This window comes from Streptomyces sp. NPDC002499, from assembly GCF_053595415.1.
Window position 1 is genome coordinate 1 of sequence record NZ_JBSFXO010000018.1, and the last position, 55,725, is coordinate 55,725.

The following is a 55,725-nucleotide window of genomic DNA, read 5'->3' on the forward strand; positions in this document are numbered from 1 at the left end:
GGGGGGGCCCCGGTGCTGATCAGCACCGGGGCCCCCGTCGTCGTAGAAGATCCGCGGTCTACGCGATGTGGTCTTCCTGGAGTTCCGCCGTGTGGCGGTTGGTGAAGCGGTTGACCATGCGGTCGGCCTCGCGCTGCGGGAGCGTGATGCCGTACGTGGCCTCTACGTCGCCGCGGAACTGGCCGCCGGTCGGGTAGCTGCCGTCTATCGACTTCTTGAAGATGAGGTAGTAGTCGTCCTCGCTCGGCTCCGTGCCGCCTCCCGCGCCCATCTCACGGGTACGGCCAGGTCCTGCCGGGATCGGGAACGTGCCGGTGTCCTCAGGCGAGGGCTCCGGCATCTGCGGCTCCTCGTACTGCTGAGGAATCGTCTGCTGCTCGAAGAGCCGGCGCTCCTGGAACCGCTGCTGCTCCTCGAAGCGGCGCTGCTCCTCGTACTGCTGCTGGGACTGGTACTCCTGCTGGGCCTGGAACTGCTGGGCCTGCTCCTGCTCGTACCACTGGGCGTCCGCGATGTCCGGGTCGAAGTTCGGGTCGTAGCCGCCCTGGTACGCGATGGACTGCGGGTCGCGCGAATGCAGCCAGGGGTTCTGCTGTTCGGGGGCGACCTCTTCGGCGTGGGCCTGCTGCGGCGGTTCCGGCGCGGGGAGTTCTTCCCGGACCGGCGCCTGGTTGGTCTGGACGACGGCTGGGGCCGCCTCCAACTGCGGGGCCGGGGGCAGGAGTACGGGCTCGATGCCCGCGGCGGCCAGACCCGCGGGGGCGGTCTCGGCCAGCGGGACGCCGTAGCGGGCCAGGCGCAGGGGCATCAGGGACTCGACCGGGGCCTTGCGGCGCCAGGCGCGGCCGAAGCGGGAGTTGAGGCGGGCCTGGTAGACGAGGCGGTCCTGCTCCAGCTTGATGACCTGCTCGTAGGAGCGCAGCTCCCACAGCTTCATCCGGCGCCAGAGGAGGAAGGTCGGGATGGGGGAGAGCAGCCAGCGGGTGAGGCGGACGCCCTCCATGTGCTTGTCGGCCGTGATGTCGGCGATGCGGCCGATCGCGTGCCGGGCCGCCTCGACCGAGACGACGAACAGCACCGGGATGACCGCGTGCATGCCCACGCCCAGCGGGTCGGGCCAGGCCGCCGCGCCGTTGAAGGCGATCGTGGCGACCGTCAGCAGCCATGCCGTCTGGCGCAGCAGCGGGAACGGTATGCGGATCCAGGTCAGCAGGAGGTCGAGGGCGAGCAGGACGCAGATGCCCGCGTCGATGCCGATCGGGAACACGTACGCGAAGTTCCCGAAGCCCTTCTTGAGTGCCAACTCGCGGACCGCCGCGTACGAACCGGCGAAGCCGATGCCGGCGATGATCACAGCGCCGAACACGACCACGCCGATGAGAACGCGGTGCATCCGAGTCAGCTGCATTGGCGCGGCCACCCGTACTCCCCTCCCAGTGCGTGTTGTTGCGCGCAACAGAGTGGCACATGTGTGCGGCGCACGGGTTGCCGGTGGCCCCCGTCAGCTCTTCTTCGCAGCAGACTTGGACGGGGTTGCGGACTTCGCGGTGGACGGAGAGGCCGAGGTGGACGCGGACTTGGAGGGAGCCGGGGTCGTCGTTGCAGAACCGGAATCTGAGCCGGAGCCCGATCCCGTGCTCGACCCCGTGCCCGAACCGGTGCCCGTGCCCGCGCCGTTGGCCGCCGACACCGCGCCGACCGCCTCCGCGGCCGCCTTCTGCGCCAGCTTGGCGAGCGTGTCCGCGTTCGGCGTCTTCTCGCCGGCCAGACCCGCGCCGTTGTAGTCGAGCGTGACGACGACGTTCTCGACGCGCGTCACGATCGTCTGCTGCTTGAAGGCGCCTTCCTTCTTCTTCAGGTCGTAGCGCACGAGGGTCGCCGCGTCACCGATCCCGGTCACCGGCTGCGCCTTCGTGTTCTTCGCGCCCGGTGTCGCCTGGGCGTCCTTGACCTGCTTGTCGAAGTACGTCTGCGCCAGCTTGTCGCCCTCGCCGCGCGTGACGTCCGACTCGAAGCGCAGCAGCGAGACGTTCAGCCAGCGGAACTGCGAGCCCTTCACGCCGTTGTTGTCCAGGCTGTTCCAGGAGCAGCTCGCCCGCGTGCCCGTGTCGCTCGACGTGCCCTCCTTGCCGGACTTCGCGCCCTTGGGCACGAGCGAGGTCAACGTCTTCTTCGACAGTACGGCGCAGGAGTCCGGCAGCTTCTGGTACGCCGCCGCCTGCACGGTCGGTGCCGCGCTCGCGGAGGCCGAGCCGTCCCCGCCGGCCGCGCTGCTGCCGCCGCCGTCACCGGAGTCGGAGTCGGAGGAGCAGCCGGCGGCGAGCAGCAGTGCGGGGAGGGCGGCCGCGCCGACAAGGACGCGGTGGCGCCGCTTCCCCCGTCGGTCTCGCTCGTTCCGTCGGACTGGCTGTGCTGGTCGCTGCATGGTTCCTTCACTCATGACGCTTGTGGTTCCTGCCGTCGGATCGGGTCCGAGGGGCCACGGTAGTCGGTGAAGAAGCTGTGCGGTTCGGCTTCATCCGCTTTGCGAACGGGCACGTGGAGGCGCCCGGAGGGGGTCAGCCGCTCAGTGTGTCGGCCAGTTGAGAGGCCAGTTTCCGGGCCTTGTCCTGCATTTCCTTGCTGTCCGGGGTGCTGCCGCCACCGGCCGGCTGCTCCTCGTACTCGATCGTCACGATGACGTTGGACGTGCGGAACACCACAGTCACCGTGCGCGGCTGGGCCGCGGAGGCGGAGCCGCTCAACGCGTCGTCGAGGTACGCCTCGTCGCCGAGGCCGTCCAGGACGCGGGGCTGGAGATCGGAGGGCGTGACGGAGCCGGAGGGCGAGCCCGAGGCGGAATCCGAGGGGTCGGCGGTGGCGGAGGCGGAGGAACTCGCCGTGGGGGACGCGGTGTCGCTCGCGCTGTTCTCGGCATCCGGGCTGGAGGTGGCCGGTTCCGGGAGGTCGGCGGCGACCTCCTTCTCCGCGAAGACCTCCTTCGCGGATGTGTCGTCGCTCACGGCGTTGTCGTAGGAGACGACCCGCTCGAAGTCGACGTGGAGGTGGTCGGTGGCGTCCGCGGACTCGACCTTCCAACGGCAGCCCACCTTGCGGTCGGTGTCGAAGGTCTGCGTGGCCTCGCCCGCGTAGGACTTGGTCCGCTGGTCCTCGTCGGTGATCTCCTTGGCGCCCGGCAGCAGCGAGTCGAGGTTGCCCTGGCTGACCGCGCCGCAGGCCTCCGGGAGGCTGTTGTACCGGCCCGGCTGGGCCGAGACGGTCGGCGCGTTGGGGTCACCCGGGTTGGAGTTGTCCGTGGAACCCGTGTCCCCGGACCCGCCGGTGCAGCCGGCCAGCAGCGCCGCGAGTAGCGCGGCGGCGCCGGGTACGTATGCCTTCCGCTGCACGGACGGGCTCCTCTCGACGGCGGCCCGGTGGCCGTAGACATGCCAGGTCTTCCAGTGTCCCCGCTGGTTAATCGCTTGCCGCACCGGGGCGTCCCCTGGAGACAATGTCTATCGCACGCATGGCCGTGGACGCCGGTCCGTTGTCTCTTTTGGCCCACCTGGCGTCGCTAATGCGATTCAAGACTTTCACTTGCTTTGTTGCTGTTCCGGGGGAATGAGGACGAGATGTCGTACGTAGAGCTGCCGGGGGCGAAGGTTCCCATCCGTATGTGGACCGACCCCGCGTCGGTCGACGAGGGCGCGCTCCAGCAGCTGCGCAACGTCGCGACCCTCCCGTGGATCAAGGGCCTCGCGGTCATGCCGGACGTCCACTACGGCAAGGGTGCGACGGTCGGCTCCGTCATCGCGATGCACGGGGCCGTGTGCCCGGCCGCGGTGGGCGTGGACATCGGCTGCGGGATGTCGGCGGTACGGACCTCACTGACGGCGAACGACCTTCCCGGGGACCTGTCGCGGCTGCGGTCGAAGATCGAGCAGGCGATTCCGGTGGGGCGGGGGATGCACGACGATCCGGTCAAGCCGGGGAGCTTCCACGGGTTCGCCACCGCGGGGTGGGACGACTTCTGGGAGCGGTTCGACGGAATCGCCGACACGGTCAAGTTCCGTCACGAGCGCGCCGGAAAGCAGATGGGAACGCTCGGATCCGGAAATCACTTCATCGAGGTGTGCACGGATACGACCGGTTCTGTCTGGCTGATGCTGCACTCCGGTTCCCGGAACATCGGCAAGGAACTGGCCGAGCACCACATCGGCATCGCCCAGAAGCTCCCGCACAACCAGGGCCTGGTCGACCGCGACCTCGCCGTCTTCGTCGCGGACACCCCGCAGATGGCGGCGTACCGCAACGACCTGTTCTGGGCGCAGGAGTACGCCAAGCGCAACCGCTCGATCATGATGGCGCTCCTGAAGGACGTGATCCACAAGGAGTTCCGGAAGGCGAAGCCGACCTTCGAGCCCGAGATCAGCGCGCACCACAACTACGTGGCGGAAGAGCGCTACGAGGGCATGGACCTGCTCGTCACCCGCAAGGGCGCGATCCGGGCCGGCTCCGGCGAGTTCGGGATCATCCCCGGCTCCATGGGCACCGGCTCGTACATCGTGAAGGGCCTCGGCAACGCGAAGGCCTTCAACTCGGCGTCTCACGGCGCCGGTCGGCGCATGAGCCGTACGGCGGCCAAGCGGCGGTTCTCCACGAAGGACCTGGAGGAGCAGACGCGGGGCGTGGAGTGCCGTAAGGACTCCGGCGTCGTGGACGAGATCCCGGGCGCCTACAAGCCGATCGAGCAGGTCATCGAGCAGCAGCGGGACCTGGTGGAGGTCGTGGCGAAGCTGAAGCAGGTCGTGTGCGTGAAGGGCTGACGAGCCGGAGGCCCGGGGGCCGGTGGCTCAAGGCTGAACTGCGCGGTGCCGCACGCCGGTCGGCGTGCGGCACCGCGCGTCACAGTTCCCGGTGGACCTTGGTGTTGGAGGCCTGGGCGCGGGGGCGCAGGACCAGGAGGTCCACGTTGACGTGGCTGGGGCGGGTGACGGCCCAGGTGATCGTCTCGGCCACGTCGTCCGCGGTGAGGGGCTCGGCGACGCCCTGGTAGACCTTCGCCGCGCGCTCCTCGTCGCCGTTGAAGCGGGTCAGCGCGAACTCGTCCGTGCGGACCATGCCGGGTGCGATCTCGATGACGCGGACCGGCTGGCCGACGATCTCCAGGCGCAGGGTCTCGGCGAGGACGTGGGCGCCGTGCTTGGCGGCTACATAGCCACCGCCGCCCTCGTACGTGCCGTGGCCCGCGGTGGAGGAGATGACGACCACCGTGCCGTCGCCGCTCGCGACGAGCTTGGGGAGCAGGGCCTGGGTGAGGTTCAGGGTGCCGATGACGTTCGTCTCGTACATCGTGCGCCAGTCGGCGGGGTCGCCGGTGGCGACGGGGTCGGCGCCGAGGGCTCCGCCGGCGTTGTTGACCAGTACGCCGATCGACTTGAAGGCCGTCGCGAACTCGTCCACCGCGGCTCGGTCCGTCACGTCCAGCTGGTACGCCGTCGCCGCGTGGCCTGCCTGGGTGATCTCTTCCGCCAGTGCCTCGATGCGGTCCTTGCGGCGGGCGGTGAGGACTACGCGGTAGCCGGCGGCGGCGAGCTGTCGGGCCGTTGCCGCGCCGATGCCGCTGCTTGCGCCCGTGACGATCGCGATTCGGGACATGGGTGCTCCTTGGGCAACGGTGCGGGTGGCTATCGCCAGGATAGGAGGGGTGTGTGGGGGCCCGCCGTGGTGGGTGGCTGTTGTGTGCCGGGTGCGGGTTGTCCGTGGCTGGTCGCGCCCACGCGGCGGAGCCGCAAATCGATACAGCCCCGCGCCCCTAAAGGCGGGTCGGCCGACTCGCCCCTAGTTTCTAGGGGCCCACATGATGACCGCCATTCCCGCCAGGCAGATCAGCGCGCCCCCGATGTCCCAGCGGTCCGGCCGATAACCGTCCGCCACCGCGCCCCATGCCAATGAACCCGCCACGAAGATGCCGCCGTATGCCGCGAGGATGCGGCCGAAGTGGGCGTCGGGCTGGAAGGTGGCCACGAAGCCGTAGGCGCCGAGGGCGAGGATGCCGCCGGTGATCCACAGCCAGCCGCGGTGTTCGCGTACGCCCTGCCAGACCAGCCAGGCGCCGCCGATCTCGAAGACGGCGGCGACGACGAAGAGGGCCGCGGAACGGACGATCAGCATGTCCGCCAGCTTGGCACGGGCGCTGTCACCTGTTGGACGGCGCCTGCCGATGGCGTGGCGGGGGATACATGCGTACGTCCGTGGCGAGTGAGGAGTGGGTATGCGCAGGGTTCTCGCGGTGGGGTTGGCCGCGCTGGCGGCGGTGGGAGCGGGGGGCGTACCCGCTGGTGCGGTGGGTGGGCCCGAGGCCGATCTCGCCTATCACGGGGCCGCCTCCATGGCCGACGGGCGCGTCGACGTCCGGTTCACCCCGCGCAATCACGGGCCGTCCGCCGTGCCGGACGCGACCGTGCGGCTGCGCTGGTCGGCGCCGCTCGCCAATGGGCAGGTGCTGCCGGACGGGTGTGCGCGGTCGGGGCCGCGGGTGGTGTTGTGCCGGGTGGGGGCCCTGGCCGCGGACGATCTCGGGGCGCCGATCAGCATGCGGGTACGGCTGCGGGGGGCGCCGAGCGAGGTGCTGCTGGAGCTGGACACCGTCTGGAGCGGGGGCGCGGTGGACCACAACCGGGCCAATGACCAGCAGCGGGTGCTCGTGCTGGACAGTGGGGACGAGTACTACTTCTGACGCCCCGTCTCCTTCTGACGCGCCGTCTCCTTCGGGCTCTCCGCCTCGGCGTCGTAGCGGTCCCGTGCCTCGTGGACCTCCTCGATGTGCGTCTCCGCCCAGGCCTTCACCGCGGTCATCAACTGGGCCAGGCTGGCGCCCAGTTCGGTGAGTTCGTAGTCGACGCGGACCGGGACGGACGGGGTGACGGTGCGGGTGAGGATGCCGTCGCGTTCCAGTGAGCGGAGGGTCTGGGTCAGCATCTTGGGGCTGACGCCGGCGAGTTTGCGGCCGAGGTCGCTGTAGCGCATGGGGCCGGTCGAGAGGGCGGCGACGACGAGGCTGACCCATTTGTCGCTGAGCCGGTCCAGGAGCTGGTTGGTGGGGCAGGACCGGATGAACGCGTCGTACTGGACGCGGGCCTGCTCGCGTCGCTGAGCTGCGGTCGTGGTCGGCATGGCGGGCTCTCGCTCACTTCCGGGGTAGGTAGGCACTTTCAGGTAACTACTTACGAATCGATAGTAGCTCTTCCTAGGGTTGCTGACAGCTGCGGGGATACCCGGGCTGACCAGTAGGTATAGGGAGACAGTCGTCATGCGTGCAGTAGTCGTGAACCGTTTTGGTGGGCCCGAGGTCGTGGAGGTCGTGGAGACGGACGTGCCCGAGCCGGCGGCGGGGCAGGTGCGGATCAAGGTGGCCGCGGCCACGCTGAACCAGGTGGACGAGGGGGTGCGGGGCGGTTTCTTCGGGGGCGAGGGGGAGCGGATCGGGCTCGGGTGGGACGTGGCCGGGACGGTGGACGCCATCGGCGACGGCGGCGGCGAGTGGAGCGTGGGTGACCAGGTGGTCGCGATGACCCCCGGCATGGTGCGACCGCTCGGCGCCCACGCCGAGTACGTCGTCGCGGCGGCCGGCGCGCTCGCGAAGGCGCCGGTGACGGTCGACGCCGTGCACGCCGCGACCCTGCCGCTGAACGGCCTGACCGCCGTACAGGCCCTGGATCTGCTGGAGTTGGAGCAGGGCCAGTCCCTCCTCGTCACCGGTGCGGCGGGTGCGGTCGGTGGGTACGCCGTCCAACTCGCCACGCACCGGGGTGTGTTGGTGACCGGACTCGCCCGGGAGGGCGACGCGGAGCTCGTACGGTCGCTGGGGGCCGCGCACTTCACGAGCGGTTCCGTCGAGAACGGGAGCTTCGACGCCGTACTGGACGCGGCGATCCTCGGTGAGACGGCGCTGGCGACGGTGCGGGACGGGGGCGCCTACGTCGGGTTCCGGCCGGGCGGGCAGCCGGCCTCCGTGCGCGGGGTGCGGACCACCGCCGTGGAGGTCGCCGCCGACGGGGCGCGGCTCGCGGAGTTGGTGGCGCTGGTCGACGCGGAGGTGTTGAGTCTTCGGGTGGCCGAGACGTTCCCGCTGGCGGAGGCCGCCAAGGCGCACGCCCGGCTCGCGGAGGGCGGGGTGCGGGGGCGGTTGGTGCTGGTCCCGTGAGGGGCACGGGGAGTGGGGCGTCGATCAGGTCGGCGGTTGTGCGTCCGTCGTCTGGGCGTACGTCTTCGGCGGGACGCCCACCGTCGCCGTGAAGTCCCGCACCAGGTGGGCCTGGTCGGCGTAGCCGAGGTCGGCGGCGAGTGCGGCCCAGTCGACCTCGCGTCGGGTGCCGGCGAGTTCGAGGGCCTCGTGGATGCGGTAACGGAGGATGACCCATTTCGGGGCGACACCGACGTACGCCGAGAAGAGCCGTTGCAGCGCCCGTACGGAGAGGCCGGCGACCTGGGCGAAGTCGTCGACGCGGCGGATCGTGCGGTCGGTGCGGGCGCGTTCGACGAGGTCCACGGCGAGGTCGGCCTGGGGGTCCGGGGGAGGGGCGAGGGGGAGCAGGAAGGCGTCCAGGGCGGCGATGCGGGTGGCATCGTCGGCCGGGTCCACGACGGCGCGGGCGGTGGCCGGCGAGGCCTGTGCGAAGACGTCCCGGGCGTCGAGGACGCGGCCCGTCCAGTGCGAGGCGGGCAGTTCGGGGGTGTACGGCCGGAAGCCGCCGGGGCGGAACTTCACCCCGCACACCCGGCCCTCGCCGGTGATCTTCCTGGTGTAGAGGCCGTGCGGGATGCCGGTCAGTTCGGCGTAGGGCGGGGTGTCGTCCGTGTCGATGCCGTCCCACTGGAAGGTGAGGTTGACGGACGGGTGCGCGACGACGTGGGAGGCGTAGGGCTCGGGCAGGTCCCAGTCGATGAACCAGTACCGCTCGACGTACCGGCGCAGCGGCTCGGCGGGCTCGTGGCGGCGGAACCTCACCCGGGTCAGCAGCCCGGAGGGGTCGACGATCCCGCGGGTGTCGCGGCGGCGGGGGGCGGCCATGGCCGGATCGTACGACGCGCTGCGCTGGGCGGCGCGGGTCCTCGGGCGTCGCGTTTCTTCAAGAAGGGCCGGCCCCGGCGTCCGTACGGTCGAGGCATGGACACGAAGAGTGTGGCTACGTACGGCATCGGTGAGCTGCTGGCCATGGCGCGTGGGCCGGCGGTGGCGGTGGTGGTCGGCATCTCCGACGCGTCGCTCGTCGCGCCCACGCCCTGCGCGGAGTACGACGTGAAGGCCCTGGTCAATCACCTCTTCCAGGTGGTCGTGCAGTTCCAGCGGCTGGCCGTGAAGGAGGCGTCGGACTTCGGCGAGACGCCCGACCGGGTCGGCGAGGGGCCGGACTGGCGCGAGCGGTTCGCGGGCGAGGCGGACCGGCTGGTGGCGGCCTGGTCCGCGCCCGGCGCCGAGGAGGGCACCACCGGCGCGATGGACATGCCCGCGCGGCTGGTGGGCTCGATGGCGTTGCTCGATCTCACGGTGCATGTGTGGGACCTGGCACGGGCGACGGGCCAGGAGTACCCGGACGCCGACGACGCGATCGTGGCCCAACTGACGGACACGGTGGCCGAGTTGGCACCGACAGCCAAGAAGATGGGCGTCTTCGGGGAGCCGGTACGGGCGCCGGAGGGTGCGTCGGCGTTCGAGCGGTTGCTGGCGGGGACGGGACGGGATCCGGGGTGGGGTGGAGGCTCGGTCGCCGGGTAAGGGGAGCCCCCGGTCCCTCGGCCCTTGGCCCCCGGTCCCTCGGCCCTTGGCCCCCGGTCCTCGGTCCCCGGCTCCCGGTCCCCGACTCTCGGCTCCCGGTCCCCGGCTCCCGGTCCCCGACTCCCGGCTCCCGGTCCCCGGCTCCCGGTCCCCGGTCCCCGGTCCTCGGCTCCCGGTCCCCGGTCCTCGGCCCCGGCTCCCGGCCCCTGGTCCCCGCTCCCGGTCCCCTGGCCCTCGGCCCCTGGCCCTCGGCCCCTGGCCCTCGGCCCCTGGCCCTCGGCCCCTGGCCCTCGGCCCCTGGCCCTCGGCCCCGGGCCCCCGCCCCCGGGCCCGACGTCAGGCCGTCGGCACAGGCGCGTCCGGTGCGATCAGGTCCTCCCCGCGCAGGTCCGTCCAGAACGCCGCCGGGATCGGCTCGCTCAGCGCCGCCACGTCCTCGGCTATGCGGCTGGGCCTGGTGGCGCCGGGTATCGCGGCTGCCGTCGCCGGGTGGGCGAGGGAGAACTGGAGGGCGGCCGACTTGATGCCGATGCCGTGCCGGTCGGCGAGCGCCTTGATGCGCGCGACCTTGTCGATGATGTGCGCGGGTGCCTGCTGGTACTCGAAGTGCGTGCCGCCGGCGAGGATGCCCGAGCTGTAGGGCCCGCCGACCACGATGTCGACGTCCTGCGCGGCGGCGGCCGGCAGCAGGCGCTGGAGGGCGCGGTCGTGGTCGAGGAGCGTGTACCGACCGGCGAGGAGGAAGGCGTCGGGCTTCGGTTCGTCCAGGTCGAGGGTGAGTTCCAGGGGCTCCACGCGGTTGACGCCCAGGCCCCAGGCCTTGATGACCCCCTCCTCGCGCAGCCGCTGCAGCACGCGGAACGCGCCGGTGCGGGCGCTCTCGTACACCGCCAGCCACTCGTCGCCGTAGAAGTCCTGGGCCACGTCGTGCACCCACACGATGTCGAGGCGGTCGGTCCGCAGGCGCTCGAGGCTGTCCTCGACGGAGCGGAGGGTGGCGTCGGCGGAGTAGTCGTTGACCATCTTGTTCGGGCGTCCGTGTTCGAAGAGGCCGCCCTTCTCGCCGAGGTCGCGCGCGGCCGGGTCCTCGATCTCGTCGAGGATGACGCGGCCGACCTTCGTGCTGAGGACGAACGCGTCGCGCGGGTGCCGCGCCAGAACCTCGCCCAGCCGGATCTCGGCGAGCCCGGCGCCGTAGAAGGGCGCGGTGTCGAAGTACCGGATGCCCTGGTCCCAGGCGGCTTCGACGGTGGCCGCGGCCTCCTCGTCGGGGATCGCGCGGAACATGTTGCCGAGGGGCGCGGTGCCGAAGCCGAGGGTGCCGGGGCGGACGCCGGGGGAGTGGGTGCCGGGAGTGCTGGGGGCGCCGGGGAGGGCGCCGAGGGTGCTGGGCAGGAGGTTCTTGATGCTCATGGTTCGAGGCTAGGATCCAGGGATGAGACTGTCCAAGACTCACTCGGACACACTTGAGTCCTTCGAGGTCCTACATGCTTGACCTGCGCCAACTCCGCTACTTCGTCGCCGTCGCCGAGGTCGAACACGTCGGCCGGGCCGCCGAGCAGCTGCACATCTCCCAGTCGCCGCTCAGCCGGCAGATCGCCCAACTGGAGAAGAACCTCGGCCTGACCCTCTTCGAACGCAGCCAGCAGCGCATCCGGCTGACCTCCGACGGCCGCGTCTTCCTGACCGAGGCGCACGCCCTGCTGCGGCACGCGGACCGCCTGGAGAACCTGGGCCGCCGGCTCGGCCGGGGCGAGGAGGGCGGCCTGTGCATCGGTTACGTCGCCGACGCGATGCACACGGGCGTCCTGCCCACCGCCCTGCGCACCCTGCGCGATCAACACCCGGGCATCCACGTCGCGTTGTACGACCAGGAGTCGGCCGACCAGTTCGAGGGTCTGCGCCAACGCAGCCTGGACATCGCGCTGGTACGGACGCCTCCGTCGGAGGACGACCCGGACCTGGACGCGGCCCCGTTGCTGAGCGACCCCCTGCTGCTCGCGCTGCCGGCCGGGCATCCCCTCGTAGGGCAAAGGGAGTTGACCCCTGCCGCCCTGGACGGTCAGCCCTGGATCGCCGTGGGCGACGACTCCCGGGACCCGGCCTGGCGGGACACGTTCGTCGCGTCCTGCGTGGCCTCGGGCTTCACCCCGGACATCCGTCTCGACGCGGCCGATCCCCTCACCGCCCTGGGCCTGGTCGCCTCCGGCCTCGGCCTCGCGCTGATCCAGAAGAGCATGCTGCGCGGCACGACGGACGGCGTCGCGGTGCGCGAGCTGCCCTGGTACGGCGGGTCGGTCCAGCTGTGGGCGGCCTGGCACCGGGTGGATCTCCGCCCGGTGGTGGCGTCGTTCCGCGAAACGGTCCTCGCGGGCCGCGAAACGGTCGTCGAGGGCCGCGAAACGGTCGTCGAGGGCCGGGGCGCCACCCCGGACCACTGACGGGAATAGCCGTACGCGGGCGACCGTTCCGTGGGTATAGTTGAACAGTCAACAACATGGAGGATGAGCGACCATGCAGTTCGGGATCTTCAGCGTCGGCGACGTCACGCCGGACCCGACGACGGGCCGGACGCCGACCGAGCGCGAGCGCATCAAGGCCATGGTCGCCATCGCGCTGAAGGCGGAAGAGGTCGGCCTCGACGTTTTCGCGACCGGCGAGCACCACAACCCGCCCTTCGTGCCGTCGTCCCCGACGACAATGCTCGGCTTCATCGCCGCGCAGACGGAGAAGCTGATCCTCTCCACGTCCACCACGCTCATCACCACGAACGACCCGGTGAAGATCGCCGAGGACTTCGCGATGCTCCAGCAGCTGGCCGACGGCCGCGTCGACCTGATGATGGGCCGCGGCAACACCGGCCCGGTCTACCCCTGGTTCGGCCAGGACATCCGCCAGGGCATCAACCTCGCCATCGAGAACTACGCCCTGCTGCACCGGCTGTGGCGCGAGGACGTCGTGGACTGGGAGGGCAAGTTCCGCACGCCGCTCCAGAGCTTCACGTCCACCCCCCGCCCGCTGGACGACGTACCGCCCTTCGTCTGGCACGGCTCGATCCGCTCGCCGGAGATCGCCGAGCAGGCCGCGTACTACGGCGACGGCTTCTTCCACAACAACATCTTCTGGCCGGCCGACCACACCAAGCGGATGGTCGAGCTGTACCGGGCGCGGTACGCCCACTACGGGCACGGCACGCCGGAACAGGCGATCGTCGGGCTGGGCGGCCAGGTCTTCATGCGGAAGAACTCGCAGGACGCGGTGCGCGAGTTCCGCCCGTACTTCGACAACGCGCCGGTCTACGGCCACGGGCCGTCCCTGGAGGACTTCACCGACCAGACCCCGCTGACCGTCGGCTCCCCGCAGGAGGTCATCGAGAAGACCCTCGCGTTCCAGGACTACGCCGGTGACTACCAGCGCCAGCTCTTCCTGCTGGACCACGCCGGACTCCCGCTGAAGACCGTCCTGGAGCAGCTCGACCTGCTCGGCGAGGAGGTCGTGCCGGTGCTCCGCGAGGAGTTCGCGAAGGGCCGTCCGGCGGATGTACCGGAGGCTCCGACGCACGCGTCCCTGCTGGCCGCCGCGCAGAAGCCGCGTACGGAGAACGAGACGGAGAAGGAGACCGTGGCATGAAGCTCGTAGTCGTCTCGGCGGGGCTGAGCGTGCCGTCCTCGACGAGGTTGCTGGCGGATCGGTTGGCGGCGGCCACGGCGGGTCGTACGTCGGCGGAGATACAGGTGGTGGAGCTGCGCGACCTCGCTGTGGAGATCGCGCACAACTTCACCAACGGTTTTCCCGGCAAGGCGCTCTCCGCCGCCCAGCAGGCGGTGACCGACGCCGACGGCCTGATCGTCGTCACGCCGGTCTTCTCGGGCTCGTACAGCGGACTCTTCAAGTCCTTCTTCGACGTGCTGGAGAAGGACGCGCTGGTGGGCAAGCCCGTACTGATCGCCGCGACGGGTGGCACGGCCCGGCACTCACTGGTCCTGGACCACGCCCTGCGTCCCCTCTTCTCCTACCTCCGTGCCGTGGTCGTCCCGACCGGGGTGTACGCGGCTTCGGAGGACTGGGGATCGGAGGGACTGCCGGAGCGGATCGAGCGGGCGGCGGGGGAGCTGGCAGCTCTGATGACGGGCCTGTCGGCGACACGGACGGAGAAGCGGGACGACTTCGAGGTGATCCCCTTCGCTGATCAGCTTGCAGCGCTCGCGCCAACCAGCCCGTCCGGCGTTTGAGGACGAGGCCGTCCAGGCCGACAGCGGGGGTCTGGGGGCGGCAGCCCCCAGAGGACGGCGCCCCCAAGGGTGAGATCCGGGTAAAAAGGCTGATCGTAGGCCCACACACTCCGCCGATCCGCCGGAGGCATTGGCAGACTGGGGGACGTGTCCCAAACTGTGCTGCTCGCCGAAGACGACCGCGCCATCCGTCACGCCCTGGAGCGCGCCCTGAGCCTGGAGGGCTACCAGGTCACGGCGGTCGCCGACGGCGTGGAGGCGCTGGCGCAGGCCCACCGCACCCCACCGGACGTGCTGGTGCTGGACGTGATGATGCCCGGCATCGACGGCCTCCAGGTCTGCCGGGTGCTGCGCGCCGAGGGCGACCGCACCCCGATCCTCATGCTGACGGCTCTCGTGGAGACCGCCGACCGCATCGCGGGCCTCGACGCGGGCGCCGACGACTATGTGGTGAAGCCCTTCGACGTGGAGGAGGTCTTCGCGAGGTTGCGCGCCCTGCTGCGCCGGACCAGTTCGGGCAACGGCGCCCTGGTCGACGTACCGAAGGAGCCGCAGCACAGTGACCGGCAGATCGAGGCGGCCGGGCTGCGGATGGACATGCAGGCGCGGCGGGCCTGGCGGGGCGGGCGTGAGCTGGAGCTGACGCGGACCGAGTTCGAACTGCTGGAGCTGCTGGTCCGCAACGCGGGGATCGTGCTCGACCACTCCACGATCTACGACCGGATCTGGGGCTACGACTTCGGGCCCGGTTCCAAGAACCTGGCCGTGTACGTCGGCTACCTGCGCCGCAAGCTCGACGATCCGGGGGCACCCGCGCTGATCCACACGGTGCGCGGTGTGGGTTACGTGCTGCGGGAGGACTGAGTGGGGCGGCTGCGGCGCCTGCTGGTCAGACGGCGGCCCGGCCTGGTCTCCCTGCGCACCACGTTCGCGGTGTCCTTCGCGGCGGTGACCGCGGCCGTCACGGTGCTGGTCGGCGTGCTGTCGTACAGCGCCGCCGCGCGGCTGGTCCGGGTCGACCAGGAGTCGGTGTTCGACCAGGTCGTGCAGGATCTGCGCGACGAGGTGCGCCAGCACAAGATGACCCCGGCCGACTTCTCCTCCTCGGCGCCGGGGCACGACATCGTGCGCCCGGCCCGGACCGATGTGCAGGTGCTGGGGGCGGACGGTTCGGTCGTCGACTCCGGCAGTCCTGCGCTGCCGGTCACGGCCGCCGACCGGGGGATCGCGGCCGACCGGGTGGCCGGGACGATCGCCGAGCACAAGGAGGTCGACGTCGGCGCCGACGTCTACCGTGTCGCGACCGTCTCGCTGGGCGAGCGGCAGGGCGCGGTGCAGGTGGCGCAGGAGTTCAGCGACACCGAGGACCTGCTGCGGGCGTTGCAGCAGCGGACGCTGATCCTGATGGCCGCGGTGGTGACCGGCGCGGGTCTGGTCGGCTGGTGGCTGGCCCGGCGCATCACCCGCCGCCTGATCGTCCTCACCTCGGCGGCGGAGGACGTGGCCCGCACGCGCCGGCTCGGCATCGTCGTACCCGTCGCCGGCTACGACGAGGTGGGCCGCCTCGGCCGCGCCTTCGACCGCATGCTGGGCCGCCTGGCCCAGTCCGAGGAGGACCAGCGCCGGCTGGTCCAGGACGCGGGCCACGAACTCCGCACCCCTCTCACCTCGCTCCGTACGAACATCTCCCTGCTCCGCCGCATCGACGAACTGCCCCCCGCCACGCGCCTCGAACTGGTCGCCGACCTCTCCCAGGAGGCGCGCGAACTGACCGACCTGGTCAACGAACTCGTCGACCTCGCGGCCGGTCAGTCCGACACCGAGCCGCCGCAGCGGGTGGACCTCGCCGACATCGCCGAGGACGTCGCAGGCCTGGCCCGGCGCCGCACCGGCCGCGAGATCACGGTCCGCGCGAGCGGCGACACGACCACCGACGGCCGCCCCGGCGCGTTGACCCGGGCGATCTCCAACCTCGCGGAGAACGCGGCGAAGTTCGACCGCGACGGCACGGAACCGATCGAGATCAACGTCGCCGGCCCCGCGCGCCCCGGCACGGTCCGCGTCGAGATCCTCGACCGCGGTCCGGGAGTCGCCGAGGCGGACCTCATCCGCATCTTCGACCGCTTCTACCGAGCCGCCGACGCCCGCTCCCTCCCCGGCTCGGGCCTCGGCCTTTCCATCGTCCGAGAGGTGGCGATGGCCCACGCGGGCGCACCGTTCGCCTACCGGCGGGAGGGCGGGGGATCGGTGATCGGGTTCACGGTGGGCGGGGCACCGACGGGTCTCACGAGGTGACCGACGGGTCTTACGAGGTGAGCCACGGGTCCTACGAGGTGGGTGACGGCGTCCGCGAAGAAGCCGACGGGGCCTGCGAGTTGGCCGACGGGCACCTGATCTGGGCCGCCCAGTTCCGTCCCGACGGTTCCCCGCCCGCCGGTGTCCGCACCTTCCGCCACGGCTCCGCTACGGCGGTGGCGAGCCCCGGCCTCTCGGGACGGGACCGGATCGCGGTGGCCGGGACGGAGGGCGACGCGCTGACCCTCGTACGGGATGTGCTGCGGGAGGTCGGGCCGACGTATCGGCCTTTCGGCGAGGCGGAGTTGATCGACGCGCTGATCCGCGGGATTCCCGAACTCGGGCGCGGGGGCGGCCCGTTCCTGTGGATGGAGACCAAGGAGCGGCCGGTCTCGCGCGGCTCGGCGGGCGTGAACTGGCTGGACGCACGCGGCGAACGGGAGGCCGGGCACCTCTTCGCCCAGCACTTTCCCGACTCCTACGCCCAACCGGGCCGCCCTGGCGTACGCCGCTGGGCGGGGGCACGTGACGGGTCCGACGGAAGGCTCCTCGCCGTCGCCGCGGACGCGTGGTCGGGGGCCGGATGCGGGTTCCTGGCCGGAGTGGTCACGCATCCGGGGGCGCGGGGGCGGGGGTTGGGCGGCGCGGTGTCGGGGTTCGTGGTGGGGGCGCTCGTACGGGACTACGGGCGGGCCGCGTTGATGGTGGACGCGGGGAACGCGGGCGCGGTCGGGGTGTATGAGCGGGTCGGGATGAGGGGGCGGGTGTTCGGGGCGGCGGGGGTGGGGTGACCGGGCGGGTCAGGACCGGTGGTGCACGGTGCACGTGGTGCTTCTCGGGGGCGGGACGAAGCTCGGGGCCGCGGCCGTGGGGGAGTCGGGCAGATCCCAGGCCAGTCGGATGCCGTCGATCAACTTCCTTGCGCTGTAAGGGGATACGGCCAGTTCGAGGCGGGCCTCGGCGAGAAGTTCGGGATCGCCGTCCGGGCCTCGGCTGTGCGCCGCGGCCATACGGCTGTTGAACTCGGGGCGCGCGAAGACGCCGAGCAGCGTGAGGGAGAAGTAGGCGTAGGCGGCGGCCTCGTCGATGAGGAGGCGGGCCTCGCTGGGGACCACGTCCCCGGTGGAGCGGTCCTGTTGCCGTGGCGCGTGGACGGCGAAGTGTTCGAGGGCCAGCAGGAGTTGCTCCTCTCGCTCACGGCACGGGCAGGCGGTCCGCAGATGACCCACCAGACCGCGGAAGGAGCCGAGGATCTCGCTGGTGTCCTCGGACCACTGGTACTTGGCCAGGAGGGTGCGGAAGCCGGCGAGGGTCTCGGAGAGTTCCTCCAGGATCACCGTCCTGGAGATGACGGTGAGTTTCAGATCGTCGGTCGTGTCCCGTACTTCCATCAGGCGCCGCCCGTAGCGGATCAGGTCGCGCGGGATGCCGCCGGACAGGGCGTGGGAGAGCAGGACGAACGGCGGTGAGATGTCGTCGGCGCGTTCGCGCAGGACGCTGGTGGACTCCGCGAGTACGTGCGCCTGTACGTGCAGGACGTCGTCGAAGGAACTGTCCGTCACATCGCGATGAGGCAGGCCCCGCCGTACGAACGCGGCACCCACGTCCTCGGCGACGGAGATCAGGAAGTGCACCCGGGGCACCCCGAGGACGGCCTTGATCTCGCGGAGGAAGTCCAGTGCCTCCGCGTCGGTGCCCAGTCGGTCCACCTCGTCGATGGCGATGATGAACCGCTGCTGACGGGAGTGGACGTCGTCGGCGATGTCGGCCAGGAGGGTGCGGAAGTCGGCGACCAGGGAGGGGTAGTTGGGCGGGATCGTCGACAACGAGGTCGTGTGCGAGGTGCCGAGGCTGAGCAACTGGGTCGCACCGGTGGTGACGGCGGCCGACGAACTCTGGGTCGTCTGTAGGCGGTAGAGGCGTCTGCGGCAGGCCGCGACCAGTTTGGGTTCGGGCCGGATCAACGTCCAGGAGCGGTACTGGAACTTCCCCAGCCCGATGCCCAGCAGCCAGATCAGAATGCGTTCGGGATTCTCCGAGTCGGTGAGGATGGCCCGGCCCCCTCGTGAGGCGAACAGCACGGCGAGCGCGGCGATCGGAACGAGCCGTACGAGTGGGTCGTAGAACCAGCGCTTCTTCACCTCCCACTCGCCGATCCGCACCACCGCACCGCGGGCTGGGTACTTGGCGAGCAGGACCATCAAGACGATGAAGAGCAGCAGCCACCAGGCCACGGTCCCGTCGTCGATCAGGGACGACGCGTTGCTCCGGACCTCGGGGTCGAAGGCGAGGGACACGAACGGTCCGCAGCACAGCGCGACGACCGCGACCTGGTACACCACGCGCCCTGTCGTGCGCAGGACCACGCCGAGGGCCGGGGAGCGCCGGATCATCCAGACGGCGACGCCGACGCAGGTCACCGCCAACCCCGCGGCCACCGCCCGCCCGTGCCACAGGTCCAGCGCGTGATCCCGTACGGTGTCGGCCAGTTCGGCGACGTAGCCGCGCACTTCGTCGTCGTGCTCGCTCTGGAGGGAACGTGCCGTGGCGAACAGGCCGAGGGTGATGAGGGCGGCGGCCGGCAGGGCGAAGGCGAGCCAGCGGACCAGTCGTTGGAGCGGCAGAGCGAGCCGGCCCAGCACCCGGTGCAGATGGGGAAGGCGCGTGAACTCCGGGACGTGGTGGCCGGCGTCGCGGATGTAGGTCTCGCAGACCTGGACGAAGAGCGAGGTCAGGAAGTCGTGCGGGGCGTAGGCCGCGGGTGCCTCCGCGAAGACGGAGAAGGCCGGCGGGGCCGTGCACTGGCGCAGCAGGGAGGTCTTGCCGACGCCGCGCGGGCCGCTGATGGCGATGGTGCCGCCGTCTATCTGCTTGATCTTCCGCCGGAGTTGGCGGTACGCGACGTTGTTGATCAGCCACTGGGGGTCCCTGGGCGAACGCAGGCCCTCGTAGTCGGTGGCCAGGAGCAGCGAGTCGTGGTCGTCGCCGAGCAGGCCGTCCACCGCCTTCTGCACCACGGGCCCGACCGCGCGCTGGACCAGCTCCCGATGCCAGCGGCGGCCCGTGAACAGGGCCACGGGCGCGAGCACCAGCCAGGTGAACAGGAGCGCGACGGTCCTGACTGCCCAGACCCAGACCTGATGTCGGGAGTGCGCGGCTTCGAGGGCGAGGGCCAGCGCGCCGACGGTGAGGGTGAGCGGCACGGCGAGGGTGTACAGGAACGGGGCTCCGCCGAACCAGAGCAGTACGGTGAGCGCGGCGGCCGCGTAGAAGGCCGCGGTACGGCTGTCCCACTCGGCCACGTCCGCGAGGTCCCGGAGCAGTTCCTGAGCCTTCTCCCGTCGGCCGGCGAACTTGTGGAACGAGGCGTACGAGCGGTGGCTCTCGGCGAGTACGTCGGCGATGTTGTCCGGCGAGGACATGGCCTCGACGATGCCGTCCGCCGTCAGGGTCGGGTCGGCGCGGAGCTGCCCGCGGATGCGGGGGACGTCCAGACTCGCGCGGACGGCGCGCCGGTAGACGGCATCCTCGGCGACGGTGTCCCAGGACACGGCTCCCCCGAACCTCACAGCGACGGACACGGTGACGGACAGGAAAGTATGGGGTCGGCATCCGCCCTGGTCCAGAGAAAGCGGGAAAAATCGGGCCCGGCCGCCGTGCATCGTGTAAGGGCGAGTGACGCGGATCACGGGAACTCGGCGCTCCGGCCGGTCAGTTGAGAACGTGACCACAGATATGCGAACCCGGATACGGGCCGGAGATCCGGACGCCTTCGCGGAACTCTTCGACGACTGTGCCCGCGCGGTGTACAACCACGCCTTTCGGCTGACCGCCGACTGGTCGGTGGCCGAGGACGTCATGTCGGCGACGTTCATGGAGGCTTGGCGGCGGCATGCGTCGATCGAGGCCGAAGGGGGCTCCCTGCGGCCGTGGTTGCTGGGCATCGCCACCAACGTCGCCCGCTCCCACTACCGCAGCAACCGGCGGTACCGGGCCGCGGCCACCGCCGCCGCGGCGGCGGGCGTGGGGGAGACACAGGTCGCCGACCACGCCGAGGAGACCGCCGGGCGGCTGGACGACCGGCACCGGATCACCGCCACGCTGACCGCCCTAGGTGCCCTCAGACGCCCCGAACGCGAGGTGTTGGTGCTCTGCCTGTGGGAGGGCATGGAGTACGCCGACGCGGCCCGCGCCCTCGGCATCCCGATCGGAACGGTCCGCTCCCGCCTGTCCCGCGCCCGCGGCAAGCTGCGCAAGCTCGCGGACGCCGAGCTGAAGAGGAAAGGCAGGGAGGGCCGGGACGGCTGGGAGGGCAGGGACGGTCGGGAAGGTCGAGCGAGAAAAGAAGGTCGGGAAAATCGGGAACTCGGCTCCACGAACCGGCAGATAACAGGTGATCGCGGATACGCGGTCCGGTCCGCACAGGAAGGAAACCGATGAACGCCAGCCCCTCCCAGCCGCACCCGGCTGAGTGGACGGAGACCCAGGACCTCCTGCCCTCCGTCGAACGGGATCTGCCGGCGGGCCGCCACCAGTTCCACAAGGAGCAGATGATGGCCCAGATCCACGAGGACCTCCGCACCGCCGCCGACGCGCGTCCGGCCGCCCCGACGGCCGCCCCGCAGCGCCGCAACCCGTTCCTGCGCCGCGCGATCCTGCTGCCCGCCATGGCCTGCGCGTTGGCAGGCGCGGTCGTCGGCGGGCTCGCCCTGGCCGGCGGGAACGGCGACGGCAAGATGCCCCTCGCCACCGGCCCCGCGCTGACCACCACGATCGGCGCCGCCGACGCCAAGGGCGCCCCGCAACTGCTCGACCGCATCTCGCTCGCCGCCGCCGACACCTCGGGACAGGCGGTGCACGAGGGCCAGTTCGTCTACATCGCCTCGAAGGTGGCGAACACCCACACCAAGACCGTCGACGACAAGACCACGATCGTCAGCCAGGAACTGCACGACCGGCAGACCTGGATGTCCGCCGACGGCAAGGACGGCTGGCTGATCGAGGCGGGCGAGACGAGCGACGAGGGCATGACCCTGGCCAGCAAGATCCCGTCGAGCGGTGCGTACGACGCCCTGGTCAAGCTGCCCACCGACCCCGACGTGCTGCTGCGGCAGATCTACAAGGAGTCGGACGCCGTCCGGGACCCCGAAGTCCCGAGCGACCAGGCGGCGTTCGTGGCCATCGGCGATCTGCTGACCGAGAGCTACCCGCCCGCGGACGTCGCCGCCGCCCTCTACAAGGCCGCCGCCAAGATCCCGGGGGTCGTCGCGGTGGACGACGCGGTCGACGCCGAGGGGCGCCACGGGATCGCCATCGCACGGCAGGACAACACCGGCGAGCGCACCGAGTGGATCTTCGACAAGAAGAGCCTGCGGCTGCTCGGCGAGCGCGTCGTGGTGGTCGAGCCGCTGGCGGACAGCGAGTTCAAGGCCGGCACCGTCCTCTTCACCAGCGCGATCACGCAGCGCGCGGTGGTGGACGGGATGAAGGAGACGCCGGGCGGCACGGCGAGCTGAGCGACGAGGAGGGCGCCGGGTCCCGGACTCCGGGGCCCGGCGGGCTCGTTGCCTCGGCTCGGCAGGCGCATTGTGCGGGGCCGGTGTGAGCGAGAGGCTGGGCAGATGAATCATGCGCACCCTCGTAGACACCCGGCCAGGCGTCCTCGTAGACACCCCGGCAGGCACCTCCGTTGATACCGGACCCGCCGCCCGAGCCCCTCGGTCCGTCGTCGTTGGTGTGGCGCTACTTCAGCGACTGGCGAAGCCTGCTGCTGAGCCTGTGGGCCGGGTCGATGCAGAACATGCACCCCGGTCTCGGCGCGGGCGTCCAGGAGCACTCGCACTTCTTCGAGGAGCGCTGGCAGCGGCTGTTCCGCTCGCTCTACCCGATCGCCGGGGTGGTCTACGACGGCCCGGACGCGGCCCGTACCGCCCGCCAGGTCCGCGACTACCACATCGGCGTCAAGGGCGTGGACCGCCACGGCCGCCCCTACCACGCTCTCGACCCCGACATCTTCTTCTGGGCCCACGCGACCTTCGTCATGATCCCGGTGCTCGTGTGCCAGTACTTCGGCCGCCCCCTGACGACGGAACAGAAGGAACAGCTCTACGCCGAGAGCCTCCAGTGGTACCGCCTGTACGGCGTCAGCGACCGCCCCGCCCCCGCCGACTGGCCGGACTTCTGCGCCTACTTCGACCGCATGTGCACCGAGGTCCTCGAGGACAACTGGCCGACCCGCGCGGTCCTGGACATCCGCCACATAGCGAAACCTCCCGCCCTACGCCGCCTGCCGGACCCCCTCTGGAAGCTCCTGCGCGTCCCGGTCACCCGCCCCATGGTCTGGCTCACCATCGGGATGTACCCACCGACGATCCGAGCCCGACTGGGCTACCGCTGGTCCCGCCGCAGCGCAGTCGCCCTGTGGCTTCTGGGCCGCACGGTCGCCCTCGGCTGGCATCTGGTGCCGTTCGAACGGCGCTACCACCCACGGGCGCGGGCGGCGTGGCGTCGTACCCGCGGACTGTCGGTGACGAGAGTGGAGACACCCCGCCGGAACCTGCCTAGTTGAGGTCGTCGGAGCCGCCAGAGCCGTCGGAGTCGTCAGAGTCATCGAGGTCGGTCAACAGGCCGTCGAGAGCGGTGTTGAGGGCGTCGACGTTGGCCCGGTCGAACCAGGTCGTACGGATGCGTTCGTTGCTCCCCTTCGGCGTCTCGTGATCGGCGGCGAGTTGGTGGAGAGTGCGGGTCTCGTCGCTCAGGGATCGCCCAACTCCCTGGAAGAGACTGCGGATGTAGGCGTCCGCCTCCTCGGAGGGGATGCCGTGGGCGACGGCCCATGACGTGAGCGTGGCGAGATACCAGTAGTGCGTGGTCAGGGTCCCCGTCAGCGCGGAGAAGACGTTGAAGGCCGCCTCGTCCGCGACCGGGAGCACCCCGCCGAGGCGCTCGAACAGGGCGTCCACCGCCGGGTGCGAGGGGTACGTCACGGTGACGGAACGACGTTCGCGTACGGCGGGCAGGGGGATGGCCCGTACGAAGGGGGCGTCGGTGGTCGCCAGCGTCGCGCGCAGGTCGTCATTGCCGACGCCCGCCATCACGTTGACCACGACCTTGTCCCCGCCCACCCGCAGACCGGCGAGCGCCTCGCGCCGATCCTGCCGCCGCACGGCGATGATCACCAACTCCGAGCGGTCGACGACCTGTTGGTTGTCGGCGCAGACGTGCACGCCGTCGTAGCGCGAGGCCAGCTCGCCGGCGACACGGGCGCCCCGGGGCGAGAGGAAAACCTCCGGCGCCCCACCCTCCCGCTCACACAGACCCGTCACGAGGGCGCGCCCGATCTCACCTACTCCGATGACACCGACGCGCTTCACAGCAGCGACCTCACTCATACCGTCTCCCTACCCGTTGCCGTCGAAGGGGTCTTCCAGCTGCGGGACACACGGAGACAGCAGCCCCTCCGTGTGCTCGGTGACCGCGCCCCGAGCGAGCCTGAATACCCGTACCTCGTTCTCATGGCCCAGGTCCTCGTCATCGCGGACGTGGAGGAGCCCGTAGGAGCCGGGAGCGACCTCCGCCACATGCTCGAACAGACCGACGACATCAGGCGATGAGCGGTGATTCGAGTGGCCTCCCAGGTGGATGAAGGGCTCGCCGTTCATCCACCTGAGGTCAAGGAGGTAGGGACTGGCCATCTGGGCGATGCGAAGCCGAAGGTCATCGACGACCTGCCGCAGTCGGCTCTCGTCGTCGTCATCGACCGCGGTTTCCCTAAGGGTGATCCAGCCGTGGTACTCGAACACATCGCGATCTTAGTGAGGTTGGTCGTCTGGTCGTCTGCCAAAGCAGCTTCGTACCCAGCACCGAAGTCCGCATGGCCGACGGCTCGTCCAAACCGATCAGCAAGATCAAGGCCGGCGACACGGTCCTGGCGACGGACCCACAGACGGGGGTCACGGCACCTGAGAAGGTCCAGAACGTCATCGTCACGAAGACGGACAGGGACTTCACGACACTGACGTTGGACACGGCGCCGGGGCGGGGTCCGCCGCAGCACGGGAAGACCAACATCCAGACCCTGACGACCACTTGGCACCACCCGTTCTGGGACGCGACGCGGCATCGGTGGACGGACGCGCGCGACCTCACCACCGGCACCAAGCTTCGTCAGCCGGACGGTACGACGGTTGTCGTTCGGGAGGTGCGCAATTTCCATCAGCAGAGCACTACGTACGACCTCACCGTCGGGACTCTCCATACGTACTATGTGCTGGCGGGGACCACGCCGATCCTTGTTCACAACTGCGATGGTGCGGTTACAGGGCATCCGGCAACTTGTACATGTGCCGATGGCGGTGTACCGAAGGTGCGTAATGGGAAGCTGGCGGGAGATGTTCACCCGAGGACGAATGTTCCATTCGATGAAAACGGCTTCCCCGACTTTTCTGCATGGCGCCATCCGGATGTGTCTGATGTCCGGATCGAACTTTCTGGTAGTCGCGGCACGGATTTCGCGAGAGCTAACCGTGAAGCAGGACTGAGTGAGACGCCAGATGGCTATACATGGCACCATCATCAAGAACCTGGCCTCATGCAGCTGATCGAGACAGAGGCCCATAAGCGGACGGCTCACACGGGTGGATTCTCCGGAGGGAGGTAGCGATGAGTCTACTGTTTGAGGATGGAGACTTTTATACGGGCCCACCGCTGAGCGGTGACATGGTCAGTCGGGCGGAGGAGACCCTGGGACTGCGGCTTCCGTCAAGCTATGTAGCGGTGTTGTCGGAGAAGAACGGCGGAGCATTGAAGCGGCGTTGCTTCCCCACGGAGTTCGCCACATCTTGGGCTGCCGACCATTTTGAGATTCGTGCACTTCTCGGAATCGGGGGGAAGTGGGGGATTGATTCCCTTTCTGGGCTGGGGAGCGCTGACCTGATCGCCGAGTGGGCGTATCCGGATATTGGCGTGGTCATCTGCGACATGCCTTCAGGTGGACATGATGCGGTAATGCTCGATTACTCTGAGTCCGGCCCGGATGGTGAGCCCTCCGTCGCCTACATCGACGAGGACCGCGTCCCTCGTAAAGTAGCGGGATCGTTTGAGGATTTCTTGTCCCGACTGGTTGCGTGTAGTCCACCGGTTTAACGCCGCCGTGATCCGCGCGGCTGTGCATCTGCCGCCCACCGCCATCGAGGACGGCCGGACCCGTCCTCGATGGGCGGCGGCAAGGCTGACACCGTCTAGGCAGTGGCGTCGGCCCGGCGGTCCGGCCCTACTTCAGATGCCGGGCGAAGAACTCCGCCGCCGCGTCCCCCGCGTACTGCGGAACCCCGGTGTGCCCGCCCATGTTCGCGTGCAGCGTCTTCTCCTTCGAGCCGAACGCGTCGAACAGGTCCAGGGCCACCTGGCGGTCGTTCCCCTCGTCGTCCCACTGGAGCAGGACGTGCAGCGGGATGGTGACCTGGCGGGCCTCCTCAAGGATCGTGCGCGGTACGAAACTGCCCGCGAACAGGACCGCCGCCGAGATGCGCGGTTCGATCGCCGCCAGGCGGGTCCCGATGGCGATCACTCCTCCCGAGTATCCGACCGGGCCGCCGATCCCGGGCAGCGCAAGCAGCGCGTCCAGGGTGGTTCGCCATTCCGGGACCGACTGTTCGACCAGCGGGAGGACGAGGCGGTCCACGATGTCGTCGGTGACCGGTTCGCCGGCCTGCAGTGCGCGGCGCATGTCGGTGCGGGCCTGTTCGACGCCGGGGAGGCGGGGTCGGTCACCGCCGCCGGGGAGCTCGATGGTGGCCGAGGCGTAGCCCTGGGACGCGGAGTGCCGGGCCCGTCCCGCCAGGCGGGAGTACATCTTCTGCAGTCCGCCGGGGTGGCCGAGAAGGATCAGCGGTGCCGGGACGGATGCCGAGGCGGAGGCAGGTGTCCACAACGTGCCCGGGATCTCGCCGAGGGTGAAGTCGCGTTCCAGGACGCCGTCTTCGAGGTGTCGTTCGGAGGTGAAGTGCATGGTCGTGCCCTTTCGGGAGTGCGCAGAACGGCGCTCCCGGACGACCTATCGCCCGACCGTGACCCCGGAGGAGAGCACCCACGTCGATACTGTGATCACGGGTACCACCTCCTCGTTCTCTCGCACGGCCTCCGGCAAAGTAGCAGGGGGTGCCGTGGGCCGCCAACGGGTTTTGCGGAGGCGACGGGTGGCGGTCGAGGTCGGTTGCCGGCTCATGCGCCGACCCGTGCCGCCTCCGGCTCCGGTGTCGGCTCCGTCATGAGCGCCTCGGCGTCCTCGAAGTGCTCCGCCGCCGCGGTGGCATAGGTGGCGTACTCCACCGGGCGTCGTTCGGTGCGGTTGAGGAGGAGGCGGGTGACGTCGGGGCGGGCGTAGTGGCCGACCGGGTCGGCGGCGGCCTTGGCGAAGGGGATCGCGGTCAGATCGATGTCGGCGTACAGGATGCCCTCGGTGTCCTCGGGGAGCGGGTCGGCCAGTGGGCGGCCGTCGGGGCCGTAGATCCGGGCGAAGCCGCCGCCGGGCTGGAGCAGTTGCTGCTTGACGGGGGTGTCGCAGAACAGGTCGATGGCCGCCTCGCCGACCACGGCGCACGGGGCGAGCACGAAGACCTGGCCCTCGGCTGCGTAGATCTGCGAGGCGGCGGTGTTGACCTCCGGGCCGAGCGCGTAGGCCGCTCCCTTGTACACGGAGAAGCTGGGCCAGGCGGCCACGTGGACCTGCTCGTGCTGGCTGAACATGGCGTACTTGGACAGTGGTTGGAGGTGTTCCCAGCAGCACAGGGCACCGACGCGGCCGAGTTCGGTGTCGTGGACCACCAGGTCGGAGCCGTCGCCCTCGCCGAACATGGTGCGTTCGACGTGGGTGGGCTTGAGCTTGCGGCGGGCGCCGACGAGTTTGCCGTCGGCGGAGATGAGCGCCTGGCCCATGTACAGGCTGCCGCCGCCGCGTTCGCTGAATCCGAGGGCCACCGCGATGGAGTTCGCGCGTGCGGTGTCGAGGAGGCGGTGGAAGCGCGGGCCTTCCAGGGTGAGGGAGTTCTCGTGGTAGCGGCCGACGAACTGCATGCCTGCGGCGGGGGAGTCCAGCCACAGCCACCAGGGGTAGCCGGGGACGAAGGTCTCGGGGAACGCGATGAGTTGCGCCCCCGCACGGGCGGCCTCCTCGATCAGGCCGATGCTCTTGTCGATCGTGGCGTCGGCGTCGAGCCATACCGGCTCGGCCTGGACGGCGGCCGCCTTGAACGCCCCTGTGTACTCGACCATGGTCAACTCTCCTCTGTCGTCAGGTGGTTGGGGACAGCGGCAGAAAGCCGGTGCGCGGGTCGCAGTTGATGTACTCGGCGGTCACCGAGCCGCTCGGCAGTACGGAGACCTCGTGCCAGAAGGCGACGTCCAGCGGGCCCTCGCCGCCGCCGACCATCCGGAAGAAGCTGGCGTAGATGTCCAGGTGCGTGCGGTGCGACCGGCACCAGGTCATCAGGTGCTCGAGCGAGGCGAACCAGGCGATGGTGCAGGCGCGGTCGAGCGGCGAGCCGTCGGCCGCCTCCTCGGTGAGGTTGCGGGCGGCGATACAGCCGGATCCGGCGTTCTCCGCCAGGAAGTCGACGCCCCGGTCCTTGACCGGCTTGACGTCGGCCAAATACGTCTCGCGGTAGAGCGTGCTGGCCGACCAGTCCTGCGCGGTGCGGATCAGCGCCACGTTTCGGGGTACGTCGACGCCGACGCGGCGGCCACGGGTCTCCCGGGTCGCGGGATGCTGTGGCTCGAAGGCCGGCAGCTCGGGCTCCAGCGTCTCGGTGGCCGACGCCGCGATGCGGTCACGGGCGGCGCCCCAGTAGTCGTGCACCTGCGTCTCGGGGAGTTCGAGGGCGCCGGACTGCGAAAGACCGCTGGTCGCGTAGTCCTCACGGCGGTGGGTGTGCAGCGTCTCGTTCCGCTCGACGGGGATCACCGACTCCTCGCGCCAGTGCCCGACCGGGCCCTGCACGGGCAGGCCGTCCCAGGTGGCGCGGACGGCCTCCGACTCCCGCCAGCGCCGGTGGCGGCCCGGGTCGTACCAGTACGCCAGCAACGCGACGTTGTGCGCTCCGGCGGTGTCGTAGAACGATCCGCGGTCGACCAGGTCGGGTCCGTCCGGCCCGATGAACAGCGCGGCGAGGCCCGCCGCGCCCCGCTCGGCCTCCTCCCGGGACGGCGCCTGGCAGCCGTACTGCGCGAAGACGAAGGCGTCCGTGCCCTGCGGGAACCGGGCGCTGTAGGCGGTGAAACGAGGGGTGTGCCCCGGCGGGGCCGTTCTCGGCATGGCGCGCTCCATCGACGGATTCGACGAACCGGACGAACTGTCCGTGACTCGAAGCGTGGGCCGCCCGGCGGCCGCGACTTGACCGCCAGCGCACCGGAACTTGCCCGAGAGGGAACTCGCGGGTTCGCGGGATCCGGGGTTCGTGGGTTCGTAGGTTCGCGGGCCGGTGGGTCACAAAACCGATACGCGCACGTGACCTCGGAGAAGCGCTGGGCGAGGCTATATAGGACGAGCAAATCGGTCATCCGGTGGAGGAGGCGCCGTGAGCCTTGTCCTTTCCACGGACTCCGTGCCCGCGGGCGAGCGGCGGGCCTATTGGCACGATGCCGTCTGGCGCACGTTCGTACCCCTGGACGTCTCCACCCCGAAGGACCCCGCGGACGCGCCCTTCTCCGGAGCGGTCAGGACCGACCGCCTCGGCCACCTCCAGATCTCCACCGTGGACGCCGACCCGGAGCGGGTCTTCCGTACTCCGCGGCTGATCGCCCGGGACAGCGCCGAGTACATGCTCATCGGCCTGCAGGGGTACGGCCCCGCCGTCATCACCCAGGACGGCCGGGACGCCGTCCTGCGGCCGGGTGACTTCGCCTTCTACGACACGACCCGGCCGTACACGCTGAGCTTCCCCGACCGCTTCCAGATGAAGGTCTTCCAGCTGCCCCGACAGGCGCTCGGGCTCCGGGAGTCCGACCTGCGGCGCATCACCGGCGTCACCCTCCGCGGCGACGAGGGACCGGCCGCCCTGGTGGCCCTCTTCCTGGCCGGTCTCGCCGCCGGAGCCACCTCCTGCCGCCCCCCGGTCGGCGACATGCTCGCGCGCAACGCCGTGGACCTGCTCACCACCCTCATCGCCGAGCACCTCGGCCGGGACACCGCCGATACGGACGCCGCCCATCGCGCCCTGCTGGTGCGGATCCGGGCCCACATCGACCACCACCTCGCCGATCCCGACCTCTCGCCGGAGTCCATCGCCGCCGCCCACCGCATCTCCGTCCGCTACCTGCACCGGCTCTTCCAGGACGAAGGCCCCACCGTCAGCCGCTGGATCCAGCACCGCCGCCTGGAGGAATGCCGGCGCGAACTGAGCCGCCCCGGCCGCATGAGCCCGACCGTGACCGCCGTCGCCCACCGCTGGGGCTTCGCCAACCCCGCGCACTTCAGCCGGGTGTTCCGGGCGGCGTACGGGATGTCCCCGCGGGAGTGGCAGGGGAGGAGTGGCGGCGCCTGATACGTCGGCCGGCGCCGCCCAGTTCCACGACGTACCGCCCATGCGACCGGCAACCGTCAAGTGGCGGAAGGCAGGGGGGCGTTGCCGGTAGCGTCCCGTATCGACCGGGTCAATCGGGTCAATGGGCATGGTAAACGATCAATGATCGTGGAAGTCGGATCACGGGGGCGGGAGCACATGACAAACCAGCCGGTGTTCGTCCTGGGCGACGAACTACAGGCCCTGGAGCGGGCCGAGTTCGAGACCGAGGCGGAGTTCCAGGAGCTGCTCGCGCGTCATCCACGGGTGCTGGACTTCGGCTCGCTGGCCGATGGCCGACCGCTGCGGCTGGTGCTGGTGGCCCGGGAGATGGGGGTGCCGACGAGCACGGACAGTGCCCCGGCGTACTGGCTGGATCATCTCTTCGTCGACGCCGACGGCGTACCGACCCTGGTCGAGGTCAAGCGGGCCACGGACACCCGCATCCGGCGTGCGGTCGTCGGTCAGATGCTCGACTACGCGGCGAACGCCGCCCGTTACTGGCCGGCCGCGCTGCTCCGGCGTTCCTTCGAGGACACCTGTGCCAAGGACGGCCGGTCGCCGGCGGAGGCGTACGGGGAACTCCTCGGTGACCAGGGCGACCGGTCCGCGGAGGAGTTCTGGACGACGGTCGAGGAGCGCTTGGCCGCCGGGCAGATGCGGCTGCTGTTCGTCGCCGACCAGATTCCGCTGGAACTGCGGGCGATCGTCGAGTTCCTGAACCGGCAGCTGCGGCAGACCGAGGTGTACGCGGTCGAGTTGACCCAGTACCGCGGTGGCGGCGACCTCCGCGTCCTCGTCCCCCGTGTGCACGGCGAGGTCGCCACCGCGGCGAAGTCCCCCTCGGGCCACCGCACCACGCAGCGGACCACCCGCGCCGACATGGACGAGGCGATCGCGTCGCGTCCCGACCCGGACGTACGGCGGACCGCGACCGCCCTGCTCGATCACGCGGCGGCCGCGGGACGGCTGGAGTGCGGTACGGCCAAGTACCGGAGCATGCGCATCTACTACCGCGTCTCCGGACGGGACGTACCGGTCGCGACGCTCTCCCTGCGCGAGGACCCGGCGAAGGACGACCTCTCCTTCGCCTTCGGCTCGATCACCTATCACCTCGGTCATGAGCGGGCGGCGGCGTTCGCCGCGTCCCTGCCGACGCTCCCCGGCCTGGGGGAGAGGCTGGAGGCGCTGCCGGCGAAGGGCTACAACGGCTGGCCGTCCGTCTTGCTGACCGCCCTCGCCGCCGAGCCCACCGCCGTCGAGGAAATCCTCTCCGCGATTCAGCAGCTCACCGACGGTCAGGAGTCGTCCGTCTGATTGCGCAGGGCGCCGCCCGGGAGGAACGCCCGCTTGTTCAGCCCGAGTTGCCCAGAAGTCGCTGCGCGGACCGAGCGACTCGGATGTTCACTCGGCGGCAGGGCAGCCGCCAAGTCTCCGCTGGTTCTGTCGTGTTGGTCGTGGCACCGGTCAGCCGAGCCGGCCCTCAGCCGAGCAACGCCGGATGTTCCTCGACGACCAGTCCCGCAGGCCCCGAAACCGACTCGATCCGCCCGTCGGAGCCGATGGCGACATCTAGTCGTTCTCCCGCGACCGTGAGCCCTGCGACGGTGAGCGCGCCGACGGGCAGTACGCCTGTTGGCCGGAGGCGGAGGCGGAGGCGGCCGGCGGGTACGTCGGGCTCCAGTCCGGTCAGGGCCGTCAGGAGGGCGATGGCCGCTGCCGCCGACCAGGCTTGTGGCCGGCAGGCGGCCGGGTAGGGGACGGGCGCGGGAGTGTCCGCGCGGGCGTCGCCGCCCCATAGCTCCGGCAGCCGGTAGTCGAAGGCCGGTGCCGCGTCGAGGATGCCCTCGATGAGACGGGTGGCGGCCTCGTGGTGTCCGGTGCGGGCGAGGCCGGCGACGGCGATCGCGGTGTCGTGGGGCCAGACGGCGCCGCAGTGGTAGCGCAGCGGGCCGAAGCCGCCGGCCTTGGACGACATCGTGCGCAGTCCGTAGGCGTCGGACATGTCCGGGGCGGCGAGCCGTGCCGCGACGATGGCGGTCTCGTCGGCGTCGAGTATGCCCGTGGCCAGGAGGTGGCCCATGTTGCTCGCGACGGCGTCGACGGGGCGGCCCGAGCCGTCAAGTGCCATGGCGGGATAGGGGCCTTGCCGGTCGGAGACCCAGAACCGGGCGCGGAAGCGGTCCGCGAGGGCGGCGGCGAAGGTGCGCCAGCGGTCGCCGTCCGGCAGCTCGAAGGCGTCGAGGAGTGCCGCTCCGGCGAGGGCGGCCTCGTAGGCGTAACCCTGCACTTCGGCGAGCGCCAGGGGCGCTTCGGCGAGGCTGCCGTCGGCGAACCGGGCGGCGTCCCCGGAGTCCTTCCAGCCCTGGTTGGCGAGTCCGGTGCCGCTGCGGTCGATGTAGGAGAGGAACCCGTCTCCGGCCCGGGCGGCGGTGTCGATCCAGCCGAGTGCCGCCTTGAGGGCGGGCAGCAGCGGTTCGATGTCGGCGGCGGGCAGGCCCCAGCGCCATGCGTCGTGGAGCAGGCAGATCCACAGGGGGGTCGCGTCGACCGTGCCGTAGTAGACCGGCGGGAGGCGCAGGCCCATCCCGTCGTCGAAGACTCCGCGCCGGACCTCGTGGAGGATCTTGCCGGGCTCTTCCTCCGCCGTCGGATCGGTGCGGGTGCCCTGCTGGGCGGCCAGGGTGCGCAAGGTGCCCAGGGCGAGGTCGGTGCCCAGCGGCAGAAGCATCCGTGCGGCCCACAGGCTGTCCCGGCCGAAGAGCGTGAAGAACCAGGGGACGCCCGCGGCCAGGAACGTGTCACCGGGTGACGCGGCCATGGCCATGCGCAGCGAGTGGAGGTCGTCCAGGCTCTGCGCGACGAGGGCGGGCAGGCGGCGGTCGTCGGCGGTGACATCCGGGCGTCGCCAGGTGGGCCGGGGGTCGGCTGCCGTGACGGCCGCGGCCGTGTCGGAGACCTCGACGGCCAGGTGCAGGTCGACGTTCTCGCCGGGCTTGACCGTGAGGGTCCAGGTGAGCGTGGACCGCTCGGCGTCGGGCGACGCGCCGGGGGCGCTGACGGTGACCGCGACGTCCTCGTCGCCCCAACGCAACACGCCGTCTCCGGAGGCGAGTTCGCCCTCAGGTTCAAGAGAGGACCGGGGCGCCAGGCCCGCCTTCGCGTGCTCGAGCGTCGCGAGGTCCCCGGCGATCTCGACCCGGACGGCGAGGTGCACCGGCGTCGTCGCGGTGGAGCGCACGGTCAGCCGTTCGGCGAGCCGGCCCGGGGTGACGGTGCGCCGTCGGTCGATCCGGACGGTCGGGTCGGCGATGGCGTCCCCGATCTCCTGCGTCAGGCCGACGAAACGGCTGCGGCCGGGTCCGTCCGTGGCGTTCATGACGGCGACGACCGGCAGCCACCCCTCCTCCGCGCTCCCGGACACCCCATCGCCCGCAGGTCGCAGCGTCACGCGCAGCAGACTCACCGCGCGTACGTCGGCGTGGAAGAGCCCGTGCACGGCGGCTCCGGGAGCGGCGGCGTCGAGGTTGCCGTCCGGCCGGGACAGGACGACCGTCGGGGCGGCGAGGGTGACCGCGAGGTCGTGCAGGAGCGGCTGCCGCTCGGGTGAGGTCATGGAAGCTCCGTCCGGTGCCCTGGTGTGGTGTGGGCGGTATGTGAGGTGGTTCGTGGGGGCGTTCTGTGACCGCGCCGACTCTTGACAGCCCGCGCCGGGATCGCCACAGTAACCGATTGGAACGCTAAATTTAACGTTCAAATCCAACTGGGACGTCGTGACACCGCGGTGCCACGACGGCGATACGCTGCGGCGCAGTGAACTTTGTGGAGGTGGCTTCGCGATGGCGCGAGTAACACTCGAGAGCGTGGCCCGGCATGCCTCCGTGTCGACACAGACCGTGTCCAACGTGATCAACGCGCCGCATCGGGTGCGCCCCGAGACCCTGGCCCGGGTGCAGGCCGCCATCAAGGAACTCAACTACCGCCCCAACCAGGCGTCCCGGACGCTGCGGACCCGGCGTTCACGGCTGATCGGCGCCCGCATCGAGCCGCTGCGCGACGGCGTCAACGGTGCCGTCCTCGCCCACTTCCTCCAGTCGCTGACCGCACGTACCCAGGAGGCCGGCTACCGGATCGTGGTGTTCACGGCCACCGACGACGACCACGAGTGCTCCCTGTACGAGCAACTGCTCGACGACCACGACCTCGACGCCTTCGTCCTGCACGCCACGCACGCCGGTGACCGCCGGACGGCGTGGCTCAGCGAGCGCCGGGTGCCGTTCGTGACCTTCGGCCGGCCCTGGGGAGCGGAACCGGATGCCGCCGAGCGGCACGGCTGGGTCGATGTCGACGGCGCGCAGGGGACCCTTGCCGCGACCCGGCACCTCATCGGGACCGGCCACCGGCGGATCGCCTTTCTCGGCTGGCCGGCGAATTTAGAAGTCGGTGACGACCGGCGCAGCGGCTGGTCCTCCCTCCTTGCCGTGTCCGGCATCGACACCCCCGCCGGCTACGACGTGGGTGTTCCCGACGGGCTCGACACCGGCCGCGAGGCCGCCGCGGCGATGCTCGACCTGCCCACTCCGCCGACCGCGATCGTCTGCGCCAGCGACTCGCTGGCGCTCGGGGCCTGGACCGAGATCACCGCACGCGGACTGCGCCCCGGGGCCGACGTCGCGGTGGTCGGCTTCGACGACTCGCCGACCGCGGCGGTCGTCGGCCTGAGCAGTGTGGCGCAGCCCTACGACGAAGCCGCCGCCGCCTGCCTGCGGATGCTCCAGGAGCTGCTGGCGACCTCCGAACCGCCGGCCGTTCCACCCGCCCCGATCCTGCTGTCGCCCCGGCTCGTCGTCCGCGCGAGCGGCTGAGCCGTCCGCGGCACCCGCCTCCCTCCCTCACCCTGCCGAACGGCGCCGTAGGCCGTTCCACCGACACCCGCGATCCCGATCACCGCCCCAGTGCGCCGGCGGGATGCGGCCCCCTCCGCCGCCGGCTGTTCAGGTCGGCCTGCCCTAGGAGATTTGTCATGCGAAATCCTCGTACGCGCTGGGCAGTCGGCGGTGCCGCGCTGCTGTCGCTCAGCCTGTCGGCCTGTGGAGGCAGTGGGTTCGACAGCGGAACCGACAGCCGGCAGTCGTCCGGGCCCGCTTCGATCAAGGTCCTCATCGCCTCCAGCGGCGACGCCGAGACGAAGGCCGTCACGGATGCCGCCGCGGCCTGGGCGACCAAGTCCGGCAACAAGGCCACCGTCACCCCGGCGCAGAACATCGACCAGCAGCTCGGCCAGGGCTTCGCCGCCGGCAACCCGCCGGACGTCTTCTACGTCGACGCCGCCCGCTTCGCGACGTACGCGAGCCAAGGCAGTCTCGACCCGTACGGCGACAGCTTCGCGGGGAAGGACGACTTCTACCCCGCGCTGCGGCAGGCCTTCACCTACAAGAGCAAGCTGTACTGCGTCCCCAAGGACTTCTCCACACTCGGCCTGCAGATCAACACCACGGCATGGGCGAAGGCCGGCCTGACCGACGCCGACATCCCCACCACCTGGCAGCAACTGGCGGCCGTGGCCAAGAAGTTGACGACGGGCAAGCAGGTCGGCCTGGCACTCGGCAACACGCGGGACCGGATCGGTGCCTTCATGGTCCAGGCCGGCGGCTGGGTGACCAACAAGGACGCCACCAAGGTGACCGCGGACTCGCCCGAGAACCTCAAGGCCCTGAAGTTCGTCCAGTCGCTGCTCGCCGACGGCTCGGCCAAGTACCCCAAGCAGCTCGACTCCGGCTGGCCGGGCGAAGCCTTCGGCAAGCAGAAGGCCGCCATGACGATCGAGGGCAACTGGATCGCCGGCGCCATGAAGAGCGACTACCCGGGCGTCACGTACAAGACGGTTCCGCTGCCGGCCGGTCCCACGGGCAAGAAGGGCACGCTCGCCTTCACCCAGTGCTGGGGCATCGCGGCCAAGAGCAGGCACAAGGCCGCGGCCGTCGACTTCGTCAAGGCGATGACCGCGAAGGACGCCGAGCTGGCCTACGCCAAGGCGATCGGAGTGATGCCGTCGCGGCAGTCCGCCGAGGCCGAGTACATCGCCCAGTTCCCGCAGGACAAGGCGTTCATCGACGGCGCCGCGTACGCCCAGGCCCCCGTGAACATCGCGAAGATCGACCAGGTGCTCACCGACTTCGACACCGGCCTCCAGGGGCTGCCCGATGCCGACCCGAAGCAGATCCTCGCGCGACTGCAGAAGAACGCGCAGGCGGTCGTGGGCCAGTGACCCGGACCACCCGGGCGACTCGGTGACACGGACAGGAACAGCCGGACAGAAACAGCCGGACGGGAACAGAACGAGAGTGAACCTGCGATGAGTGAACCGAATCCCGGGCCCGCACAGGGCTCGGGCAGCGGCCCGGAACCGGACCGAACGGCAGCCACCGACAAGGCCGGTGGAAGCCGAGGCCACCGCACCCGAACCCCCCGCGGTGGTGTCCGAGGCCGGGAAGGTCTCGCCGGCTGGCTGTTCGTCTCACCCGTCCTCGTCGTGCTCGGACTCTTCCTGGTCGTGCCGATCCTCATGGCGCTCTGGGTGAGCCTGTCCGACTGGAACGGCCAGGGCAGCCCCTTCTCCTCGGGCGTGCACTTCGTCGGCGCACAGAACTACACGCCGCTGCTCACCAAGTCGGGCCTGGCGCAGAGCGACTTCATGACGAGCCTGCGCAACAACGCCTACTACGTGCTCTTCGTCGTCCCGCTCCAGACCGCGCTCGCGCTGGGCCTGGCGCTCCTGGTCAACGGCAGACGCCTGAAGGGCAAAGGGTTCTTCCGCACCGCGTACTACTTCCCGTCGGTGACGAGCTCGGTCGCGATCTCCGTCGTCTTCCTGTTCGTCTTCTCCTCCAGCGGTGTCGTCAACTCCCTGCTCGCGAAGGTCGGAGTCGACGGACCGGCCTGGTTCGCCGACCCGCGAGGCGTCATCCATCTCGCCCTCGGTGCCTTCGGCGTCGACAACGACGCGCCCCCGTCCACCCTCACGGACACCACCGTCGGCGGCCTCTCCCTGTGGGACTGGATCTCCGGCCCGAGCGTGGCCATGTGCGCGATCATCGCCCTGGTCGTGTGGACGACCGCGGGCACATTCATGCTCATGTTCCTCGCCGCGCTCCAGGACATCCCCCTCGAAGTCGAGGAGGCCGCCGAGATCGACGGCACCGGGCGCTGGCAGCGGTTCCGCCACGTCACCCTGCCCATGCTCAAGCCGACCCTCTTCCTCGTCCTGACCCTCGGACTCATCGGCACCTGGCAGGTCTTCGACCAGATCTACGTCATGACCGCGGGCGAACCGGGAAAGACGACGCTGACCCCCGCGTTCCTGTCGTACCAGACCTCGTTCATCAACAACGAGTGGGGACAGGGCAGCGCCATCGCCTTCATCCTCTTCGCGATCATCGTCGCGATGACGCTCCTTCAGCGGTTCGTCCTGCGCGACAAGGACGAGGCCCGCGCCAAGGCCGCGACGCGGCGCGCGGCGAAAGCGGCACGTTCCGGGTCCGGCCCGACCACGGGGGCCACAGCCGACGTCCACGGAGGCTCGCGATGAGCACACGGCACAAGAACGCGGGCAGCGCGAGCACACGCCACGGCAACCGCTTCACCCGCGTACTCGGCTACACCGCCCTCGTCGTCGTCGCGCTGTGCTACATCTACCCCTTCCTCATCCAGCTCGCGACGAGCTTCAAGACGGACGCGGACGCCACCGGCCACCCGCTGTCGCTGTGGCCGCAGCACTTCACGACAGCGGCCTTCAGCCGGCTCGCCGAAGCGGACTACCCGCGCTGGTTCGCCAACTCCCTCGTCGTCTCGCTGTTCGTCACCGCGGGCCGCGTGTTCTTCGACTCCCTCGCCGGCTACGCCCTGGCCCGGCTGCGCTTCCGCGGCCGGAGCGCACTGTTCGCCGCCGTCATCGCGGTCATGGCCGTGCCCGGTGTCGTCCTGCTCATCCCGAAGTTCCTCGTCCTCAACCAACTGGGGATGTACGACTCCTACTCGGGCATGATCGTTCCGCTCCTGGCCGACGCCGCGGGGGTGTTCATCATGAAGCAGTTCTTCGAGTCGATCCCCGTCAGCGTCGAGGAAGCGGCCCGGATCGACGGCGCGAGCACCTTCCGGATCTTCTGGTCCGTCGTGCTGCCCATGGCCCGGCCGGCCCTGGTCACCCTGACCATCCTGTCGTTCCAGGGATCGTGGAACGAACTCCCGCACTTCATCGTGTCCCGCCAGAGCCCGGACCTGAACACCCTGACCACCGGGGTCGCCTCCCTCGTCTCCGGCCAGCTCGGCCAGGGCAACCAGTACCCGCTCAAGCTCGCGGCGGCCCTGCTCATGACCATCCCCGTGGCCCTGGTGTTCTTCGCCTTCCAGCGGCACTTCGTCCGCGGCGGCACGGACGGCGCGACCAAGGGATGACCGGGCGAGGAACCGGTCCTGCTCATGCGGCAGTCGGTACACACGGAACGCGTCCCGCGACGAGTTCGACGGAGCCGGGGACGCGTTCTCGACATCGGCGCTCGCCTCAGCGCAACGCCCTCCCGTCCGCGTGCAGCGGTGCCGACAGGCGGATGGTGATGAACTCGTCGTTGTCCGGCTGTCCTGGCGTGCGGGCCGAGGAGAACGGGAAGTTGTTGTCGTTCAGGACGGCCAGCGTGCGGTCGTCGAGGAGGACGACGTCCTCGATCGTCTGGAACGGGAAGCGGAACGTCGTACCGAAACCGCCCAGGCCCTTGGGGTTGGCGAGGTTCAGCAGGTCGGCGACCAGGGTCTTGTCGACCACCCCGTCGCCGTCGCGGTCACGGGTGTCGACCAGGTAGATCCGCTTGAACTTGGCGGTGTCGCCCTGTCCGCCGTCGCGCTCGATGACCAGGAAGCGGTGCTTGTCGACGGCGATGGCGTCGCCGATCGCGTTGTCGGTGGACTCCAGGCGGTACACGAAGCGCTTGCCGGTGTAGCTGCCCTTGCGTACGTCGAACTCGCTGAAGCGCAGGTCACCAGGGGTGTCGCCGACGACCGTGCCCTCGGTGAGCGGGTAGAGGTGACGGCCGTCGACGCCTCGGACCAGGCCCTCGAAACCCTTGCTGCTGTTGAGGGTGGGCTGGGCGCCGTTCAGGTACGGGTTCTCCGGCGCCTGGACGCCCGCCAGTGGGATCGGTGCCTGGAGCAGCCGGCCGGACTTGGAGAAGTGCAGCAGGAAGGGGCCGAACTCGTCTCCCGTCCAGTACGTGCCGTCGGCGGTCCGCACGATCGACTCGACGTCGAAGTCGGCGCCGGTGAGCACCCGGTCGGCCCGCGTCAGCGGGAACGCGACGCGGTGGTCCGGGTCGCTCAGGTTGAACCCGCCGACCACGGTGGCCTTGCCGGTGCGGGTGTCCGGCTTGACGCGGTGGACCCGGAGCAGGAAGTCGGCGCTGTTGGCCTTGTTGCCGTAGCCGTTGTCGGACAGCACGTCGTAGGTGCCGTCGTGCCGGTTCACGGCACCGCTGAAGCCCTGCACGGGCTGGTGGGCGAACGGCGCGGTGACCCCGTTGAACGGGCCCGTGCCGATGGCGGAGCCGGACGGCTCGCTGCCCGGTACGAAGGTCGCGGCGGGCAGGGAGGCGAAGCCGGTCAGGGTGGCCTGGCCGTACGTGGGCCGGCCGTACTGGGCCCGGTCATGCTCCGTGGGCTCTCGGTCAGCCATCGCGGGGGAGGCGAGGCCGAGGGTCAGCGCCGTGGCGGTGACCATGATCGAAAGTCTTCTCATGGCGCGCACAGTAGGGATACCGAGTGACGGGGGCGCCAACGGCGGGCGACCGGTCAGTGCCCCGGCTCCGGTTCACGTGTTCTCGACGGCACCAAAAGGGCGAGGCCCGAAGACCCCGCCCGCTACAACCGAAAAACCCTCGCTCAGGGCCACACCAAGCAGTACGGCTGATGCCCCGCCTCGTGCAGGCGATGACTGAAGTCCTGCCATTCGTGCAGCAGTTGGTACACGTTGAACGCGTCCCGCGGACCGCCCCGGTCCGGGACCGTCGACCAGATGAAGGCCGCCGCGCCGACCGCTTCCTCGCCTATGCCGCGCAGCGGGTCGACGACGGTCATCGGGAGTTTGACCACGGCGTAGTCGGGGTGGAGGACGACCAGTTCCAGCGGCGGCACCTTGTTGAGGGGGACGCCCTCGATGCCGGTCAGGACCATCGCCGCCATCGTCTCCGGCTTGATCTTGGTGAACATGCCGTTCATCCCGAGCTCGTCGCCGCCCAGTTCCTCGGGGCGCATCGAGATCGGGACACGGGCCGCGGTCGCACCGTCCGGCGCGCCGAAGTACTTGTACGTCACCCCCACCCGACCACCATTCCTGCTCCCCGCCCTGAGGCGCTCACTGTGTGCCTGACGTGCGTCCGGCAGACGTGCTTCGTTCGAATCCTCCGCCTCGCGTCGGTGCTTTCCCCCTCGGGCACGTCGAGGACCCAGGTCGTCGGTCCCCTCGCCCAGTCCGCCACCGCGATGCATATCTCCACCCGACTGCTTTTCTAGGACGCGTGGCCCCCGCCGCGCAACCCGATCATCGTGTCAGTGACCTCCCCCACGGCCGCTCGCCGAAACGTGCGTTGAAACACCTGTCCGCAGGATCTTCGCAGCCCCCGTACACGATGGCATCTGTGAGCTGTGTGTATCACGTTCCAGTCTCGCAGATGGTCCGGGGGCGGTGGCCTGCCGATGGTCGGGGCATGGTCGGCCGATGGCCGAATAGTGGCCCAAGGGTGGCGGACCGGATCGTCGATCAGGTGGCCTGGCCTGCGGTGCGCGGGCGCGCCCCCGAGGCCCCACGCCCCCTGGCCTACCCTGAGGAGGCCACAGGCAAGCGGAGTCCGTGAAGTCGGAGAAAGACGGAGAAGGTCGGAGAAGTCGCAGGTCATGAGCGAACTGCCCTATTCATACGAAGCGCCTGTCTCACAGGCCCTGTTCGACCGTGCGGCCGTCGTCACACCAGGCGGCGTGAACTCGCCGGTGCGCGCCTTCCGCGCCGTCGGCGGCACGCCCCGGTTCATGGTGTCCGGTACCGGTCCGTACCTGACGGACGCGGACGGGCGGGAGTACGTCGACCTCGTGTGCTCCTGGGGGCCGATGATCCTCGGGCACTCGCACCCCGAAGTGATCGCCGCCGTGCAGCGGGCCGTCTCGCGCGGCACCTCCTTCGGCACGCCCGGTGAGGGCGAGGTCGCGCTCGCCGAGGAGATCGTCGCCCGGGTGGAGCCGGTGGAGCAGGTCCGTCTCGTGAGCAGCGGGACCGAGGCGACCATGAGCGCCATCCGGCTCGCTCGCGGGTTCACCCAGCGGGCCAAGGTCATCAAGTTCGCCGGGTGTTACCACGGTCACGTCGACTCGCTGCTCGCCGCGGCCGGGAGCGGGGTCGCGACCTTCGCCCTGCCCGACACTCCCGGCGTCACCGGTGCCCAGGCCGCCGACACGATCGTGCTGCCGTACAACGACCTCGAAGCCGTCAACGAGGCCTTCCACCGGCACCCCGGCGAGATCGCCTGTGTGATCACCGAGGCCTCGCCCGGCAACATGGGCGTGGTGCCGCCGAAGCCCGGCTTCAACCAGGGGCTGAAGGACGCGTGCGCGAAGAACGGCGCGCTGTTCATCTCCGACGAGGTCATGACCGGGTTCCGGACCAGTCGCAGTGGCTGGTACGGGATCGACGGTGTCCGGCCCGATCTCATGACCTTCGGGAAGGTGATGGGCGGTGGGTTCCCCGCCGCCGCCTTCGGAGGGCGGGAGGACGTCATGGCGCGGCTCGCGCCCGCCGGGCCCGTCTACCAGGCCGGCACCCTCTCCGGAAATCCCGTCGCCACCGCGGCCGGCCTCGCGCAGTTGCGGCTCCTCGACGACGCGGCCTACGTCAAGGTCGACGCCGTGTCCGAGCAGATCCAGGCGCTCGTGACCGAGGCGCTCAGCAAGGAAGGCGTCGCGCACCGCGTGCAGAACGCCTCCAACATGTTCTCCGTCTTCTTCGTGGACCGTTCGGTGCGCGACTACGAGGACGCCAAGGCGCAGGAGTCCTTCCGCTTCACCGCCTTCTTCCACTCGATGCTGGCGCAGGGCGTCTATCTGCCGCCCTCGTCCTTCGAGTCCTGGTTCGTGTCCACGGCCCACGACGAGCGAGCCGTGCAGCGCATCGCCGACGCCCTCCCGGCGGCGGCCCGAGCGGCGGCGGAGGCCACCTCAGCATGAGCGACAGCAACAACACGGCCGGCAGCGACCTCACCGTCGTACACCTGATGCGGCACGGCGAGGTCGCCAACCCCGACGGGGTGCTCTACGGGCGGCTGCCCGGGTACCACCTGTCCGAGCTCGGGCGGCAGATGGCCGACCGGGTCGCCGAGCATCTCGCGCCGCGCGATGTGACGTACGTCGTCGCCTCGCCGTTGGAGCGGGCGCAGGAGACGGCGACGCCGATCGCCAAGGCGCACGGGCTCGACCTCGCGACCGACGAGCGGCTCATCGAGGCCGACAACGTCTTCCAGGGCAAGACGTTCGGGGTCGGGGACGGGGCGCTGCGCAAGCCCGAGAACTGGAAGCACCTGGTCAACCCGTTCCGGCCGTCGTGGGGTGAGCCCTACGTCGACCAGGTGGTGCGGATGATGGGCGCGCTGGACGCCGCCAAGGACCGGGCGCGCGGGCACGAGGCCGTCGTCGTCAGCCACCAGCTGCCGATCTGGATCGTGCGGTCGTACGTCGAGAAGCGGCGGTTGTGGCACGACCCGCGCAAGCGGCAGTGCACGCTCGCCTCGCTGACGACCTTCACCTACCAGGGCGACAAGATCGTCTCCGTCGGCTACAGCGAGCCGGCCCGCGACCTCGTCCCGGCCCATCTGCTCGCCGGCGCCAAGCCGGTGAAGGGGAAGAGCAAGGCCTTCGGCGCCTGACGACCCCCGCGAGTCCCTGTGCGCGGAGACGGTTCCGTGACGTTTGTCTCCGAACACAGAACTTTCCTGACGAACTTTCCCGTCCGACGCGTCCTCTCACAGATTGACCACAGAGGACGCGACGGATGGGGAAGCAATGTCGAATCTCACGCGACGGGGAGTGCTCGGAGCCGGTGCGGGCGCGGCGGCGGCCCTGGGGCTCGCCGGCTGCGGCACCCTCACCTCGGGCGGATCCGGTTCGGGATCCGGGGGAGGCTCCGCGCACGCGGGATCCGGCGGCAGCAAGAAGCCCACGACCCACCCCGTCCGTCCCCTCGGTGACGGTTCGACCTCCTTCACCGGCAAGCAGCCCCACCAGCCGGCCAAGCCCGAGCCGTTGGAGCCCGGCCAGACCCCGCCCCAGTTCGTGATCTTCTCCTGGGACGGCGCCGGCGAGGTCGGCAACGGCCTCTTCCCGCGCTTCCTCGACCTCGCCAAGCAGCACGGCGCGTCGATGACCTTTTTCCTCTCCGGCCTGTATCTGCTGCCCGAGTCGAAGAAGCGCCTCTACAACCCGCCGAACAACCCGCAGGGCGCCTCCGACATCGGCTACCTCACCGACGAGCACGTCAAGGCCACGCTGACCAACGTCCGCCGTGCCTGGCTCGAAGGGCACGAGATCGGCACCCACTTCAACGGCCACTTCTGCGGCGGCAACGGCACCGTCGGCAACTGGACGCCCCAGCAGTGGAAGAGCGAGATAGACCAGGCGAAGTCCTTCGTGAAGGAGTGGCGCACCAACAGCGGGTGGACCGACCTGCCGAGCCTGCCCTTCGACTACGAGAAGGAGCTCGTCGGCGGTCGTACGCCCTGTCTGCTCGGCCAGGACAACCTGCTGCCCACCGCCAAGGAACTCGGCTGGCGCTACGACGCCTCCTCGCCCGGCGGCCGCCAGGTCTGGCCGCAGAAGAAGCAGGGCATCTGGGACCTCCCGTTGCAGGCCGTCCCGTTCCCCGGGCACAGCTTCGAGGTCCTGTCGATGGACTACAACATGCTCGCCAACCAGTCCGTCAACTCGACCAACGCGCCCGCCTACAACTACCCGGGCTGGCGCACCCAGGCCGCGCAGGCGTACATATCGGGCTTCAAGCGGGCCTACGAGAGCAACCGCGCCCCCTTCTTCATCGGCAACCACTTCGAGCAGTGGAACGGCGGCATCTACATGGACGCCGTCGAGGAGGCGTTCAAGCACATCGCCCGGGAGAAGGAGAAGGGCGAGGACGTACGCATGGTCTCCTTCCGGCAGTTCGCCGACTGGATGGACGTGCAGAAGCCCGAGGTGCTGGAGCAGCTGCGCACCCTCGATGTCGGGCAGGCGCCGGCCAGTGGCTGGAAGAACTTCATCACCGCTCCCTCGGGCACCCCGTCCTCGAACAAGGCCGCCTGAAATGCGGGTTTCCGCCCGCAAGGCGCCTGTGAGGGGGGTGGGCAAGATCCCCAGAACGGGCATGCGAAACTTTTCACATGAGTGCCGCCAGCCGCGTCCCCCAGTGCTCGAACCGTAGCCGTGCCGTAGCGATCGGCGCTGTGGCCGCAGCTGCCGCGCTGACCCTGTCCGCGTGCGGTTCCGGCGGCACCTCCGGCGGAGGCGGTGACACCAACTTCGTCATGGGCAAGGACGGCATCTCCACCGCCGAGCAGGGCAAGCGGGCCGACGCGCCCGACCTGTCCGGCAAGACCGTCGACGGCAAGCAGCTCGACGTCGCGTCCTACCAGGGCAAGATCGTCGTACTGAACGTGTGGGGTTCCTGGTGCGCCCCCTGCCGCGCCGAGGCGCCGAACCTGGAGAAGGTCTACCGGGACCTCCAGTCCCAGGGCGTCCAGTTCGTCGGCATCAACACCCGGGACACCAAGACCTCCAGCGCCGCCGCCTTCGAGAAGCAGCAGGGCATCACCTTCCCCAGCCTGTACGACCCGACGGGCAAGCTGATGCTCCGCTTCAAGAAGGGCACGCTCAACCCGCAGGCCATCCCCTCCACGCTCGTCCTCGACCGGGAAGGGAAGATCGCCGCCCGCTCGCTGGCCGCGCTCAGCGAGGACAAGCTGCGCAAGATGATCGACCCGGTCCTCGCGGAGAAGTGACGTGAGCGCGGTCACCTCGGGCGCGAGCGCGGTCAGCACGCTCGCCGCGACCGGATACAACGGCACGGTGCTCAACGGCGCCCTCCTCGTCGCCCTGCCCGTCGCCCTGCTGGGCGGGCTCGTCTCCTTCTTCTCGCCGTGCGTCCTGCCGCTGGTCCCCGGTTATCTGTCGTACGTCACCGGCGTCACCGGCACCGACCTGGCCGAGGCCCGGCGCGGCCGGATGGTCGCCGGCGCCTCCCTGTTCGTCCTCGGCTTCACCGCCGTGTTCGTCTCCAGCGGCGCCCTGTTCGGCTACTTCGGCGACACCCTCCAGGACAACAAGGGCGTCCTGTCGAAGGTGTTGGGCTCGCTCATGATCCTCATGGGCGTCTTCTTCATGGGTCTGATGCCCTGGATGACCCAGCGCGAGTTCCGCTTCCACCGGCGGCCCGTGGCCGGTCTGGCCGGCGCCCCGCTGCTGGGCGCGCTGTTCGGTATCGGCTGGACGCCCTGCATCGGTCCGACCCTCGCCTCCGTGCTCGCGCTGTCCTCGCAGCAGTCGAGCGCCGGCCGCGGCGCCATACTGACCGTCGCCTACTGTCTCGGCCTCGGCGTGCCCTTCGTGCTCGCCGCGGTCGCCTTCCGCAAGGCGCTGGGCGCCTTCGGCTGGGTCAAGCGCCACTATGTCTGGGTGATGCGGATCGGCGGCACGATGATGATCGTGACCGGTCTGCTGCTGCTCACCGGCGCCTGGGACAGCCTCGTGCAGGACATGCAGTCCTGGTCCGCCGGCTTCACTGTGGGGATCTGATCGATGAGCACGCCTTCCAAGACCCGGTCCGGCGCGAGCCCCGAGCGCCCCGACGAGGACCTCGGCGCCGCCGGCTCCCAGCTGTCCACCGCGCCCAAGGAGGAGCTGCCCAACCTGCCCTCCCTCGGCGTCATCGGCTGGGCCCGCTGGTTCTGGCGCCAGCTCACCTCGATGCGGGTCGCGCTGCTGCTGCTCCTGCTGGTGTCGCTTGGCGCGATCCCCGGCTCGCTGATCCCGCAGAGCGGCACCGACGAGACCAAGGTCGCCGACTTCCGCAAGGCGCACACCTTCGTCGCGCCGATCTACGACCGGCTCGGGCTCTTCCACGTCTACAGCTCGGTGTGGTTCTCCGCGATCTACATCCTGCTGTTCGTCTCCCTCATCGGCTGCATCATCCCGCGCACCTGGCAGTTCGTCGGCCAGCTGCGCGGCCGGCCGCCGGGCGCGCCCAAGCGGCTGACCCGGCTGCCCGCCTACACCACCTGGCACACCGAGGCCGAGCCCGAGCAGGTCCGCGAGGCCGCGCTCACCCTGCTGAAGAAGCGCCGCTTCCGCGCCCACCTCGCCGGTGACGCCGTCGCCGCCGAGAAGGGCTATCTGCGCGAGATCGGCAACCTCGCCTTCCACGTCGCCCTCATCGTGATGCTGACCGCCTTCGCCTGGGGCCAGCTCTTCAAGTCCGAGGGCAACAAACTCGTCGTCGAGGGCGACGGCTTCTCCAACACCCTCATCTCCTACGACGACTTCAAGTCCGGCAACCTCTTCAGCTCCGACGACCTGGTGCCGTTCAGCTTCAACCTGGACAAGTTCACCGGCACCTACGAGACCAGCGGCCCCAACAAGGGCACCCCGCGCACCTACCAGGCGGCCATCACCTACAGCGAGGGCGCCTACGGCAAGGACCGCAAGACGCTCGTCAAGGTCAACGAACCGCTGACCATCGGCGACGCCAAGGTCTACCTCACCGCCCACGGCTACGCCCCCGTCATCACCGTCCGCGACGGCAAGGGCAAGGTCGTCTACAACGACGCCGTGGCCATGCTCCCCCTCGACTCCAACGTCACCTCCACCGGTGTGATCAAGGTCCTCGACGGCTACAAGAACGCCAAGGGCGTCACCGAGCAACTGGGTGTCTCGGCCTTCCTCCTGCCCACCTACACCAAGGGCAACGAGACGGCCTCGACGTTCCCGGCGCTGAACAACCCGGTACTGAACCTGACGCCGTACCACGGCGACCTCGGCATCGACTCCGGTATCCCGCAGAGCGTCTACCAGCTCGACAAGTCGCACGTGAAGGAGTTCAAGGACGCCAAGGGCGCCCAGCTCCGGGAGAACCTGAAGCCCGGCGAGACCATGCAACTCCCGGGCGGCGCCGGGTCGATCACCTACACGGGCACCAAGCAGTGGGCCAACTTCCAGGTCGTCCAGCAGCCCGGCACCGACTGGGCGCTCGCCGCCGCCCTCACCGCGATCTTCGGCCTCGCCGCCTCCCTGTTCATCCAGCGCCGCCGGGTCTGGGTGCGGGCCGTGCCGGGCCCCGACGGCGGCACCGTCGTCGAGATGGCCGGGCTCGGCCGCAGCGAGTCCGCCAAGCTGCCCGAGGAACTCGGCGACCTCGCCGGGATCCTGTACGACCGGACCCCGGGCCCGCCCGAGCCCCCGTCCGGCGAGGGCGACAATGCCGTCGCCGACTCCGCAGACCGACAAGACCCCACCACCCCCGAACCCGAAGCCGTACCTGCCGAAGGGGCTGAGACGTGACTCTCGCCGCCGGAACCGAGTTGGCCACCGCGACCAACGAACACCTCGCGAACATCAGCAACACGCTGATCTACTCCGCGATGGCCGTCTACACCCTGGCCTTCTTCGCGTACATCGCCGAATGGCTCTTCGGCAGCCGCAGCCGGGTCGGCCGCACGGCCGCCGCGCTCACGCCGGAGGCCAAGGCCGCCGCCAAGGGCCGCCCGGCCGTGACCGTGCAACAGGCCGGCGGCACCACCGTGCTGGAGCGACCCACCGTCGTCGTACGCTCCGCGGCCGGTGCGCGGGACGTGCCGGACGGGCCCGGGGCGCACGGCGGGGACGCGCAGGGCGATCTCTACGGACGTATCGCCGTATCGCTCACCGTGCTCGCGTTCCTCATCCAGCTCGCCGGGGTGATCGCCCGCGCGGCCTCGGTGGAGCGGGCGCCGTGGGGCAACATGTACGAGTTCAACATCACGTTCTCCACCGTCGCCGTGGCCGTGTACCTCACGCTGCTCGCACTGAAGAAGAACGTCCGCTGGCTCGGCCTGTTCCTGATCACGACGGTCCTCCTCGATCTCGGCATCGCCGTCACTGTCTTGTACACCGCCAGCGACCAGTTGGTTCCCGCCCTTCACTCGTACTGGCTGTACATCCACGTCTCCACCGCCATCCTGTGCGGCGCGGTCTTCTACGTGGGCGCGGTCGGCACGGTCCTCTACCTGTTCAAGGACTCCTACGAGACCAAGCTGGAGAACGGCGGCAAGCCCGGCACCTTCGCCACCTCCGTCATGGAGCGGCTGCCCGCGTCCTCGTCCCTGGACAAGTTCTCCTACCGCGTCAACGCGGCCGTCTTCCCGCTGTGGACGTTCACGATCATCGCGGGCGCGATCTGGGCGGAGTCCGCGTGGGGCCGCTACTGGGGCTGGGACCCGAAGGAGACCTGGGCGTTCATCACCTGGGTCGCCTACGCCTGCTACCTGCACGCCCGCGCCACGGCCGGCTGGAAGGGCCGCAAGGCCGCGTACCTCGCGCTGATCGCGTTCGGCTGCTGGCTGTTCAACTACTACGGCGTCAACATCTTCGTGTCCGGCAAGCACTCGTACGCGGGGGTGTGAGCCGGGGAACGGTCAGGACGGGGGCAGGCACTCCTTGCCGGGAGGCTTGCCCTCGGGCCAGGCGATCTTGACGAACCGTGAGTCGCCCTGGGGCGTGAGTTCCACGATCGGCACGGCCTTGTCGTACGGGTTGCCGTGCACGTCCAGGCAGATCCAACCGCTCGCCCCGCTCACCCGCAGCGAGCCCTTGACCTGCGGCCACTGAAGCCCCACGTCCGCGAGCGGCGGCGCCGTCCGTCCGTCCGGCGTCGCCTCACGGATGCCGTGCACCACCAGGGTCATGGCGTCATAGCCGATGATCAACTGCCCGTCGTCCAGGGCGACCGAGCCGATCGGCCCGACCGGCGCACGCTCGCTCCTGGCCAGCAGATCGCTCAGCACCTTGGCGTCCCGCGCCGAGCCGCCCGTCTTCACGGTGTCCTTCGCCCAGGCGTCCGGGTGGGCGAGGGAGGTGTAGCGGACCGAGAGGTTGGGCCGCAGGGCGCTGCGGTCCAGGGCCTTCTCGCCGGTCAGGTAGGAGCCCTCGTCGCCGGTCAGCAGCGTGAACTTCCGGTCCTGGCAGCCGCGTCCGCCCAGCGCGTTGATGAACTGCCGCAACTGGGTGTGGCGTCCGGCGAACAGGATCGTGTCCGTCTCCTTCGAGGTGTCGCACACGAGGTGGGTGATCTGCCGGAAGGTGTTGGCGGTCGTGCCCTCCTGGGTGCGGTCGGCGGGCGGGGTGAACGGTTGCGGTTCGTAGGGCGAACCCTTGATCAGCTTCGCGAACGACGCCTGGAGCGTGCGGGTGTAGGGGTCGCCCGGCTTGTCGTACACCAGCAGCGCCCGCCCGGCACTGACCTTGGCGAAGGAGGCGAGAGCGCGGGCCTCGTCCGTGTTGGTCGGGGAGACACGGGCCAGCCCGGGGAACGGATCCTTGCCGCCCTGTCCGTTCGCGAGGTCGTCCGCGGTGATCGACGAGCCGACCACCGGGATGCCCCGCCGGGTCAGTTCGGCCACGGCCTTCTTGTTGTTGTCGGTACTCATGCCGACCCCGGCGACCGCCCGCAGCCGGTCGGCACTTCTCGTCATCGGCTCCAACTGGTCCACCAATTGCTTCCAGTGATCACTGGTCGCCCCTGGGTTGGCGAGCACCAACCGGATCGACGGGGACTGCCCGTTGGCGGCGTGATTGGCCTCCCACTGCGCCAAGTAGGCGCCCTGAAGCTCGTGTTGGATGTCGCTCAGCGTGGAAGGGGTGGACGCCGTGTACGGCAGCATCACCGCGACAGTGACGTAGGTGCCCGCCTTGAGCGAGTCGTTCTCCCGGTCGATCGCCCGCACCGCGTCCCGGAGTTGGGGCCGCCCGAAGTCGTACGCCGTCGTCGAGACCCCCACGCAGTCGTCGCTGTCCTCCGGGTGGACCACCCCCGGGGCGCACGCCCGATCGTCGTGCGTGAGCGTCCGGACGGCGAGGACCAGGCCCACCACCAGCGCGGCGCTCACCACCACCGCCAGATACCGCCGCAGCGGAATCTCCCACACACCCTCCCGCAGCCACCTCCCGAAGCCTCCGCCGGCCATCACGCCAGCCCCTCGTCATCGGCATCGGCCTCGTCGTCGTCCGGCACCCGCAGGGCCCGGCCCGCCGCCGCGTCCTCCGCCCAGTCCCGCGAGGCCCGCCACAGCAGCGCGTTGCCGGCCGGGCGCAGGTTGGACAGCTGCTCCAGCTCGAACCGCAGCCGGTCTGCCACCTTCGGGTCGGGCAGCGCGAGCGGGTCGGTCAGCCGCCACACGGCGTGCAGCAACCGCCGTACCCGCAGATGCAGTACGCCGTCCACGCCCGCCGGCGGTGGATGACCCGCGTCCGTGCGGCCGAGCGCCACGTCGGCCCGCCGGTCGTCCCGGCCGGTGAAGTCGTGGCCGTCGGCGTCGTGCGCGTGGAAGTAGGGCGCCGAGGCGATGAAGCGCAGGGAGCGCAGCCAGGTCGCGGCGGACAGGGAGGGGAAGGTGTCCCGCAGGTAGGCGACCGCCGACTCGGCGTCGCCCAGGGCGAGTTCGTGGTGCAGCCGGTAGCGGGCGCGGACGGGATCGTCACCGCCGTCGCCCCCTCCGTCACCGCCGTCGCCCCCTCCGTCACCGTCGTCGCCGGTCTCGGGTGGCGCGTAGTGCGCGATCAGCGTCTCGTGCGCCGTACGCCACTGGCCGTGGTCCGCGTCCCGGTGGTGCAGGGCGAGCAGCAGCAGGGTGCGGACGAAGGCGTCCCCGACGAACTGGCCCGGCACTTCGGGCAGTCCCTCCCGGGCGAGCCGGGTCTGGAGGGAGCGGATGTCCGCCGGTCCGAAGTCGTCCGGGAGCAGGGCCTGCGCGAGCGCGACCGCGGAGTCGTGGTCGTGGGCGGCGGCCAGCACCGTCAACTCCTCGCGGCGGTCGGTGGGGACGAGCCGGTCGAGGAGTTCCAGGTACGTCGGCGCGCCGTCGCTCTCCTCGTGCGGGCGGACGTCCGCCGTGAGCAACTCGCCGAGGGAGGCGGCCTCCGGGAGGTTCTGCGCGGCCGACTCGGCGAGCAGGGTGATGCCGAGCGGGTTGCCGCCGGTCAAGCGGTGCGTGGCGTGCGGGAGTTGGGGCGGCACCGGGAGGTCCGCGCAGGCCGCGCCGACGATGTGCAGAGTGTCGTCCGGGCTGAGCGGCGGCAGCGCCACGAGTAGGGCCCGGGAGGTGGGCGCCGCCGGATCGGGCGTCCAGCCGCTGCGCCGGGTCACCTCGGGCAGCGCCCTGCGCACCGCGTTGCGCAGGGCGGGGCGGCCGTCCCCGCGCAGGGCGCCGACGAAGACGACCTGGTCGGCGATGCCGTCGGCGCGGTCGCGCAGGACGGCGTCGGTGAGCCCGGGGCCCGGCGCGGACTGCGCGTTGTCGAGCAGCACCAGCGGCCGGCCCAGGCGCTGCATCCGCGGCAGCATCCCGGCGTACGCCTCGGTGAGGTCGGCGAGCAGGGCGCGCACCAGGTGGCGCTCGGCGTGCTCGCGGGAGGTGCCGCCGGCCCTGAAGTGGCCGGAGAGCAGCATGAGTCCGCGCCGGGCGTTGCCGGAGGCGTTCGGATAGTCGCGGTACCAGGTCGCGGCCTTGGCGTGCCGCCGGTGCACGAAGCTGTCGGAGAAGGACTCCAGGGTCGCCTCGATGGACGCGGAGACCAGCGGCCCGGTGCCGGTCGCGGCGGCGACCACGTTGGCGGCGACCCGCCCCGCCCACCGCCCGGCGAACCCGGCGATCCACGACCCGCCCTCGTTCAGCAGCAGGATCCGCTCCACCTCGCGCCGGATCCGCTCCGAGTCGGCGTCGCTCCAGCCTCCGGCGGCCACCGCGACCAGGCCCGACATCAACCGCGGGAAGACGATCCGGCCCGCGCCGGTCACCGGCTCCGCCAGCTGCTCCGCGATCACCAGCAGCGCCTGCGACACCGGCGACCAGGCCTCGGCGGGCCGCCCGGCCGACGGCACCGCGAACTCGGCGCTCGCGCAGTCGATCAGCGCGACCGGGGTGTGCCCCTTGTAGGCGGCCCGTAACTCGTCCAGGACCGCGGTCTTGCCGAGCCCGCGCGCACCGGTGAGCAGGACGAACGGGAGCTCGCGCCGATGCTCGTACGGCGTGGTGCGGTGCTGGTGCGGGCGCAGACCCACGAGCCGTGGAACGAGACCGGCCGGATCGGCGTCGAAGAGCGCGCCGCGCCCGTGCAACCGTCTGCCCACCGCACCGCTCCCCCCGGAGGTGTCCCCAACTCAAGAGTAAGGAGGGTGAGTTGGTTCGGACTAGATCGCATGGTGACCGTTGGGTCACAAAAAGTGGCGACCGGTCACTCGCTGAACTCCGCCCGCTCAGTCGACGGTGATCGAGTCCAGCTTCTCCCGCAGGTAGACGTGCGAGTCCACGGCCTCGTACGCCACCCGCCCCACCGGCGCGGGCACGGACTCCACCAGCGTCCCCGGGGTGCACTCTCCGAAGTAGACGAGGGACATCAGCTCCTCGGCCGGCGCGTCCGCGGGCGGCGGCAGCACGCGGTGCCTTCCCGAGCGCCACCGGTCGCCGGTCCAACGGGCCATCAGATCACCGATGTTGATGGTGAAGGCGTCCGGATCGAACGGCGCGTCCTCCCACCCGCCCTCGTCGGTGAAGACCTGCAACCCGCCCTTGCCCGCCTGCCGGTCGAGGATCGTCACCGTCCCGAAGTCGGTGTGCGGCCCGATCCGGAACTGCCCCGGCTCCGGCTCCCCGACGACCTCCACGCCCGGGTACCAGTTGATGTTGAAGCCGTACGTCGGATGGTCCATGTGCCGGGAGAAGAAGTCGGGTTCGAGCCCGAGCGCGTCGCCGAGCAGCACCAACAGCTGCTTCTCCAGCTCGCCCATCCGGTCCAGGTACTCCTCGCACAGCGCCTGCAACCCCGGCACTTCACCCGGCCACACATTGGGCGCGTACCACTCCGCGTTGATCACCGGGTCCGCGAACGGCCGGTGCGTGGCGAAGGTCAGCGACTCCTTCAGATCCGGCGGGGTCTCGGTCCCCTCCGAGTACCCGTTGGCCTCGGCCCCGGGCCCGAGCCACCCTCGCCCGCCGACCTTGGCGGAGTAGGGCTCCTTGACGTCGACGGGAAGAGCGAAGAAGTCCCGCGCGGCCTCCCGGATCCGCGACCGCAGACCGGGGTCCACACCGTGCCCGGTGACCAGCAGGAACCCGGCGGTCTGGAGGGCGCTGTCGACGGTACGGGCGATGTCCTCGCGGGTCTGCTCGTCGCCGTCGAGCCAGGGCCGCAGGTCGATGGTCGGAATACGCGGGGCGGAGGTGTCACTCACCGATGTCCTCGTTCCAGAGTGCCGGGTTGTTCTCGATGAAGTCGCGCATCAGGGAGATGCACTCGGAGTCGTCGAGGACGACGATCTCCACGCCGTGCTCGGCCAGCCAGTCGTGGCCGCCGTGGAAGGTGGCGGCCTCGCCGACCACGACCCGCGAGATGCCGAACTGGCGGACCAGTCCCGAGCAGTACCAGCACGGGGAGAGGGTCGTCACCATGGTGGTGTTCCGGTACGACCGCTGCCGTCCCGCCGCCCGGAAGGCCGCCGTCTCCGCGTGCATCGAGGGGTCGTCGTCCTGGACGCGCAGGTTGTGGCCGCGCCCGAGGAGGGTGCCGTCGGCTCCGTAGAGCGCGGCGCCGATCGGGATGCCGCCCTCGGCGAGCCCCGTACGGGCCTCCTCGACGGCGGTGGCGAGCCAGGTCCGCGCCTGTGCCTGATCCATGAGCTCCATGGTTCTCACTCTCCAGTGGCCGAAACACGAGGGCAACGTGCGGAAAGTACTCTCCGGACATCCCGCCCCCGGACGAACTGTCCACGCCCCTGGAGGAGCCCGTGCCCGCACTCACCCTCCGTGAGGTCCTGGACCTCGATCCCGTACGGGCCGCCGAGCCCGAGCTGCTGGCCGGCGAGAGCGCCCTGGACCGCCCGGTGCGCTGGGTGCATTCGAGTGAGGTCTACGAGGGCGCCAACTTCCTGGACGGCGGCGAACTGCTGCTCACCAACGGTTTCGGTCTGATGGACGCCGAGGAGGAGGACCGGCGGCGGTACGTCCGTGAGGTGGCCGCCCGCGGCGCCGCCGGGCTCGCGGTGGAGATCGGCCGCTCCCTGCCGAGCATGCCGCCGGAGGTGACCGACGAGGCCCGCCGCCTGGGCCTGCCCCTGCTGGCCATGCGCCGGGTGGTGCCCTTCGTGCGCATCACGGAGGCCGCCAACCGGGCGATCGTGGCGCGCGGTCTGTCCGGGCGTTCGGTGGTACGTCCGTGGGGCGACGACCATACGGCGGCCCTGCTCGCCGACCTGGCCGACCGGGCCGCCCTGAACCAGCCCGAGGTGGAGGCGCGGTCGGCACTCGCCGGGTTCCATCCGGGGCCGGGGGCGCGGCTGATCGGCGTATCGCTGCACGGGACGCGCGAGGTGGGGGCCGTGGACCGGGCGGTACGGCTGCTGGGCGGGGCGGGGTCGCTGCGGGCCGCGTTCCCGGGCGACGTGCTGGCCCTGCTGGCCCTCCCCGACACCCGGGCCGGAGACCCCATCCGCGCGGTCCAGGAGGCCTTCCGCACGGCCGCCGAACCGGGGCTCACCGTCGCGGTCGGGCACGCGGTCGCGGGCGGCAGCGGCTGGCTGCGCTGGAGCGACACGCTGCGCGCGGCCCGTACGACCCTTGAGCTGGCGCTCACCGTGCCGGCCGCCGAGCCGGGTGTCCCCGACGGCCCGCTGGTCACCTCCGCCCGCGCGCTCGCCCTGGAACGGGAGCTGACCCGCGGCGGCGTAGACGCCAACCGCGACCGCCTCGCCCGCCTGGTCCAGCACACCCTGGGCCCCCTCCTGGCCTGGGAGGCGGCCCACCCCAGCGACCTCGTCCGCACCCTGGAGGTCCACCTCCGCCACGGCTGCTCCCCGACCCGCACGGCGGCCCTGCTCCACATCGGACGCCAGTCCCTCTACCAACGCCTGGAGCGCATCGAGTCGTTGCTCGGCCTGGAGATCGACGACCCTGATCTGCTGGGGGAGTTGCTGGCGGCCGCCTGCGCGCATCGGGTGGTGCGGGGGATGGGAGCGGGGCAGGTGCGGGGGCTGCGGACGGTGGCCTGATGGCCGGTCAGCGCAGGGTGACGCGGCTCGGGCCGTTGAACGGGGCATAGGACGTCACGGTGTCGGGCGTGCGCAGGCTGTCCTCCTCGGCGAACAGTTCGCGTGCGGCGGTGAAGGAGACGTCACCGCTCACGACCGGGGCGACACGGTCGAAGAACGCTCGGGCGGGTTCCGGGAGCGGCCCCCCGGGCTCGTCCTCTTCGTCCTCCGTTCCCCATACGTCCCACAGGAGCGTCTCCACCTTGTTGAGCGCGGCGAGGTCGAGCCGGATGTTGCCGGCGACGAACCACTCGCCCCAGAAGGGGCCTTCGTGCGGCGGGTGGAGTCCGAAGGTCTCCTGGTCGGCCCTGTTCTCCCGGATCGCCCGCCAGGCCTCGCCCGCGACGAGGAAACGGTCACGGGGTACGTCCATCGGGTCGAAGTCGATCTTCCAGTGGTCGGTGACGAAGGGGTCGGCCAGTTCGGCGTCGGCGAGGAGCCAGCCGCGTTGCTCGTCCCAGTACTCGGTGACGACGTGGTCGT

General features: G+C 70.5%; 51 protein-coding genes (1 of these 51 only partly in view). 29 read left to right on the forward strand and 22 right to left on the reverse strand.

All coding sequences use genetic code 11. From position 1 onward, the window contains the following. Positions 1-58 precede the first annotated feature (58 nt). The 3 genes from ACWD5F_RS41660 to ACWD5F_RS41670 all read right to left on the reverse strand — a co-directional run bounded on the left by ACWD5F_RS41660 (position 59) and on the right by ACWD5F_RS41670 (position 3,386). A complete protein-coding gene (locus ACWD5F_RS41660) occupies positions 59-1,408 on the reverse strand; it encodes a DUF2637 domain-containing protein (protein WP_451261417.1) in 1,350 nt (449 codons plus the stop codon). Positions 1,409-1,501: 93 nt separating this feature from the next. Beyond that, positions 1,502-2,425, reverse strand: coding sequence for a DUF3558 family protein (locus ACWD5F_RS41665; RefSeq protein WP_451261418.1), 924 nt, complete (start codon positions 2,423-2,425; stop codon positions 1,502-1,504). Positions 2,426-2,558: 133 nt separating this feature from the next. Beyond that, a complete protein-coding gene (locus ACWD5F_RS41670; RefSeq protein WP_451261419.1) occupies positions 2,559-3,386 on the reverse strand; it encodes a DUF3558 domain-containing protein in 828 nt (275 codons plus the stop codon). Positions 3,387-3,611: 225 nt separating this feature from the next. Here ACWD5F_RS41670 and ACWD5F_RS41675 point away from each other — a divergent pair, with 225 nt between their 5' ends. Further along, entirely contained in the window at positions 3,612-4,805 is a 1,194-nt protein-coding gene (locus ACWD5F_RS41675; protein WP_451261420.1) for an RtcB family protein, read from the forward strand. Between the two features lie 79 nt (positions 4,806-4,884). Here ACWD5F_RS41675 and ACWD5F_RS41680 read toward each other — a convergent pair whose 3' ends face one another. Together ACWD5F_RS41680 and ACWD5F_RS41685 are read right to left on the reverse strand one after the other, a co-directional pair. After that, on the reverse strand, positions 4,885-5,637 hold the full coding sequence (locus ACWD5F_RS41680) for an SDR family NAD(P)-dependent oxidoreductase (RefSeq protein ID WP_451261421.1): 753 nt from the start codon (positions 5,635-5,637) through the stop codon (positions 4,885-4,887). Between the two features lie 183 nt (positions 5,638-5,820). Next, positions 5,821-6,153, reverse strand: coding sequence for a YnfA family protein (locus ACWD5F_RS41685; protein WP_451261422.1), 333 nt, complete (start codon positions 6,151-6,153; stop codon positions 5,821-5,823). A gap of 100 nt (positions 6,154-6,253) precedes the next feature. Here ACWD5F_RS41685 and ACWD5F_RS41690 point away from each other — a divergent pair, with 100 nt between their 5' ends. Further along, the gene (locus ACWD5F_RS41690) at positions 6,254-6,718 is read left to right on the forward strand and encodes a hypothetical protein (protein ID WP_451261423.1); all 465 of its coding nucleotides are present in this window, start codon (positions 6,254-6,256) and stop codon (positions 6,716-6,718) included. On the opposite strand, the gene ACWD5F_RS41695 is transcribed toward ACWD5F_RS41690, so the two are convergent. Then, a complete protein-coding gene (locus tag ACWD5F_RS41695) occupies positions 6,709-7,155 on the reverse strand; it encodes a winged helix-turn-helix transcriptional regulator (protein ID WP_451261424.1) in 447 nt (148 codons plus the stop codon). The genes ACWD5F_RS41690 and ACWD5F_RS41695 overlap by 10 nt on opposite strands. Positions 7,156-7,291: 136 nt before the next feature. Here ACWD5F_RS41695 and ACWD5F_RS41700 point away from each other — a divergent pair, with 136 nt between their 5' ends. After that, positions 7,292-8,185 (forward strand): NADP-dependent oxidoreductase, encoded by an 894-nt coding sequence (locus ACWD5F_RS41700; RefSeq protein WP_451261425.1) that lies wholly within the window; start codon positions 7,292-7,294, stop codon positions 8,183-8,185. Between the two features lie 24 nt (positions 8,186-8,209). Here ACWD5F_RS41700 and ACWD5F_RS41705 read toward each other — a convergent pair whose 3' ends face one another. Continuing rightward, positions 8,210-9,052 carry an AraC family transcriptional regulator gene (locus ACWD5F_RS41705; protein WP_451261426.1) on the reverse strand — a complete coding sequence of 281 codons (843 nt, stop codon included), beginning with the start codon at positions 9,050-9,052 and terminating at the stop codon, positions 8,210-8,212. Between the two features lie 96 nt (positions 9,053-9,148). Between ACWD5F_RS41705 and ACWD5F_RS41710 the strand changes: the two genes are divergently transcribed. Beyond that, entirely contained in the window at positions 9,149-9,757 is a 609-nt protein-coding gene (locus ACWD5F_RS41710; RefSeq protein WP_451261427.1) for a TIGR03086 family metal-binding protein, read from the forward strand. A gap of 336 nt (positions 9,758-10,093) precedes the next feature. On the opposite strand, the gene ACWD5F_RS41715 is transcribed toward ACWD5F_RS41710, so the two are convergent. Next, positions 10,094-11,170 (reverse strand): aldo/keto reductase, encoded by a 1,077-nt coding sequence (locus ACWD5F_RS41715; RefSeq protein WP_451261428.1) that lies wholly within the window; start codon positions 11,168-11,170, stop codon positions 10,094-10,096. Positions 11,171-11,244: 74 nt separating this feature from the next. Here ACWD5F_RS41715 and ACWD5F_RS41720 point away from each other — a divergent pair, with 74 nt between their 5' ends. From ACWD5F_RS41720 to ACWD5F_RS41745, 6 genes are all read left to right on the forward strand, one after another. Next, the gene (locus ACWD5F_RS41720; RefSeq protein WP_451261429.1) at positions 11,245-12,198 is read left to right on the forward strand and encodes a LysR substrate-binding domain-containing protein; all 954 of its coding nucleotides are present in this window, start codon (positions 11,245-11,247) and stop codon (positions 12,196-12,198) included. A 73-nt stretch (positions 12,199-12,271) separates the two neighbouring features. Then, a complete protein-coding gene (locus ACWD5F_RS41725) occupies positions 12,272-13,387 on the forward strand; it encodes an LLM class flavin-dependent oxidoreductase (RefSeq protein ID WP_451261430.1) in 1,116 nt (371 codons plus the stop codon). Next, on the forward strand, positions 13,384-13,989 hold the full coding sequence (locus ACWD5F_RS41730) for an FMN reductase (protein ID WP_451261431.1): 606 nt from the start codon (positions 13,384-13,386) through the stop codon (positions 13,987-13,989). Before ACWD5F_RS41725 ends, ACWD5F_RS41730 begins: the two co-directional genes overlap by 4 nt. Positions 13,990-14,148: 159 nt before the next feature. Next, positions 14,149-14,853 carry a response regulator transcription factor gene (locus ACWD5F_RS41735; RefSeq protein ID WP_401714443.1) on the forward strand — a complete coding sequence of 235 codons (705 nt, stop codon included), beginning with the start codon at positions 14,149-14,151 and terminating at the stop codon, positions 14,851-14,853. Beyond that, positions 14,854-16,284, forward strand: coding sequence for a HAMP domain-containing sensor histidine kinase (locus ACWD5F_RS41740; RefSeq protein WP_451261432.1), 1,431 nt, complete (start codon positions 14,854-14,856; stop codon positions 16,282-16,284). It abuts the gene before it with no gap. After that, complete coding sequence (locus ACWD5F_RS41745; RefSeq protein ID WP_451261433.1) at positions 16,281-17,075, forward strand: GNAT family N-acetyltransferase; 795 nt, start codon at positions 16,281-16,283, stop codon at positions 17,073-17,075. Before ACWD5F_RS41740 ends, ACWD5F_RS41745 begins: the two co-directional genes overlap by 4 nt. A 9-nt stretch (positions 17,076-17,084) precedes the next feature. On the opposite strand, the gene ACWD5F_RS41750 is transcribed toward ACWD5F_RS41745, so the two are convergent. Beyond that, entirely contained in the window at positions 17,085-19,835 is a 2,751-nt protein-coding gene (locus tag ACWD5F_RS41750) for a P-loop NTPase fold protein (RefSeq protein WP_451261434.1), read from the reverse strand. 184 nt (positions 19,836-20,019) lie between these two features. On the opposite strand from ACWD5F_RS41750, the gene ACWD5F_RS41755 reads away from it, so the two are divergent. The 3 genes from ACWD5F_RS41755 (at position 20,020) to ACWD5F_RS41765 (ending at position 22,852) form a co-directional block, all read left to right on the forward strand. Next, positions 20,020-20,724, forward strand: coding sequence for an RNA polymerase sigma factor (locus ACWD5F_RS41755; RefSeq protein ID WP_451261435.1), 705 nt, complete (start codon positions 20,020-20,022; stop codon positions 20,722-20,724). Next, positions 20,721-21,800 carry a CU044_5270 family protein gene (locus ACWD5F_RS41760; RefSeq protein ID WP_451261436.1) on the forward strand — a complete coding sequence of 360 codons (1,080 nt, stop codon included), beginning with the start codon at positions 20,721-20,723 and terminating at the stop codon, positions 21,798-21,800. The genes ACWD5F_RS41755 and ACWD5F_RS41760 overlap by 4 nt, the downstream gene beginning before the upstream one ends. Before the next feature lie 173 nt (positions 21,801-21,973). After that, on the forward strand, positions 21,974-22,852 hold the full coding sequence (locus ACWD5F_RS41765) for an oxygenase MpaB family protein (protein ID WP_451261437.1): 879 nt from the start codon (positions 21,974-21,976) through the stop codon (positions 22,850-22,852). On the opposite strand, the gene ACWD5F_RS41770 is transcribed toward ACWD5F_RS41765, so the two are convergent. Both ACWD5F_RS41770 and ACWD5F_RS41775 read right to left on the reverse strand, forming a co-directional pair. Beyond that, complete coding sequence (locus ACWD5F_RS41770) at positions 22,845-23,675, reverse strand: NAD(P)-binding domain-containing protein (RefSeq protein WP_451261438.1); 831 nt, start codon at positions 23,673-23,675, stop codon at positions 22,845-22,847. The two genes, ACWD5F_RS41765 and ACWD5F_RS41770, sit on opposite strands and share 8 nt — an antisense overlap. Before the next feature lie 9 nt (positions 23,676-23,684). Then, on the reverse strand, positions 23,685-24,086 hold the full coding sequence (locus ACWD5F_RS41775) for an Imm7 family immunity protein (protein WP_451261439.1): 402 nt from the start codon (positions 24,084-24,086) through the stop codon (positions 23,685-23,687). A 71-nt stretch (positions 24,087-24,157) separates the two neighbouring features. Between ACWD5F_RS41775 and ACWD5F_RS41780 the strand changes: the two genes are divergently transcribed. Beyond that, positions 24,158-24,943 carry a polymorphic toxin-type HINT domain-containing protein gene (locus ACWD5F_RS41780; RefSeq protein ID WP_451261440.1) on the forward strand — a complete coding sequence of 262 codons (786 nt, stop codon included), beginning with the start codon at positions 24,158-24,160 and terminating at the stop codon, positions 24,941-24,943. A gap of 2 nt (positions 24,944-24,945) precedes the next feature. Further along, complete coding sequence (locus tag ACWD5F_RS41785; RefSeq protein WP_451261441.1) at positions 24,946-25,428, forward strand: SMI1/KNR4 family protein; 483 nt, start codon at positions 24,946-24,948, stop codon at positions 25,426-25,428. A gap of 127 nt (positions 25,429-25,555) precedes the next feature. Here the strand turns inward: ACWD5F_RS41785 and ACWD5F_RS41790 are convergent, their stop codons facing one another. From ACWD5F_RS41790 to ACWD5F_RS41800, 3 genes are all read right to left on the reverse strand, one after another. Beyond that, the gene (locus ACWD5F_RS41790) at positions 25,556-26,293 is read right to left on the reverse strand and encodes a dienelactone hydrolase family protein (RefSeq protein WP_451261442.1); all 738 of its coding nucleotides are present in this window, start codon (positions 26,291-26,293) and stop codon (positions 25,556-25,558) included. A gap of 212 nt (positions 26,294-26,505) precedes the next feature. Next, positions 26,506-27,555 (reverse strand): carbon-nitrogen hydrolase family protein, encoded by a 1,050-nt coding sequence (locus tag ACWD5F_RS41795; protein ID WP_451261443.1) that lies wholly within the window; start codon positions 27,553-27,555, stop codon positions 26,506-26,508. Positions 27,556-27,574: 19 nt separating this feature from the next. Further along, complete coding sequence (locus ACWD5F_RS41800) at positions 27,575-28,594, reverse strand: phenylacetaldoxime dehydratase family protein (RefSeq protein ID WP_451261444.1); 1,020 nt, start codon at positions 28,592-28,594, stop codon at positions 27,575-27,577. A 262-nt stretch (positions 28,595-28,856) separates the two neighbouring features. Between ACWD5F_RS41800 and ACWD5F_RS41805 the strand changes: the two genes are divergently transcribed. Then, the gene (locus ACWD5F_RS41805) at positions 28,857-29,822 is read left to right on the forward strand and encodes an AraC-like ligand-binding domain-containing protein (protein WP_451261445.1); all 966 of its coding nucleotides are present in this window, start codon (positions 28,857-28,859) and stop codon (positions 29,820-29,822) included. Positions 29,823-29,999: 177 nt separating this feature from the next. After that, complete coding sequence (locus ACWD5F_RS41810) at positions 30,000-31,157, forward strand: hypothetical protein (protein ID WP_451261446.1); 1,158 nt, start codon at positions 30,000-30,002, stop codon at positions 31,155-31,157. Between the two features lie 166 nt (positions 31,158-31,323). Here ACWD5F_RS41810 and ACWD5F_RS41815 read toward each other — a convergent pair whose 3' ends face one another. After that, entirely contained in the window at positions 31,324-33,456 is a 2,133-nt protein-coding gene (locus ACWD5F_RS41815) for a glycogen debranching N-terminal domain-containing protein (RefSeq protein WP_451261447.1), read from the reverse strand. Positions 33,457-33,679: 223 nt separating this feature from the next. Here ACWD5F_RS41815 and ACWD5F_RS41820 point away from each other — a divergent pair, with 223 nt between their 5' ends. The 4 genes from ACWD5F_RS41820 to ACWD5F_RS41835 all read left to right on the forward strand — a co-directional run bounded on the left by ACWD5F_RS41820 (position 33,680) and on the right by ACWD5F_RS41835 (position 38,294). Then, positions 33,680-34,705, forward strand: coding sequence for a LacI family DNA-binding transcriptional regulator (locus tag ACWD5F_RS41820; RefSeq protein ID WP_451261448.1), 1,026 nt, complete (start codon positions 33,680-33,682; stop codon positions 34,703-34,705). A gap of 158 nt (positions 34,706-34,863) precedes the next feature. Beyond that, positions 34,864-36,108: an ABC transporter substrate-binding protein gene (locus ACWD5F_RS41825; protein WP_451261449.1), complete on the forward strand. Its 1,245-nt coding sequence runs from the start codon at positions 34,864-34,866 to the stop codon at positions 36,106-36,108. A gap of 87 nt (positions 36,109-36,195) precedes the next feature. Continuing rightward, positions 36,196-37,428 carry a carbohydrate ABC transporter permease gene (locus ACWD5F_RS41830; protein ID WP_451261450.1) on the forward strand — a complete coding sequence of 411 codons (1,233 nt, stop codon included), beginning with the start codon at positions 36,196-36,198 and terminating at the stop codon, positions 37,426-37,428. After that, positions 37,425-38,294, forward strand: coding sequence for a carbohydrate ABC transporter permease (locus tag ACWD5F_RS41835; RefSeq protein WP_451261451.1), 870 nt, complete (start codon positions 37,425-37,427; stop codon positions 38,292-38,294). The genes ACWD5F_RS41830 and ACWD5F_RS41835 overlap by 4 nt, the downstream gene beginning before the upstream one ends. Positions 38,295-38,400: 106 nt before the next feature. Here the strand turns inward: ACWD5F_RS41835 and ACWD5F_RS41840 are convergent, their stop codons facing one another. Both ACWD5F_RS41840 and ACWD5F_RS41845 read right to left on the reverse strand, forming a co-directional pair. Continuing rightward, on the reverse strand, positions 38,401-39,624 hold the full coding sequence (locus ACWD5F_RS41840) for an esterase-like activity of phytase family protein (protein ID WP_451261452.1): 1,224 nt from the start codon (positions 39,622-39,624) through the stop codon (positions 38,401-38,403). Positions 39,625-39,767: 143 nt separating this feature from the next. Beyond that, complete coding sequence (locus ACWD5F_RS41845) at positions 39,768-40,205, reverse strand: hypothetical protein (RefSeq protein WP_019061278.1); 438 nt, start codon at positions 40,203-40,205, stop codon at positions 39,768-39,770. Positions 40,206-40,778: 573 nt separating this feature from the next. Between ACWD5F_RS41845 and hemL the strand changes: the two genes are divergently transcribed. From hemL to ccsB, 7 genes are all read left to right on the forward strand, one after another. Continuing rightward, positions 40,779-42,098, forward strand: a complete 1,320-nt coding sequence (gene hemL / locus ACWD5F_RS41850; RefSeq protein ID WP_451261453.1) for a glutamate-1-semialdehyde 2,1-aminomutase — start codon at positions 40,779-40,781, stop codon at positions 42,096-42,098. Beyond that, on the forward strand, positions 42,095-42,793 hold the full coding sequence (locus ACWD5F_RS41855; protein WP_401714333.1) for a histidine phosphatase family protein: 699 nt from the start codon (positions 42,095-42,097) through the stop codon (positions 42,791-42,793). The genes hemL and ACWD5F_RS41855 overlap by 4 nt, the downstream gene beginning before the upstream one ends. Positions 42,794-42,929: 136 nt before the next feature. After that, positions 42,930-44,219, forward strand: coding sequence for a hypothetical protein (locus ACWD5F_RS41860; RefSeq protein WP_451261454.1), 1,290 nt, complete (start codon positions 42,930-42,932; stop codon positions 44,217-44,219). Positions 44,220-44,296: 77 nt separating this feature from the next. Further along, on the forward strand, positions 44,297-44,914 hold the full coding sequence (locus ACWD5F_RS41865) for a TlpA family protein disulfide reductase (RefSeq protein WP_451261455.1): 618 nt from the start codon (positions 44,297-44,299) through the stop codon (positions 44,912-44,914). Between the two features lies 1 nt (position 44,915). Then, entirely contained in the window at positions 44,916-45,707 is a 792-nt protein-coding gene (locus ACWD5F_RS41870) for a cytochrome c biogenesis CcdA family protein (RefSeq protein WP_451261456.1), read from the forward strand. Positions 45,708-45,710: 3 nt separating this feature from the next. Then, complete coding sequence (gene resB, locus ACWD5F_RS41875; RefSeq protein ID WP_451261457.1) at positions 45,711-47,468, forward strand: cytochrome c biogenesis protein ResB; 1,758 nt, start codon at positions 45,711-45,713, stop codon at positions 47,466-47,468. Continuing rightward, the gene (gene ccsB, locus ACWD5F_RS41880) at positions 47,465-48,568 is read left to right on the forward strand and encodes a c-type cytochrome biogenesis protein CcsB (protein WP_451261458.1); all 1,104 of its coding nucleotides are present in this window, start codon (positions 47,465-47,467) and stop codon (positions 48,566-48,568) included. Before resB ends, ccsB begins: the two co-directional genes overlap by 4 nt. Positions 48,569-48,580: 12 nt before the next feature. Here the strand turns inward: ccsB and ACWD5F_RS41885 are convergent, their stop codons facing one another. The 4 genes from ACWD5F_RS41885 to ACWD5F_RS41900 all read right to left on the reverse strand — a co-directional run bounded on the left by ACWD5F_RS41885 (position 48,581) and on the right by ACWD5F_RS41900 (position 53,842). Beyond that, entirely contained in the window at positions 48,581-50,128 is a 1,548-nt protein-coding gene (locus tag ACWD5F_RS41885) for a hypothetical protein (RefSeq protein WP_451261459.1), read from the reverse strand. After that, positions 50,128-52,290 (reverse strand): hypothetical protein, encoded by a 2,163-nt coding sequence (locus ACWD5F_RS41890; RefSeq protein ID WP_451261460.1) that lies wholly within the window; start codon positions 52,288-52,290, stop codon positions 50,128-50,130. Before ACWD5F_RS41890 ends, ACWD5F_RS41885 begins: the two co-directional genes overlap by 1 nt. Before the next feature lie 126 nt (positions 52,291-52,416). Then, positions 52,417-53,391, reverse strand: a complete 975-nt coding sequence (locus tag ACWD5F_RS41895; protein WP_451261461.1) for an isopenicillin N synthase family dioxygenase — start codon at positions 53,389-53,391, stop codon at positions 52,417-52,419. After that, the gene (locus tag ACWD5F_RS41900) at positions 53,384-53,842 is read right to left on the reverse strand and encodes a nucleoside deaminase (protein WP_451261462.1); all 459 of its coding nucleotides are present in this window, start codon (positions 53,840-53,842) and stop codon (positions 53,384-53,386) included. Before ACWD5F_RS41900 ends, ACWD5F_RS41895 begins: the two co-directional genes overlap by 8 nt. A 101-nt stretch (positions 53,843-53,943) precedes the next feature. Between ACWD5F_RS41900 and ACWD5F_RS41905 the strand changes: the two genes are divergently transcribed. Beyond that, on the forward strand, positions 53,944-55,203 hold the full coding sequence (locus ACWD5F_RS41905) for a PucR family transcriptional regulator (RefSeq protein ID WP_451261463.1): 1,260 nt from the start codon (positions 53,944-53,946) through the stop codon (positions 55,201-55,203). Positions 55,204-55,210: 7 nt separating this feature from the next. Here the strand turns inward: ACWD5F_RS41905 and ACWD5F_RS41910 are convergent, their stop codons facing one another. Then, positions 55,211-55,725: the 3' portion of a transglutaminase-like domain-containing protein gene (locus tag ACWD5F_RS41910; RefSeq protein WP_451261464.1), read on the reverse strand. Its footprint extends 400 nt past the window's final position; 515 of the gene's 915 nt are visible here — the last part of the coding sequence; its start codon lies beyond the right edge, outside the window; the stop codon is at positions 55,211-55,213.

Bases quoted from the DNA above. Each gene is read 5' to 3' on its own strand.
- ACWD5F_RS41660 (WP_451261417.1), bottom strand. From the start codon at position 1,408: ATGCAGCTGACTCGGATGCACCGCGTTCTCATCGGCGTGGTCGTGTTC.
- ACWD5F_RS41665 (WP_451261418.1), bottom strand. From the start codon at position 2,425: ATGCAGCGACCAGCACAGCCAGTCCGACGGAACGAGCGAGACCGACGG.
- ACWD5F_RS41675 (WP_451261420.1), top strand. From the start codon at position 3,612: ATGTCGTACGTAGAGCTGCCGGGGGCGAAGGTTCCCATCCGTATGTGG.
- ACWD5F_RS41680 (WP_451261421.1), bottom strand. From the start codon at position 5,637: ATGTCCCGAATCGCGATCGTCACGGGCGCAAGCAGCGGCATCGGCGCG.
- ACWD5F_RS41685 (WP_451261422.1), bottom strand. From the start codon at position 6,153: ATGCTGATCGTCCGTTCCGCGGCCCTCTTCGTCGTCGCCGCCGTCTTC.
- ACWD5F_RS41690 (WP_451261423.1), top strand. From the start codon at position 6,254: ATGCGCAGGGTTCTCGCGGTGGGGTTGGCCGCGCTGGCGGCGGTGGGA.
- ACWD5F_RS41695 (WP_451261424.1), bottom strand. From the start codon at position 7,155: ATGCCGACCACGACCGCAGCTCAGCGACGCGAGCAGGCCCGCGTCCAG.
- ACWD5F_RS41700 (WP_451261425.1), top strand. From the start codon at position 7,292: ATGCGTGCAGTAGTCGTGAACCGTTTTGGTGGGCCCGAGGTCGTGGAG.
- ACWD5F_RS41705 (WP_451261426.1), bottom strand. From the start codon at position 9,052: ATGGCCGCCCCCCGCCGCCGCGACACCCGCGGGATCGTCGACCCCTCC.
- ACWD5F_RS41710 (WP_451261427.1), top strand. From the start codon at position 9,149: ATGGACACGAAGAGTGTGGCTACGTACGGCATCGGTGAGCTGCTGGCC.
- ACWD5F_RS41715 (WP_451261428.1), bottom strand. From the start codon at position 11,170: ATGAGCATCAAGAACCTCCTGCCCAGCACCCTCGGCGCCCTCCCCGGC.
- ACWD5F_RS41720 (WP_451261429.1), top strand. From the start codon at position 11,245: ATGCTTGACCTGCGCCAACTCCGCTACTTCGTCGCCGTCGCCGAGGTC.
- ACWD5F_RS41725 (WP_451261430.1), top strand. From the start codon at position 12,272: ATGCAGTTCGGGATCTTCAGCGTCGGCGACGTCACGCCGGACCCGACG.
- ACWD5F_RS41730 (WP_451261431.1), top strand. From the start codon at position 13,384: ATGAAGCTCGTAGTCGTCTCGGCGGGGCTGAGCGTGCCGTCCTCGACG.
- ACWD5F_RS41755 (WP_451261435.1), top strand. From the start codon at position 20,020: ATGCGAACCCGGATACGGGCCGGAGATCCGGACGCCTTCGCGGAACTC.
- ACWD5F_RS41760 (WP_451261436.1), top strand. From the start codon at position 20,721: ATGAACGCCAGCCCCTCCCAGCCGCACCCGGCTGAGTGGACGGAGACC.
- ACWD5F_RS41770 (WP_451261438.1), bottom strand. From the start codon at position 23,675: ATGAGTGAGGTCGCTGCTGTGAAGCGCGTCGGTGTCATCGGAGTAGGT.
- ACWD5F_RS41780 (WP_451261440.1), top strand. From the start codon at position 24,158: ATGGCCGACGGCTCGTCCAAACCGATCAGCAAGATCAAGGCCGGCGAC.
- ACWD5F_RS41785 (WP_451261441.1), top strand. From the start codon at position 24,946: ATGAGTCTACTGTTTGAGGATGGAGACTTTTATACGGGCCCACCGCTG.
- ACWD5F_RS41790 (WP_451261442.1), bottom strand. From the start codon at position 26,293: ATGCACTTCACCTCCGAACGACACCTCGAAGACGGCGTCCTGGAACGC.
- ACWD5F_RS41795 (WP_451261443.1), bottom strand. From the start codon at position 27,555: ATGGTCGAGTACACAGGGGCGTTCAAGGCGGCCGCCGTCCAGGCCGAG.
- ACWD5F_RS41800 (WP_451261444.1), bottom strand. From the start codon at position 28,594: ATGCCGAGAACGGCCCCGCCGGGGCACACCCCTCGTTTCACCGCCTAC.
- ACWD5F_RS41810 (WP_451261446.1), top strand. From the start codon at position 30,000: ATGACAAACCAGCCGGTGTTCGTCCTGGGCGACGAACTACAGGCCCTG.
- ACWD5F_RS41815 (WP_451261447.1), bottom strand. From the start codon at position 33,456: ATGACCTCACCCGAGCGGCAGCCGCTCCTGCACGACCTCGCGGTCACC.
- ACWD5F_RS41820 (WP_451261448.1), top strand. From the start codon at position 33,680: ATGGCGCGAGTAACACTCGAGAGCGTGGCCCGGCATGCCTCCGTGTCG.
- ACWD5F_RS41825 (WP_451261449.1), top strand. From the start codon at position 34,864: ATGCGAAATCCTCGTACGCGCTGGGCAGTCGGCGGTGCCGCGCTGCTG.
- ACWD5F_RS41830 (WP_451261450.1), top strand. From the start codon at position 36,196: ATGAGTGAACCGAATCCCGGGCCCGCACAGGGCTCGGGCAGCGGCCCG.
- ACWD5F_RS41835 (WP_451261451.1), top strand. From the start codon at position 37,425: ATGAGCACACGGCACAAGAACGCGGGCAGCGCGAGCACACGCCACGGC.
- ACWD5F_RS41840 (WP_451261452.1), bottom strand. From the start codon at position 39,624: ATGAGAAGACTTTCGATCATGGTCACCGCCACGGCGCTGACCCTCGGC.
- hemL (WP_451261453.1), top strand. From the start codon at position 40,779: ATGAGCGAACTGCCCTATTCATACGAAGCGCCTGTCTCACAGGCCCTG.
- ACWD5F_RS41855 (WP_401714333.1), top strand. From the start codon at position 42,095: ATGAGCGACAGCAACAACACGGCCGGCAGCGACCTCACCGTCGTACAC.
- ACWD5F_RS41860 (WP_451261454.1), top strand. From the start codon at position 42,930: ATGTCGAATCTCACGCGACGGGGAGTGCTCGGAGCCGGTGCGGGCGCG.
- ACWD5F_RS41865 (WP_451261455.1), top strand. From the start codon at position 44,297: ATGAGTGCCGCCAGCCGCGTCCCCCAGTGCTCGAACCGTAGCCGTGCC.
- resB (WP_451261457.1), top strand. From the start codon at position 45,711: ATGAGCACGCCTTCCAAGACCCGGTCCGGCGCGAGCCCCGAGCGCCCC.
- ACWD5F_RS41885 (WP_451261459.1), bottom strand. From the start codon at position 50,128: ATGGCCGGCGGAGGCTTCGGGAGGTGGCTGCGGGAGGGTGTGTGGGAG.
- ACWD5F_RS41900 (WP_451261462.1), bottom strand. From the start codon at position 53,842: ATGGAGCTCATGGATCAGGCACAGGCGCGGACCTGGCTCGCCACCGCC.